The organism is Halomonas eurihalina (assembly GCF_008274785.1).
GTDB classification, from domain to species: Bacteria; Pseudomonadota; Gammaproteobacteria; order Pseudomonadales; family Halomonadaceae; genus Halomonas; species Halomonas eurihalina.
The window spans coordinates 1-56515 of sequence record NZ_VTPU01000017.1 but is presented as its reverse complement, the minus strand read 5'-3'; the positions used below and the strand labels follow the sequence as shown (position 1 = coordinate 56515).

49 protein-coding genes and 3 tRNA genes (1 of these 52 cut by a window edge) are annotated in these 56515 nt (G+C 64.2%); 31 read left to right on the top strand and 21 right to left on the bottom strand.

What is annotated here, in order from left to right; genetic code table 11:
- The 7 genes from ribBA to lon form a co-directional block, all read left to right on the top strand.
- Nucleotides 1–1094: the 3' portion of a bifunctional 3,4-dihydroxy-2-butanone-4-phosphate synthase/GTP cyclohydrolase II gene (ribBA, locus tag FZZ93_RS15180; protein ID WP_149323153.1), read on the top strand. The gene continues 73 nt to the left of window position 1, outside the view; only the last 1094 of its 1167 coding nucleotides appear in the window; the start codon falls outside the window, past its left edge; its stop codon occupies nt 1092–1094.
- A 72-nt stretch (nt 1095–1166) separates the two neighbouring features.
- Nucleotides 1167–1664, top strand: coding sequence for a 6,7-dimethyl-8-ribityllumazine synthase (gene ribH, locus FZZ93_RS15175; protein WP_149323152.1), 498 nt, complete (start codon nt 1167–1169; stop codon nt 1662–1664).
- Nucleotides 1661–2161, top strand: a complete 501-nt coding sequence (gene nusB, locus FZZ93_RS15170; RefSeq protein WP_149323151.1) for a transcription antitermination factor NusB — start codon at nt 1661–1663, stop codon at nt 2159–2161. Before ribH ends, nusB begins: the two co-directional genes overlap by 4 nt.
- A gap of 14 nt (nt 2162–2175) precedes the next feature.
- On the top strand, nt 2176–3129 hold the full coding sequence (gene thiL, locus FZZ93_RS15165) for a thiamine-phosphate kinase (protein WP_149323150.1): 954 nt from the start codon (nt 2176–2178) through the stop codon (nt 3127–3129).
- Nucleotides 3126–3599 carry a phosphatidylglycerophosphatase A family protein gene (locus FZZ93_RS15160; protein WP_149323149.1) on the top strand — a complete coding sequence of 158 codons (474 nt, stop codon included), beginning with the start codon at nt 3126–3128 and terminating at the stop codon, nt 3597–3599. The genes thiL and FZZ93_RS15160 overlap by 4 nt, the downstream gene beginning before the upstream one ends.
- An 83-nt stretch (nt 3600–3682) precedes the next feature.
- Nucleotides 3683–4924, top strand: coding sequence for a DUF945 family protein (locus FZZ93_RS15155; protein ID WP_149323148.1), 1242 nt, complete (start codon nt 3683–3685; stop codon nt 4922–4924).
- Nucleotides 4925–5002: 78 nt separating this feature from the next.
- Complete coding sequence (lon, locus tag FZZ93_RS15150; RefSeq protein WP_149323147.1) at nt 5003–7438, top strand: endopeptidase La; 2436 nt, start codon at nt 5003–5005, stop codon at nt 7436–7438.
- A gap of 19 nt (nt 7439–7457) precedes the next feature.
- On the opposite strand, the gene FZZ93_RS15145 is transcribed toward lon, so the two are convergent.
- Nucleotides 7458–8918: a M48 family metalloprotease gene (locus FZZ93_RS15145; protein WP_149323146.1), complete on the bottom strand. Its 1461-nt coding sequence runs from the start codon at nt 8916–8918 to the stop codon at nt 7458–7460.
- Nucleotides 8919–9059: 141 nt separating this feature from the next.
- Here FZZ93_RS15145 and FZZ93_RS15140 point away from each other — a divergent pair, with 141 nt between their 5' ends.
- Nucleotides 9060–9308, top strand: coding sequence for a sulfurtransferase TusA family protein (locus tag FZZ93_RS15140; protein WP_149323145.1), 249 nt, complete (start codon nt 9060–9062; stop codon nt 9306–9308).
- The gene (locus tag FZZ93_RS15135) at nt 9305–10423 is read left to right on the top strand and encodes an AI-2E family transporter (protein WP_149323144.1); all 1119 of its coding nucleotides are present in this window, start codon (nt 9305–9307) and stop codon (nt 10421–10423) included. The genes FZZ93_RS15140 and FZZ93_RS15135 overlap by 4 nt, the downstream gene beginning before the upstream one ends.
- A gap of 66 nt (nt 10424–10489) precedes the next feature.
- Here FZZ93_RS15135 and FZZ93_RS15130 read toward each other — a convergent pair whose 3' ends face one another.
- The gene (locus FZZ93_RS15130) at nt 10490–10966 is read right to left on the bottom strand and encodes a peroxiredoxin (protein ID WP_149323143.1); all 477 of its coding nucleotides are present in this window, start codon (nt 10964–10966) and stop codon (nt 10490–10492) included.
- 242 nt (nt 10967–11208) lie between these two features.
- On the opposite strand from FZZ93_RS15130, the gene dapA reads away from it, so the two are divergent.
- The 4 genes from dapA (at nt 11209) to purC (ending at nt 14701) form a co-directional block, all read left to right on the top strand.
- The gene (gene dapA / locus FZZ93_RS15125) at nt 11209–12093 is read left to right on the top strand and encodes a 4-hydroxy-tetrahydrodipicolinate synthase (protein WP_149323142.1); all 885 of its coding nucleotides are present in this window, start codon (nt 11209–11211) and stop codon (nt 12091–12093) included.
- Nucleotides 12094–12140: 47 nt separating this feature from the next.
- A complete protein-coding gene (locus FZZ93_RS15120) occupies nt 12141–13115 on the top strand; it encodes an outer membrane protein assembly factor BamC (protein ID WP_149323141.1) in 975 nt (324 codons plus the stop codon).
- Entirely contained in the window at nt 13115–13906 is a 792-nt protein-coding gene (locus tag FZZ93_RS15115; protein WP_149323140.1) for an MBL fold metallo-hydrolase, read from the top strand. The genes FZZ93_RS15120 and FZZ93_RS15115 overlap by 1 nt, the downstream gene beginning before the upstream one ends.
- An 81-nt stretch (nt 13907–13987) precedes the next feature.
- Nucleotides 13988–14701: a phosphoribosylaminoimidazolesuccinocarboxamide synthase gene (gene purC, locus FZZ93_RS15110; protein ID WP_149323139.1), complete on the top strand. Its 714-nt coding sequence runs from the start codon at nt 13988–13990 to the stop codon at nt 14699–14701.
- 119 nt (nt 14702–14820) lie between these two features.
- Here purC and tsaA read toward each other — a convergent pair whose 3' ends face one another.
- Nucleotides 14821–15543 (bottom strand): tRNA (N6-threonylcarbamoyladenosine(37)-N6)-methyltransferase TrmO, encoded by a 723-nt coding sequence (gene tsaA, locus FZZ93_RS15105; protein WP_149323138.1) that lies wholly within the window; start codon nt 15541–15543, stop codon nt 14821–14823.
- A 92-nt stretch (nt 15544–15635) separates the two neighbouring features.
- Between tsaA and FZZ93_RS15100 the strand changes: the two genes are divergently transcribed.
- Nucleotides 15636–16193, top strand: coding sequence for a GNAT family N-acetyltransferase (locus FZZ93_RS15100; RefSeq protein WP_149323137.1), 558 nt, complete (start codon nt 15636–15638; stop codon nt 16191–16193).
- Nucleotides 16194–16198: 5 nt separating this feature from the next.
- Here FZZ93_RS15100 and nadC read toward each other — a convergent pair whose 3' ends face one another.
- A complete protein-coding gene (nadC, locus tag FZZ93_RS15095) occupies nt 16199–17050 on the bottom strand; it encodes a carboxylating nicotinate-nucleotide diphosphorylase (protein ID WP_149323136.1) in 852 nt (283 codons plus the stop codon).
- 79 nt (nt 17051–17129) lie between these two features.
- On the opposite strand from nadC, the gene ampD reads away from it, so the two are divergent.
- The 6 genes from ampD to FZZ93_RS15065 all read left to right on the top strand — a co-directional run bounded on the left by ampD (nt 17130) and on the right by FZZ93_RS15065 (nt 25276).
- Entirely contained in the window at nt 17130–17693 is a 564-nt protein-coding gene (ampD, locus tag FZZ93_RS15090) for a 1,6-anhydro-N-acetylmuramyl-L-alanine amidase AmpD (RefSeq protein ID WP_149323135.1), read from the top strand.
- 344 nt (nt 17694–18037) lie between these two features.
- The gene (gene aceE, locus FZZ93_RS15085) at nt 18038–20716 is read left to right on the top strand and encodes a pyruvate dehydrogenase (acetyl-transferring), homodimeric type (RefSeq protein ID WP_149323134.1); all 2679 of its coding nucleotides are present in this window, start codon (nt 18038–18040) and stop codon (nt 20714–20716) included.
- Between the two features lie 72 nt (nt 20717–20788).
- A complete protein-coding gene (gene aceF / locus FZZ93_RS15080; protein ID WP_149323133.1) occupies nt 20789–22804 on the top strand; it encodes a pyruvate dehydrogenase complex dihydrolipoyllysine-residue acetyltransferase in 2016 nt (671 codons plus the stop codon).
- Nucleotides 22805–23062: 258 nt separating this feature from the next.
- The gene (adk, locus tag FZZ93_RS15075) at nt 23063–23719 is read left to right on the top strand and encodes an adenylate kinase (RefSeq protein WP_149323132.1); all 657 of its coding nucleotides are present in this window, start codon (nt 23063–23065) and stop codon (nt 23717–23719) included.
- A gap of 88 nt (nt 23720–23807) precedes the next feature.
- Nucleotides 23808–24512, top strand: a complete 705-nt coding sequence (tsaB, locus tag FZZ93_RS15070; protein ID WP_149323131.1) for a tRNA (adenosine(37)-N6)-threonylcarbamoyltransferase complex dimerization subunit type 1 TsaB — start codon at nt 23808–23810, stop codon at nt 24510–24512.
- Nucleotides 24509–25276, top strand: a complete 768-nt coding sequence (locus FZZ93_RS15065; protein WP_149323130.1) for a class I SAM-dependent methyltransferase — start codon at nt 24509–24511, stop codon at nt 25274–25276. The genes tsaB and FZZ93_RS15065 overlap by 4 nt, the downstream gene beginning before the upstream one ends.
- A 13-nt stretch (nt 25277–25289) precedes the next feature.
- Here the strand turns inward: FZZ93_RS15065 and plsB are convergent, their stop codons facing one another.
- Complete coding sequence (plsB, locus tag FZZ93_RS15060) at nt 25290–27728, bottom strand: glycerol-3-phosphate 1-O-acyltransferase PlsB (protein ID WP_149323129.1); 2439 nt, start codon at nt 27726–27728, stop codon at nt 25290–25292.
- An 88-nt stretch (nt 27729–27816) separates the two neighbouring features.
- On the opposite strand from plsB, the gene FZZ93_RS15055 reads away from it, so the two are divergent.
- The gene (locus tag FZZ93_RS15055) at nt 27817–28935 is read left to right on the top strand and encodes a phospholipase D-like domain-containing protein (RefSeq protein WP_149323128.1); all 1119 of its coding nucleotides are present in this window, start codon (nt 27817–27819) and stop codon (nt 28933–28935) included.
- 161 nt (nt 28936–29096) lie between these two features.
- Here FZZ93_RS15055 and FZZ93_RS15050 read toward each other — a convergent pair whose 3' ends face one another.
- On the bottom strand, nt 29097–29753 hold the full coding sequence (locus FZZ93_RS15050; protein WP_149323127.1) for a YecA/YgfB family protein: 657 nt from the start codon (nt 29751–29753) through the stop codon (nt 29097–29099).
- A gap of 68 nt (nt 29754–29821) precedes the next feature.
- On the opposite strand from FZZ93_RS15050, the gene FZZ93_RS15045 reads away from it, so the two are divergent.
- The 3 genes from FZZ93_RS15045 (at nt 29822) to FZZ93_RS15035 (ending at nt 33387) form a co-directional block, all read left to right on the top strand.
- A complete protein-coding gene (locus FZZ93_RS15045) occupies nt 29822–30382 on the top strand; it encodes a SprT family zinc-dependent metalloprotease (RefSeq protein WP_149323126.1) in 561 nt (186 codons plus the stop codon).
- Nucleotides 30383–30546: 164 nt separating this feature from the next.
- Entirely contained in the window at nt 30547–32496 is a 1950-nt protein-coding gene (gene acs / locus FZZ93_RS15040; RefSeq protein WP_149323125.1) for an acetate--CoA ligase, read from the top strand.
- Nucleotides 32497–32721: 225 nt separating this feature from the next.
- Nucleotides 32722–33387 (top strand): response regulator, encoded by a 666-nt coding sequence (locus FZZ93_RS15035; RefSeq protein ID WP_013333318.1) that lies wholly within the window; start codon nt 32722–32724, stop codon nt 33385–33387.
- A gap of 84 nt (nt 33388–33471) precedes the next feature.
- On the opposite strand, the gene mntR is transcribed toward FZZ93_RS15035, so the two are convergent.
- The 6 genes from mntR to FZZ93_RS15005 form a co-directional block, all read right to left on the bottom strand.
- Complete coding sequence (gene mntR, locus FZZ93_RS15030; RefSeq protein ID WP_149323124.1) at nt 33472–33882, bottom strand: manganese-binding transcriptional regulator MntR; 411 nt, start codon at nt 33880–33882, stop codon at nt 33472–33474.
- Between the two features lie 10 nt (nt 33883–33892).
- A complete protein-coding gene (locus FZZ93_RS15025; RefSeq protein ID WP_246146234.1) occupies nt 33893–35173 on the bottom strand; it encodes an Nramp family divalent metal transporter in 1281 nt (426 codons plus the stop codon).
- A gap of 149 nt (nt 35174–35322) precedes the next feature.
- Nucleotides 35323–39264 carry a hybrid sensor histidine kinase/response regulator gene (locus FZZ93_RS15020; RefSeq protein WP_149323122.1) on the bottom strand — a complete coding sequence of 1314 codons (3942 nt, stop codon included), beginning with the start codon at nt 39262–39264 and terminating at the stop codon, nt 35323–35325.
- A 143-nt stretch (nt 39265–39407) separates the two neighbouring features.
- Nucleotides 39408–39923, bottom strand: coding sequence for a hypothetical protein (locus FZZ93_RS15015; protein WP_187774546.1), 516 nt, complete (start codon nt 39921–39923; stop codon nt 39408–39410).
- Between the two features lie 94 nt (nt 39924–40017).
- Nucleotides 40018–41811: a sodium:solute symporter family protein gene (locus tag FZZ93_RS15010; protein WP_149323120.1), complete on the bottom strand. Its 1794-nt coding sequence runs from the start codon at nt 41809–41811 to the stop codon at nt 40018–40020.
- A gap of 4 nt (nt 41812–41815) precedes the next feature.
- Nucleotides 41816–42076, bottom strand: a complete 261-nt coding sequence (locus FZZ93_RS15005) for a DUF4212 domain-containing protein (protein WP_149323119.1) — start codon at nt 42074–42076, stop codon at nt 41816–41818.
- A gap of 513 nt (nt 42077–42589) precedes the next feature.
- Here FZZ93_RS15005 and FZZ93_RS15000 point away from each other — a divergent pair.
- The 3 genes from FZZ93_RS15000 to ttcA all read left to right on the top strand — a co-directional run bounded on the left by FZZ93_RS15000 (nt 42590) and on the right by ttcA (nt 46063).
- Nucleotides 42590–44404 (top strand): putative nucleotidyltransferase substrate binding domain-containing protein, encoded by a 1815-nt coding sequence (locus FZZ93_RS15000; protein ID WP_149323118.1) that lies wholly within the window; start codon nt 42590–42592, stop codon nt 44402–44404.
- Between the two features lie 54 nt (nt 44405–44458).
- Nucleotides 44459–45085, top strand: coding sequence for a 3'-5' exonuclease (locus tag FZZ93_RS14995; RefSeq protein ID WP_149323117.1), 627 nt, complete (start codon nt 44459–44461; stop codon nt 45083–45085).
- Nucleotides 45086–45181: 96 nt separating this feature from the next.
- Nucleotides 45182–46063 carry a tRNA 2-thiocytidine(32) synthetase TtcA gene (gene ttcA / locus FZZ93_RS14990; RefSeq protein WP_246146233.1) on the top strand — a complete coding sequence of 294 codons (882 nt, stop codon included), beginning with the start codon at nt 45182–45184 and terminating at the stop codon, nt 46061–46063.
- Between the two features lie 182 nt (nt 46064–46245).
- On the opposite strand, the gene FZZ93_RS14985 is transcribed toward ttcA, so the two are convergent.
- The 9 genes from FZZ93_RS14985 to ccoN form a co-directional block, all read right to left on the bottom strand.
- Nucleotides 46246–47034: a sulfite exporter TauE/SafE family protein gene (locus FZZ93_RS14985; protein ID WP_149323116.1), complete on the bottom strand. Its 789-nt coding sequence runs from the start codon at nt 47032–47034 to the stop codon at nt 46246–46248.
- Entirely contained in the window at nt 47031–47249 is a 219-nt protein-coding gene (gene ccoS / locus FZZ93_RS14980; RefSeq protein ID WP_149323115.1) for a cbb3-type cytochrome oxidase assembly protein CcoS, read from the bottom strand. Before ccoS ends, FZZ93_RS14985 begins: the two co-directional genes overlap by 4 nt.
- Nucleotides 47246–49699: a heavy metal translocating P-type ATPase gene (locus FZZ93_RS14975; RefSeq protein WP_149323114.1), complete on the bottom strand. Its 2454-nt coding sequence runs from the start codon at nt 49697–49699 to the stop codon at nt 47246–47248. Before FZZ93_RS14975 ends, ccoS begins: the two co-directional genes overlap by 4 nt.
- A 3-nt stretch (nt 49700–49702) precedes the next feature.
- Entirely contained in the window at nt 49703–50215 is a 513-nt protein-coding gene (locus tag FZZ93_RS14970) for a FixH family protein (protein ID WP_149323113.1), read from the bottom strand.
- Nucleotides 50215–51618 carry a cytochrome c oxidase accessory protein CcoG gene (ccoG, locus tag FZZ93_RS14965; protein WP_149323112.1) on the bottom strand — a complete coding sequence of 468 codons (1404 nt, stop codon included), beginning with the start codon at nt 51616–51618 and terminating at the stop codon, nt 50215–50217. Before ccoG ends, FZZ93_RS14970 begins: the two co-directional genes overlap by 1 nt.
- Nucleotides 51619–51803: 185 nt before the next feature.
- Entirely contained in the window at nt 51804–52748 is a 945-nt protein-coding gene (gene ccoP / locus FZZ93_RS14960; protein ID WP_149323111.1) for a cytochrome-c oxidase, cbb3-type subunit III, read from the bottom strand.
- Nucleotides 52745–52954, bottom strand: a complete 210-nt coding sequence (locus tag FZZ93_RS14955; RefSeq protein ID WP_149323110.1) for a cbb3-type cytochrome oxidase subunit 3 — start codon at nt 52952–52954, stop codon at nt 52745–52747. Before FZZ93_RS14955 ends, ccoP begins: the two co-directional genes overlap by 4 nt.
- A gap of 2 nt (nt 52955–52956) precedes the next feature.
- Nucleotides 52957–53565, bottom strand: coding sequence for a cytochrome-c oxidase, cbb3-type subunit II (gene ccoO / locus FZZ93_RS14950; protein ID WP_149323109.1), 609 nt, complete (start codon nt 53563–53565; stop codon nt 52957–52959).
- A 16-nt stretch (nt 53566–53581) separates the two neighbouring features.
- A complete protein-coding gene (ccoN, locus tag FZZ93_RS14945) occupies nt 53582–55009 on the bottom strand; it encodes a cytochrome-c oxidase, cbb3-type subunit I (protein WP_149323108.1) in 1428 nt (475 codons plus the stop codon).
- A gap of 158 nt (nt 55010–55167) precedes the next feature.
- Between ccoN and FZZ93_RS14940 the strand changes: the two genes are divergently transcribed.
- The 4 genes from FZZ93_RS14940 (at nt 55168) to FZZ93_RS14925 (ending at nt 56515) form a co-directional block, all read left to right on the top strand.
- Nucleotides 55168–55875 carry an alpha/beta family hydrolase gene (locus FZZ93_RS14940; protein WP_149323107.1) on the top strand — a complete coding sequence of 236 codons (708 nt, stop codon included), beginning with the start codon at nt 55168–55170 and terminating at the stop codon, nt 55873–55875.
- Between the two features lie 342 nt (nt 55876–56217).
- A tRNA-Val gene (locus tag FZZ93_RS14935) sits at nt 56218–56293 on the top strand.
- A 40-nt stretch (nt 56294–56333) separates the two neighbouring features.
- Nucleotides 56334–56410: transfer RNA gene (locus FZZ93_RS14930), tRNA-Asp, on the top strand.
- Between the two features lie 28 nt (nt 56411–56438).
- Nucleotides 56439–56515: transfer RNA gene (locus tag FZZ93_RS14925), tRNA-Asp, on the top strand.

The window sequence follows — 56515 nt, the reverse complement described above, 5'->3', positions numbered from 1 at the left end:
TGATCCTGATGGATGATGAGGATCGCGAGAATGAAGGCGATATCATCATGGCCGCGGAGAAAGTCGAGGCCGAGCACATCAATTTCATGGCGCGTCATGCTCGCGGACTGATTTGCCTGCCGATGACGCGTGAGCGTTGCGAACGCCTGCAGTTGCCCCTGATGGTCAGCGACAACGGTTCCGGTTTCGGCACCAAGTTCACGCTTTCCATCGAGGCGACCGAGGGTGTGACCACCGGCATTTCGGCTGCCGATCGAGCGCGGACGGTGCAGGCCGCGGTCGCGCGCGACGCCAAGTCCGAAGATATCGTCCAGCCTGGCCACATCTTCCCGCTGATGGCCGAGCCGGGCGGCGTGCTGCGGCGTGCCGGCCACACCGAAGCGGCCTGCGACCTGTCCGCCCTGGCCGGGTTGGAGCCCAGTGGGGTCATCTGCGAGGTGATGAACGAAGACGGCAGCATGGCCAGACGGCCGGAGCTGGAGCGTTTCGCCCGCGAGCATGGCCTGAAGATCGGCACCATTGCCGAGTTGATTCATTATCGCATCCACAACGAGCAAACCGTCGAGCCCGTGGAGTCGATGCCCGTGCAGACGCCGCACGGAGAGCTGACCCTGCACGTTTTCCGGGATCGCATTCAGGGCGCGCATCACCTGGCCCTGGTCAAGGGACAGCCGAGCCCCGAAGCGATCACCACGGTACGCGTGCACCTGGCCAACGTCATGCGGGATCTGTTGTCGTTGCAGAAGGGCGAGCACGACAGTTGGACCGCCCACGAGGCGGTGGCCGAGATCGCAAAAGCCGATCACGGCGTCTTCGTGCTGCTTGACGATGGTCGCCCACGGCAAGACTTGCATGAGTTGCTCGACCTTTTTCTCGAACGTCGCCGGGCGCCGCGCACCACCGACTCCGATGGCGCAGGCAATTACCTGACCATCGGCACCGGCTCTCAGATCCTGCGCGACCTGGGTGTCGGGCGTATGCGCCTGCTGAGTTCACCCTGGCGTTTCTCGGCCCTGTCCGGGTTCGATCTGGAAGTGGTCGAGCGGGTAGAGCCCGGCGAGATGTCGACGCACAACGACGAGGGCGACATCTGAACGCCCTGCGTCGGATACACGCAAGCGTGCCCCTCAGGGGGCGCGCATGATCGGATTCTTCAGGAAAGAGCCATGCAACCGATTTCTCAAGTCGAAGGAAGCTTCGTCGATGTCGACGGCCGCTATGTGATCGTGGTCGGTCGTTTCAATCATCATGTGGTCGATAGCCTGGTGGAAGGCGCGGTGGATAGCCTGGTACGTCATGGCGTGGATGAAGAGCACATCGATATCGTTCACACGCCCGGTGCCTGGGAGCTGCCGCTGGCGATCCAGCGGGCACTGCGGGTCGCGCGTCCCGATGCGGTCATCGCCCTGGGCGCGGTGATTCGCGGTGGCACGCCGCACTTCGAGTATGTGGCCGGCGAGTGCAACTCCGCCCTGAGCCGACTGCAGCTCGAGTTCGAGACGCCGGTAGCCAATGGCGTGCTGACCGTCAACTCCATCGAGCAGGCTATCGAGCGTGCCGGCACCAAGGCGGGCAACAAGGGTACCGAAGCCGCCATGGCCGCGATGGAGATGGTCTCGTTGATGCGCTGCTTCGATACGTCATCCGACGGAGGTGAGCAATGAGCGGACGCGAGCGCGAACCATCCAAGGCTCAGCAGTCCCGCCGTGCCGCTCGTGAGCTGGCTGTTCAGGGCCTGTATCAATGGCAGATGACCGGCAAGTCGATCGCCGCCGTGGAGGCGGAGTTTCGTGGCCAGGTCGCCGATGAGGACCTGGAGGATCACGAGAACTGGCACAAGGTCATGGAAATCGCCGATCTGGCACTATTTCATGAACTTCTGACCGGGGTCGCGCACCACCACGAGAAGATCGACGGACAGCTCGAGCCCGTGCTCGACCGTCGTCTCGGGGAGCTGGATGACATTGAACTGGCCATTCTGCGTCTCGGTACCTATGAGTTGGCATATCGTCTCGAGGTACCGTACCGCGCGGTCATCAACGAAGGTGTCGAGCTGGCCAAGTCCTTCGGCGCTACCGAGGGGCACAGGTATGTCAATGGCATTCTCGACAAGCTGGCTGCTCGGCTGCGTGCCGCCGAGGTCGAAGCGCGTCGTCGCTGAAGGCTGTTGTCCGGATGCATAGCGAATTCGATCTGATTACCCGCTTTCTCGCGCCCACCTCGACCGCTACCGCCGAAGGCGTTGAGCTGGGAATCGGCGACGACTGCGCTCTGCTCGAGCCCACGCCAGGCGAGCGGTTGGCGGTCAGCGTCGATACCTCGGTGGCCGAGGTGCATTTCCCTGCCTCGGCGCCTGCCGAGGTCATCGGCCACCGGGCGCTGGCAGTCAGCCTAAGCGATCTGGCGGCGATGGGCGCGCGTGCACGCTGGTGCGTCATGTCCCTGACGCTGCCGGAGGCCGATGGCGACTGGGTGTCAGCCTTCGCCAAGGGGTTCCATGCCCTCTGCGATACCACCGATGTGGTGCTGGCGGGGGGCGATATGAGTCGTGGCGAGCTGGCTATTGGCGTGACTGTGATGGGCGAGGTTCCACCGGCCGCGGCACTTACCCGCGCCGGGGCCCGGCCAGGCGATTGCCTGGCGGTCACCGGTCACTTGGGCGGCGGGGCCGGCGGCCTCGCTCGCTGGCAGGCTGGCGACCGCGATCTCGCCGTTCCCTTGTTGCGTCGTTATCTGCTGCCCCAGCCGAGGCTGGCGGCGGGAATGGCGCTACGTGACTTGGCCAGTTCGGCCATCGACATCTCCGATGGCCTGTTGGCGGATCTCGGCCATCTGCGTCATGCGTCCGGTGTCGGCGCGGAGCTGTCGCCCGAGGCGCTGCCCCTGGCCGATGGGCTTGTCGAGGCACTGGGCGAGCAGGGGGCGCGTCAGGCGGCGTTACGGGGTGGTGACGATTACGAGCTGTTGGTCAGCCTGCCGCCGGAGTACCTCGATGAGGCGCGGCGGCGCCTGGCAGCACTGGGCTTGCCACTGACGGTGATTGGACGCATCACCGCCGAGCCCGGCCTGGAGGGTGTTGAGATGTCGACGTCACCAGGCTGGCAGCACTTTCCGGGAGAGACGCCATGAATCGAGCCCCGCAGAGCGTCTGGCGTCGTCCGGCCCATTTTCTCGCCTTCGGCTTCGGCAGCGGTGCCGTGCCCTTTGCCCCGGGGACCTTCGGGACCCTGGCGGCGATTCCCTGTTACTGGCTGATGTCCGAGCTGCCGCTGGGCTGGTACCTGGTCGTGGTGGCGGTGACCTTCGTGTGGGGCATCTGGCTATGCGACAAGACCTCCCGGGACCTGGGAGTTCACGATCATTCCGGCATCGTCTGGGATGAATTCGTTGGCTACTGGCTGACCATGACGGCGGTACCTTTCTCCTGGGAGGCCGCCCTGTGGGGATTCGTTGTCTTTCGGGTCTTCGATGTCTTCAAGCCCTGGCCGATTCGCTGGGCCGACCGGCGCGTCGCCGGTGGCTTCGGCATCATGATCGATGATGTGCTGGCCAGCATCTATGGCTGGAGTACCATGCACCTGTGGTTCTGGTTGCATTGAGTGGCAGGGTGCCGGAGCCTTGCGATAGGACTCGGACGGTGTCGTCGTGACAGGACGTCGCGAGAGAGGACAAGGAGCGGGGAATGCGCAAGGAACGGTTGATCGTGCCGGTGGTCGTGGCCATGGCCGTGGCCTGGGCCGTGGCGCAGACGATCGCCAGCCTGATGTTCGAGCGCGAGCTGGCACGCGCCATTCAGGACTTGCAGGCACGAGGCGAACTATCGATCTGGCGCAGCGAGGCCGACCAGGGCTGGCTCACGTCCACGGGTGTCATTCACCTGGCGCCGCTGTTCGGTAATGGCTGGCACCTGGATATTTCCTACCAGGCCCGCCATGGTCTGCTGAACACGCGCATGGATGGCTATCTCCAGCAGCACCGGGAGCGTACCGGCCAGGCGCGCGTCGAGGTCGCCAGGCAGCCACCGACCTGGGAAGCCCGCTATCATTCCTTGTCCGGCACTTTCGATGGTGCCCTGGAGCTCTCTCCCCTGGTCCTGCGTCAAGAAGACCGCGCGCTTTCCCTGCATGGCGCGCGGGTCGCGCTACAGGGCGAGTTCGGTGACTGGAGTCTGCGCGCCCACCTGGATTCGGTCCGCCTCGACGATGGCGACACGACCCTCGAGGCTGGGCCGGTGACGCTCGAGAGCCGTTATACCTACATCGACGGCGCCTATCATTTCACGCAGCGAGATTTGCTCAAGGTCAACGGGGTTCACTGGCGTTCGCCGAGTCTCGGGCTGGATGCCGATGAGCTGGTGCTGCACAGCAAGACAGATCTCGACGAACAGGAACTGCGCATGCGCAGCGAGTTGATCCTGGGCGAAGTGATGTCCGCCAACCAGGTGTTGCTGACCGGCAAGGTGGTGGGAGAGCTGTCGCGGATCAATGCCGATGCCACGCGTTCGCTGTTGACGCATCTCAAGGCGGAAGCGGCCCGGGGGGGTACCGGCGTGACCGGGCGCGACCTGTTGTTCCAAGTGGCGCCCGAGATTCGTGCCCTGATGGGGGACTCGCCCCGCCTGGACCTGCTCGAGGTCGACCTGGACAGCCCGATGCTCGGATTGTCGCTGTCAGGTGATGGCGCACTGATCTTTGATGCCCGCGACCTGGAAGAACTCGACCCGCAATCGCTGGTGACTCGAGAGGAGCGAAACGCCTGGCTCGAACGCCTCAATGGCGACTTCCTATGGCGCGACCTGCCGGCGGTGGTGGCACTGTGGCTGGGGCTGCCGCTGGACACCGAGGATATGCAGATCGACGTGGTGAAAGGCAAGGTGCGCATCAATGGTCGTCCCCTGCCACCACTTTCCCACCGCTTGCCATGACTTGAAGTTCGCGCACATCGCCCGCATTCCGTGATCATCACGGGACCGAATGTCCCGGCCCTTCAGGATGAGGTACGCATGAGCGACGACAACGAGCAAGGTTTCGAGCAAGATAGCCCAGAATGGGGGCAGGCCGAAGAGCAAGACGAGGCGTTTCAGGCCGGCAGCGGGCCGGGCCAGTCCGTAGTGCCGGCCAGCGACAGCCTGCCCGAGCGGGTCTACCTGCTGCCGATCCACAATCGTCCTTTCTTCCCCGCCCAGGTACAGCCGCTGGTGATCAATCGCGAGCGCTGGGAGGAAACGATTCGCCGCGTCGGCAACACGCCGCACCAGATGGTGGGGTTGGCCTTTGTCGGAGAAGCCGGCGTCGAAGAACTTGGTCATGAAGATTTTCCCGTGGTCGGCACCGCGGTCAAGGTGCACAAGCTGCAGGGCGAGGAGTCGCAGTTGCAGTTCATCGCCCAGGGCATGCGCCGTTTCCGTATTCAGCGCTGGCTCTCCAAGGAGCCGCCGTATCTGGTCGAGGTCAGCTATCCGCGCGAGCCGGTCGATGCCGAGGACGACGAGACCCGCGCCTATGCCATGGCACTGATCAACGGCATCAAGGAATTGCTGCCGATCAACCCGCTCTATGGCGAGGAACTCAAGCATTACCTCAATCGCTTCAGCCCGCATGAACCGGGGCCGCTGACGGATTTCGCCGCGGCTATCACCTCGGCCAAGGGGCCGGAGCTGCAGGATGTGCTGGCGACCTTGCCGGTGACCGAGCGCATGCAGAAGGTGCTGCCGCTGCTGCGCAAGGAGATCGACGTCGCCCAGTTGCAGAGCGAGATCAGCGAGCAGGTCAACGCCCAGATGCAGGAGCGCCAGCGGGAGTTTTTCCTGCGCGAACAGCTCAAGGTGATTCAGCGTGAGTTGGGCATTTCCAAGGATGATCGGGAAAACGATGTCGACACTTTCCGTGCGCGGCTGACCGACAAGGTCGTGCCCGAGCGCGTCATGGAGCGTATCGACGACGAGCTGGACAAGCTCTCCGTGCTGGAGACCGGCTCGCCGGAGTACGGTACCACTCGTCACTATCTCGACTGGCTGACCTCACTGCCTTGGGGTATCACCAGCGATGACCAGCTTGATCTAGCGCACGCCCGGCAGGTACTGGACCGCGACCACGATGGCCTCAAGGACGTCAAGGAGCGCATCGTCGAGTTTCTCGCCGAGGGCACCTTCAAGGGCGATGTCGGCGGTTCCATCCTGCTGCTGGTTGGCCCGCCGGGTGTCGGCAAGACGTCGGTGGGGCGTTCCATTGCCGAAGCGCTGGGGCGCGAGTTCTATCGCTTCTCGGTTGGCGGCATGCGCGACGAGGCCGAAATCAAGGGCCATCGCCGCACCTATGTGGGCGCCATGCCCGGCAAGCTGGTCCAGGCGATCAAGGAAGTCGAGGTCGAGAACCCGGTGATCATGCTCGACGAAATCGACAAGATGGGGCAGTCCTTCCAGGGTGATCCCGCTTCGGCCCTGCTCGAGGTGCTCGACCCGGAACAGAACGTCGATTTCCTCGACCACTATCTGGATGTCCGGCTCGACCTGTCCAAGGTCCTGTTCGTGTGCACCGCCAATACGCTGGATTCGCTGCCTCCCGCCTTGCTCGACCGCATGGAGCAGATTCGCCTTTCCGGCTATATCGCCGAAGAGAAGATAGCTATCGCCAAGCACCATCTCTGGCCCAAGCTGCTCAAGCGCGACCACATCCCCAAAAAACGCATCAATCTTACCGATGCGGCCCTGCGCCAGATCATCGAGGGATATGCGCGCGAGGCGGGGGTGCGTCAGCTCGAGAAGCAACTGCATCGCATCGTGCGCAAGGCGGCGGTCAAGCTGCTCGAGAATGGTCAGCAGACGATCAAGATCTCGGTGAAAAATCTCGAGGAATTCCTCGGTGCACCGACCTTCCGCAAGGAGCAGGTCATGAAGGGCGAGGGCGTAGTCACCGGCCTGGCCTGGACCGCCATGGGCGGCGCGACCCTCTCCGTGGAGGCCGGCAAGGTGCATGCCCTGGAGCGAGGCTTCAAGTTGACCGGCCAGCTCGGCGAGGTGATGAAGGAATCGGCCAATATTGCCTACAGCTATGTGCTGGGCCATCTTGGCGACTATGGCGCCGAGCCAGACTTCTTCGATTCGGCTTTTGTGCACCTGCACGTGCCCGAAGGTGCCACACCCAAGGATGGGCCTTCGGCCGGTGTGACCATGACCACGGCGCTGCTGTCGCTGGCTCGGCACGAACCTATCGACAGGCCATTGGCCATGACCGGCGAGCTGACCCTTACGGGCCAGGTACTGCCGGTGGGCGGGATCCGCGAGAAAATCATTGCCGCCCGGCGCAGCGAGATCTTCGAGGTGATTCTGCCCGACGCCAACCGCCGCGATTACGAAGAGCTTCCGGATTATCTACGCGACGGGATGACGGTGCATTTCGCCAAGCATTATCGCGATGTAGCCAGGGTGGTGTTCGGCTAGTCGCTCGTCGCTCGTCGCTCTAACGAAAGTCTTCCATCGTTTCCCGGTAGCCGATGAAGGCTTCGCGGCGTTGCTCGATGCGGGCCAGAGCGTTGGTGTCGCTGGTTTCCTCGGCGACTTTCTTGGCCACATCCAACTGCTCGATGCCCCGGTCGATGTGGCCGGTGAGCTGCAGCTGTTCGGCTCGGGCGAGGTGGCCCCAAGCCTTGCGGCCGCTGTGACCGGCGGCTTCGGCGAGCAGGGCGAAGACCTGGGGATCTTCCGGGTGTTGTCCGGACAGATCGCGTAGCACCCGGTAGGCCGCATCGGGGTCGCGCTGAAGCAAGGCCTCGCCCAGCACCAGGGTGGTGGGCGCATAGCCGGGCATCAGGCGCAACTGGTGCCGACCCCGGGTGATAGCAGCGTCGACTCGACCGGCGTCCAGTGCGACCTGGGCGGCCGTGGCCGGCAGCATCGCCAGATCGGGGTGCTGGCGTGACAAGGTATCCAGGGTGTTCAGCGCCTGGTCGGTGCGGCCCTGCTCGGCATCGATCAGCGCCCGCAGGTAACGGCGGGCGTCCTCGGGGACCGAGTCGCGGTTCTGGCGGGTGACAGCCTGGCTGGGGTCACGGTCATGAATGGCCAGCAGGGCCCGGGCACGCACCAACTGATATTCGAGACTTTGTCCTCGGGTGGGGGTGGCATGCACCTGGTCGACCCGGCTCTGGGCATCGCTGATGCGCGATTCCGTCACCGGGTGGGTCAACAGGAACTCCGGCGGATTACCGCCCTGCAAGGCGATCATGCGCTGCATGGTACGGAACATGTCGACCATGGCCTGTGGGTCGTAGCCGGCGCCCGCCATGGTCTGCAGACCGGCACGGTCGGCCTCGCGCTCGAAACGCCGGGAATAGGCCAGTTGATCCTGTATGAAGGCAGCCTGGGACCCCATGGCGGCGGCGATGCCGGCGTCACCACCACCACCGGCAGCGATCAGCATGCCGGCCAGCATGGCGGCCATGGTGGGAATCTGGGTCTGCTCGGCACGCGCCTTGCCGCGGGCATAATGGTGCTGCGACAGGTGGCCGAGCTCGTGGGCGACCACCGAGACCATTGGGGCTTCCTGGTCGGCGAAGGCGAATAGGCCGGCATTGATGCCGATGACGCCACCGGGCACGGCAAAGGCGTTGAGCTGCTCGCTGGCGACCAGGGTGGTGATCGGGCGGATGCCGCTGAGCGAGCTGTAGGGCAGCAGACGCGCGACCAGAGAGTCGACGTACGCCTGGGTGATGGGATCCTGCCAGATAGGCGCACGGGCCCGGAACTGGCGCAGCCAGGTGCGGCCGAGCCGCACTTCCTCACCGCTGACGGCTTGAGTGTCGCTACTGACCAGGCTGGGCAGCTCGGGCGGTTCGAGGTCAAGATCGAGGGCAGCGCTCGGGGTCGCCAGTGCCAGGCACAAGGCGAGGGTGCCCAGGCAGGTTAGGTGTCGACGTTGCATGGCTTCCTCATCATGGAGCTGGGGCGGCGCTCACCATCCGACATTGATTCGGCAGACAAAGTGCCTTTAAATCCCAAGAGTTCATGTCGGCGGCGTTCTACGCCCGCCCCGGCATGCTCAAGCATTCTCCTGGGAGACAACATGACTGTGCAACCCGACGATGTGCTCGACGCACGTGGTCTGCCTTGTCCGTTACCCCTGCTCAAGGCCAAGCAGGCCCTGGCCCGACTGGGGCCGGGGGAGCTGCTGGAGGTGATGGCGACCGATGGGGGTTCCTGGCGAGACTTCGAAACCTTCATCGAGCAGAGTCACCATGAGATGGCGGCGCGCGAGGAGCGTGGCGACGTCTATCACTATTGGATCCGCAAGGCGGAGGAGCCGGCACGATGACCCTGAGAGCGCTGCTGCGTGGCTGGATGGAGCGTTATTTCTCCGACGAGGAAGCCGTCATCCTGCTGTTGGTGCTGATACTGGGCTTCGCCGTGGTGATCTGGCTGGGCCAGATGCTGGCGCCCTTTTTGACTGCACTGGTCATCGCCTTTCTGCTGCAGGGAGCGGTCAATGGACTGACGCGTCGCCGTGTGCCGCACTTGCTGGCGGTACTGCTGGTCTTCCTGGGGTTTCTCGGCGTCTTGCTGGCGATGGCGCTGATTCTGATGCCGTTGATCTGGAATCAGTTGGTCAACCTGCTGCAGGAAACGCCACGCATGTTTGCCAGTGGACAGTCCCTGCTCGACGACCTCCAGGCCCGCTATCCACAGCTGATCACACCGGACCAGATCCAGACCTGGATAGGCATGGCCGGGCGCGAGGTGACCCAACTTGGGCAGCGCGCCCTGTCGCTGTCGCTTTCCTCGCTCGGCAGTGTGTTGTCGTTGATCATCTATCTGGTGCTGGTACCGATCCTGGTGTTCTTCATGCTCAAGGATCGCGACCGCCTGGTGGGCTTTGCGGTGTCGTTGCTGCCGCAACGGCGCGAGTTGATGACTCGAATCTGGCATGAAATGGATGACCAGATCGCCAATTTTGTGCGCGGCAAGTTCATCGAGATCATCATCGTCGGCAGCGTGTCCTTCTTCACCTTCATGCTCTTCGGCCTGCCGTATTCAGCGCTGCTGGCCGTGCTGGTCGGGCTCTCGGTGCTGATCCCCTACATCGGCGCCGCCGTGGCCACGCTGCCGGTAGCCGCGGTGGCGGGCTTTCACTTCGGCATCAGCGACCAGTTCGTCTATGTTGTGATCGCCTACGGAGTGATCCAGGCGCTGGATGGCAATGTCCTGGTGCCGGTGCTGTTCTCCGAGGCGGTCAACCTGCACCCGGTGTCGATCATCCTGGCGGTGCTGTTTTTCGGCGGCATCTGGGGGTTCTGGGGCATATTCTTCGCCATTCCGCTGGCCACCTTGCTCAAGGCGCTGGTCTACGCCTGGCCGAGGGGCATCCAGCAGCGACGTGAGGAGGTATCGGCGGAAGCGCCTATTGAGGCGCGGGAAAGCGTCGACGAGTGATGGCGCTCGGTTTGCATTGCCCCCAGAGGTGCCCGACCGCCCGGAGGAGGGCGGTCGGCTCGCATATCACTCGCCGGCGTGCAAGGCCTGGGCGGCTTCCAGTACCTCGGCCACATGGCCCTTGACCTTGACGCCTCGCCATTCCTTGGCGAGCTTGCCGTCGACATCGATCAGGAAGGTGCTGCGTTCGATCCCCAGGTGTTCCTTGCCATACAGCTTCTTGAGCTTGATGACACCGAACAACTGGCAGATGCTTTCCTCCTTGTCGGAGATCAGCGGGAAGTTGAAGTCCTGCTTGGCCTTGAAGTTCTCCTGGGCACGGATGCCGTCCCGGGAGACGCCGATGATGACCGTATTGGCCGCGTCGAATGCCGTCTTGTTGTCCCGGAAATCGCCACCTTCGGTGGTGCAGCCGGGGGTGCTGGCCTTGGGGTAGAAGTAGACCACGACTTGCTTGCCGCGCAGTTCCGACAGCGTCAATTGGGTGTCGCCGGTGGCGGTCGCGGTGAAATCGGGGACCGGCTGGCCGAGGGTGATGCTCATGGTGTCTCCTGGGCTGGTGAGGAAATGAGGCCCTTGATTACACGCAACCGTGGATGAACTGTAAAGTCGTCGCTGTACAGGCCTTGACGCCCTGAGTACCATTTGGCTCTTGGCGGCGAGATATCGACCGGGCGCCAGGCATCATCTGAAAAGCTGACGAGCGCAGACACTTTTCGGGCAATGCCTGGCCCTCGGTGCGCGAAGGCCGCGTATACCAGGCAGGCCGGGAGGATGAGTAGAGGATGATCACGGGTAGCATCGTCGCGCTGGCGACACCGATGAAAGTCAACGGTGACATCGACTGGGAGGCCCTGCGCCGCCTGGTTCATTTCCACCTCGACAATGGCACCGATGCCATTGTCGCCGCAGGTACCACCGGCGAACCGACGACCATGTCGTTTGCTGAGCACTTCGATGTGATTCGTGCCGTGGTAGAGGAGGTCGATGGTCGTATTCCGGTGATTGCCGGTACCGGTTCCAACAACACCACCGAGGCGGTGGAACTGACCCGCTATGCCAAGGAGGTTGGGGCCGACTATTGCCTCACCGTGGCGCCCTACTACAACAAGCCGACCCAGGAAGGTTTGTATCAGCACTTCAAGGTGATTGCCGAGACCAGTGACCTGCCGGTGATTCTCTACAATGTGCCGGGCCGGACCTGCTCCGACATCTATAACGAGACGGTGCTGCGCCTGGCCGAGGTGGACAACATCGTCGGCCTCAAGGATGCCACCGGCAACCTGGAACGTGCCGAGGATCTGATCGCCCGCCTCGAGGGCAGTGGTTTCATGCTCTACTCCGGCGATGACGGCACGGCCTGCGATTTCATGTTGATGGGCGGACATGGTGACATCTCGGTAACCGCCAATGTGGCTCCCGGTGCCATGCACGAGCTGTGTGCCGCCGCCATTGCTGGTGAGACCGACAAGGCCCACCAGATCAATACTCGGCTGATGCCGTTGCACACCAACCTGGGCATCGAGGCCAACCCGATTCCGGTCAAGTGGGCACTGAACCGGATGGGCATGCTGGAGCCGGGTATCCGTCTACCGCTGACCTGGTTGTCCGAGAAATATCACTCTACCGTCAGCGAAGCCATGCAACTGGCGGGCTTGATCGAAGACTGAGCGATGGCCCAGGCCATCCCCAATGAGATATGACGCAAGGTGGACGCATGAACTCTGCGCTGAAATGGATGCCGCTGATAGCCGCTCTGGCTCTGGCGGGCTGCGCTCGAGAAGGCTACTACGACAACCGTAGCGTCGATTATGCCAAGGCTGAGGAAGGCGCGCCCTTGGAGCTGCCCGATACACGCAACACGCGGCGTTACCGCGATGTCATGCCGGTACCCGACGTCCCCGGTGCCTTCGCGTCCCAGGGCGATGGCTTTAATGCCCCCCCGCCTCGTGCCTTGAATGCCGGGAGCAGTGTCTCGGCCGGCGAGGTAGCCCGCCGTGAGGCCGGCGACCAGCACTGGTTGGTGGTGGGAGCCTCACCTGGCGTCGTGTGGTCCGAGGTCAGCGATTTCGCCACTGCTCGAGGCTTGGATGTGCGCTCGCGTGACGACCGCCGCGGCGTGCTGGAGACCGATCAGGGACGCATCAGTGTGGCCCCCGGCCTGCATCAGGGAGAGAGCGAGGTGCGCTGTGAGCAGGGGGGCGTTCCGGTGGAGGGTTGTTTGAATGCCCTGGAACGTCGCTTCGAACAGCGCAGCAACTTGGCCAGTGCCACTGCATCCGGGCTCGCGGCCCAGGGGAAGATGGAGCAGCAGGAGCAGCCACCGCGCCTCGAACAGAGCGATGGCGGCTGGCAATTGATGCTGCCCTATGACATCGAGCGCGCCTGGGCTGAGCTGAGTGCACAACTCCAGGCCGACTTCTCCCTCGAAGGGCGCCGTCAGCTGGTCGAACAGGATGCGAACTCGCACAGCTTCCTGGTCGACTATATACCGTTCAGTGAACGCAGCCGCGGCGTCTGGGCTTCGCTGGCGTCGATGAACTTCGGCGAGGAATCGAGGCAGGTGCGCCTGGAACTGAGCCAGCAGGGCACGAACCAGACGCTGGTACGCGCCCGCGCAACCGGTGACGAAGCGCTCCTGGCGGACGACGAGCGTGAATTGCTGGAGCGGATCGGAGGCCTGTTGCGCTGATGACCGCGCCGTGCGCTGACTCGGGTTACCTGCGCTTCGCGTCTCTGGGCAGCGGCAGCAAGGGTAACGCGACCCTGGTCAGCGACGGCGAGACAACCCTGCTGGTCGACTGCGGCTTCACGCTCAAGGAAACCGAGCAGCGCCTCGGGCGCCTCGGTCTGCATCCACGTCAGCTCGACGCCCTGCTGGTGACCCATGAGCATGGCGATCACCTACGCGGCGTCGGCCCCCTGGCCAGGAAACACGGCGTTCCCGTCTACCTGACGCCGGGGACCTGGCTGGCGGGGCGTACCGGCGAGCTGCCGCATCGCCACTGGATAACGCCCCAGTCGCCCTTTCGGATCAAGGGAATCGACATCGACCCGGTCACCGTGCCCCATGATGCCCGGGAGCCGGTGCAGTTCCGGCTTTCCGCCGCTGGACGACGGCTCGGCCTGCTGACCGATCTCGGCCATCCCAGTTCCCATGTCGTCGAGGCCTTCCAGGGCTGCGATGCCGTGGTGCTGGAATGCAATCACGATGTGCGACTCCTGGAAACGGGGCCCTATCCGCCGAGTCTCAAGCGGCGGGTTGGAGGACGCTGGGGCCACCTGGCCAACGAACAGGCCGCCTGGCTGCTGCAGCGGCTGGGCCTGGATCGTCTGCAGCACATCGTCTGCTCGCACCTGTCCGAACACAACAACCGCCCCGAGCTGGCCGTGGAGGCACTGAACCCGCTGCTCGACGGCGAGGTGTCCCGCCTGACGGTGGCCGCCCAGGACGAGGGGCTGGACTGGCGGATGATCCGCTGAACATACACAGGCGCCCGAGGCCACTCGCCGAGGTGTCGGGCAATGCCTGGGCTACTTCATCATATTGCCCTGGAGGCTCCCATGGACAAGCGTCAAGAACTCTATGCCGGCAAGGCCAAGTCGGTTTATGCCACTGACGACCCCGACCGTCTGATCCTGCACTTCCGCGATGACACCAGCGCCTTCGATGGCGAGCGCATGGAGTCGCTGGCGCGCAAGGGCAAGGTCAACAACCGCTTCAATGCCTTCATCATGGAGAAGTTGCAGGCGGCGGGGATTCCCACGCACTATGAGCGGCTGCTCTCCGACACCGAGAGCGTGGTCAAGAAGCTCGACATGCTGCCGGTGGAGTGCGTGATACGCAACATTGCCGCCGGGGGGCTGGTCAAGCGCCTGGGCGTTGAAGAGGGCAGTGAGCTGGCGCCGCCCACCTTCGAGCTGTTCCTCAAGAACGATGCCCTGCACGATCCGATGATCAACGAGTCGTTGGCGGAGACTTTCGGCTGGGCGACGCCCGAACAGCTGGCCGAGATGAAGTCGCTGACCTACCGGGTCAATGAGGTTCTCAAGCAGTTGTTCGCCGATGGTGACCTGCTGCTGGTGGACTACAAGCTCGAGTTCGGCCTCTTCAACGGCGAGATCGTGCTGGGTGACGAGTTCTCTCCGGACGGTTGCCGCCTGTGGGACGCCAAGACCCGCGAGAAACTCGACAAGGACCGCTTCCGGCAGGGCCTGGGTGGTGTGATCGAGGCTTATGAGGAAGTGGGGAGGCGCATCGGCGTCGATTTCAGCTGAAGACGACCGCCATGCCGAACGAAGGGCCCCGCGGGGCCCTTCCGCCGTGTCTGCTCCCGAACTATCGCAGTTGACGGTCGAGTGCCGTAGTTCGCGGGGCTCTCCGTCGTTGCTGTCCCTTACATCATCACGATCTCGACGACTTCCAGTAGTGTCTTGCTCTCATCGTTGACCACGGCGCGAAAGCGCACGTCCACGTCGCGCAATCGTACGCCGTAGATGCGATCCTCCGCGCCCTGGCGATAGGCGGGCCGCGGGTCCTGGGCCAGCACCTGGTGGATCAGTTCGCGCAATGAGGCGGCGTCGGGTCGGTCGGTCAGGGCGACCTGGGCCTCGGGGGCGATGCGTACCGGCAGCGAGGCAGGAGCCTCGGGGGCGAAGCCGGCACGGGCCTCGGGGCGGGATTCGACCCAGGGCAGGTAGGGCTTGATGTCCAGTACCGGCGTACCGTCGACCAGATCGACGCCACGCAGTCTCAGACGAACTCCCGCGTCAGTGTCAATGCCTTCCAGTTCCACCAGCGATTGCCCCAGCCGGTTGGGGCGGTGGGTGCTGCGGCTGGCGAAGACGCCGATCCTGGCGTTGCCACCCAGGCGGGGTGGGCGCACTAGCGGCGTCCAGCGCTCGGGGCTGAGGTGGAAGAGAAAAGTCACCCAGAGGTGGCTGAAGGCCTCCAGGCCACGCACCGTCAGAGGGTCATCGAAAGGCGGTGTCAGCACCAGGCTGGCCCGGGCGGCATCGGCCAGCCCCGGCTGGCGCGGTACGCCGAACTTGTCGGGATAGTCGCTTTCGATGTGGCCGATGGGTGTCAGGGTCACATTGTTGCAAGGAGGTGTGGGCATGCTCGATTCCACGACGTGTCGCGCTCGGGCATTGGCCCGAACGCCTGGCTTGTGTAGTCTCTTGGCGGTTTCATCATCTCAGGAAGTCACGCATGCGTCATGCCGATATCGAGCCTACATCGGCGGCTCCCTGCCGCGATGTCTCCCAGGACCGGAAAGCGCCGCGCATTTTCTACCGCCTCGCCAAGGCGCGGGATGGTGCTGATCAGGCCGAGGTTTTCCATCATGCCGTGATGCAGGGGGCCGTGGGCTATTACGAGCAGGAAGCCCGAGAGGCCTGGGCTGCCGTGTTGCCCCGCGACGGCAGCGCCTGGGTGGCGCGGCAGGCGCTCTATACCACTCTGGTGGCAACTTGCGATGGCCGTTGCGTGGGGTTTCTGGAACTCGACCTGAAACGGACTCGCGTGGAGTCGCTCTATGTGTGGCCTTCGCTGGCCCGCCGCGGCATTGGCTCGACCCTGTTGGTGCATGCCGAGCGCCTGCTGGTCGAGCAGGGCGCCGACCGGGTCGCTATCACTGCCAGCCTAGTGCTGGCCGATGGCCTGGAAAACCGTGGCTGGCGCCGCGTGCGCGAAGAGTGGGTCGAACGGGGCGGCCAGCGATTGCGCCGGTGGATCATGACGAAGTCGCTGACGGCAGTGGAGACCTGAAGGCGTCAGCTCTGCTGCTCGATGAGGCGCATCGACAGGTCGATGGCCTTGACGTCCTTGGTCAGGGCGCCGCTGGAAATGCAGTCGACGCCGGTGTCGGCGATGGCCTTGAGCGTGGATTCGTCGACATTGCCGGAGGCCTCGAGCGTGGCGCGTCCGGCGGTGCGTCGCACGGCCTCGCGCAGGTCGTCCAGCGAAAAGTTGTCGAGCATGATCACGTCCGCACCGGCCTCGAGCGCCTGGTCGAGCTCGTCGAAGTTTTCCACCTCGATCTCCACCGGCAGGTCCCGGGCGATGTCCCGGGCTTCCTTCACCGCGGCAGCGATCCCTCCGCAGGACGCGATATGATTCTCCTTGATCAGGAAGGCGTCGTAGAGGCCGATGCGGTGATTGTGACCGCCTCCGCAGGAGACTGCGTATTTCTGCGCCAGGCGCAGCCCCGGCAGGGTCTTGCGGGTGTCGAGCATGCGCACGCCGGTGCCGGCGAGCAGGTCGACGTAGTGGCGGGTACGCGTGGCGGTGCCGGAAAGCGTCTGCAGCAGATTCAGCGCCGCGCGTTCGCCGGTCAGCAGGCTGCGTGCCGGGCCCTCGAGCTCGAGGAAGGCCTGCCCGGCACTTAGCCGATCACCGTCGGCGGCCTGCCAGTGCAGAGTGACGCGCGAATCGAGGCGGCGGAACAGCTCGTCGACCCAGGCTACGCCGCACAGCACGGTGTCCTCTCGGGTGATCACCCGGGCGCGGGCCCATTGTTTCTCGGCGATCAGCTCGGCGGTAATATCGCCGGGGCCGACATCCTCGGCCAGCAGCCGGGCGGCGCTGTCGCGGATCTCTTCGGCGAGGGCATCCTGATAGTGCATGGCGGGGTCCGTCTCTGTGCTGGAAAGCGGGAGATGTTCATTATAGAGGAAAGCGCAGCATTGACGTCAGGGGGTAAGCATGCCGATTGAACAGGGCTGGCTGGAGGGCGCGCGCCACGTGATATCGCCCAATCAGGACGCGCGACCGGAGGGCGAGGTGTCCTTGCTGGTCCTGCATTCCATCAGCCTGCCGCCGGGGCAGTTCTCCGGCGATGCCATCGAGCGATTGTTCACCAATCGCCTGGATGCCGAGGCGCATCCTTATTTTGCTGCTATCCGCGGGCTGCGGGTGTCGGCCCACCTGTTGATCCGGCGCGATGGAGGCTGTGTGCAGTTCGTGCCGTTCACGGCGCGAGCCTGGCACGCGGGCCGTTCATGGTGGCGCGACGGCAGGCGATGGCGTCGGGCACTGAACGACTTCTCGGTGGGCATCGAACTGGAAGGGGATGAAGTGACGCCCTACACCGAGGCGCAGTACCGCTCCCTGGCCTGCGCCACGCGGTCACTGCGGGCTCAATATCCGGCCATTACAGCGGAGCGCATCACCAGTCATGCCCGTGTTGCGCCACTACGCAAGAGCGATCCCGGGCCGGCCTTCGATTGGGCTTATTTTCGCCAATCGGTGGGTAAAGTGACTCGATAGTGCGTAAAAAAACATACTTTTTGCCTGGTATGTCTCTTGTGACCCCGGCCCAGGTCGTTGTTCTACTAACTCGGCTTTCATGGTGCGATCCACTATGAAGGTGCGGGATAGCCCAAGGGTTGTGGGCGTCATGTGGGTTTTGAAAAAAATTTCCATGTCTGTTTCAATTGGCAGCAGTGAGTGTTTACGGTATCGTCAGCGCACCCACCGACATTGGTCGCGTTGTCTTGTAAAACGACTACAAATCTGGCAGATGGCGTGGAACCGCTTCCACGCCTTCCCACAGAGCGCCACAGGCCCCTCGCTGCGGGGCTGTCGCCCCAACGTCATTCGGAGAGACGTCTATGAGTCTTGAGACACGAGAAGATCTCGATCCGGTCGAAACCCAGGAGTGGTTGGATTCCCTGGAGTCGGTTCTGGATCGCGAGGGTGAGGACCGGGCCCGGTACCTCATGAACCGGCTAGCGGATCGCTATCGCCGCGATGGCATGCAAGTGCCCTTCTCGGTGACGACGCCGCACCGCAACACCATTCCGGTGCATCGTGAGGCGCCGATGCCGGGCGACCTGTTCATGGAGCGCCGCATTCGTTCGCTGGTTCGCTGGAACATGGCCGCCATGGTGACCCGGGCCAACAAGGCGAACAAGGGTATCGGGGGGCATCTGGCCAGTTTCATGTCCAGCGCGACCCTCTACGACGTGGGCTTCAACCACTTCTTCCGCGCCGCCAATGGCGATTTCAAGGGCGACCTGGTGTTCATCCAGGGCCACAGCTCCCCGGGTATCTATGCACGCTCCTATCTGGAAGGTCGCCTGACCGAAGACCAGATGGACAAGTACCGCCAGGAAGTGGATGGCGATGGCCTGTCGTCCTATCCGCACCCCTGGTTGATGCCTAACTATTGGCAATTGCCCACGGTCTCCATGGGGCTGGGGCCGATCATGGCCATTTATCAGGCCCATGTCATGAAGTATCTGGACCAGCGTGGCCTGCAGCCGATGCAGGACCGCAAGGTCTGGGCCTTCCTCGGTGATGGCGAGTGTGACGAGCCGGAAACACTGGGCGCCATTCATCTCGCCAGCCGCGAGAAACTCGACAACCTGAACTTCGTCGTCAACTGCAACCTGCAGCGTCTCGATGGCCCGGTGCGTGGCAATTCGCGCATCATGGACGAGCTCGAAGGCGTGTTCCGGGGTGCCGGCTGGAACGTCATCAAGGTCGTCTGGGGGCGGCTGTGGGACCCGCTCTTCGAGAAGGACAAGAAGGGCATCCTGCAGAAGCGCATGGACGAGGCGGTCGACGGCGAATACCAGAACTACAAGGCCAACGGCGGCGCCTATACCCGGGAGCACTTCTTCGGCAAGTATCCCGAGACCGCCGAGCTGGTCAAGGACATGTCCGACGAGGACATCTGGAAGCTCAACCGCGGTGGCCACGATCCGTTCAAGATCTATGCGGCCTACCATGAGGCCTTCCATAATGCCAACGGTCGTCCCACCGTCATCCTGGCGCATACCGTCAAGGGCTACGGCCTGGGCGCCGCCGGCGGCGAGGCCGACAACGAGGCCCACCAGGTCAAGTCCATCGACGACCCGGACGTCCTGAAGGACTTCCGCGATCGTTTCGGCATCCCGGTCTCCGACGAGCAGATCGAAAACGAGATGCCCTACTACAAGCCGGACGACGACAGCCCGGAGATGAAATACATGCATCTCCAGCGCGAGCGTCTGGGCGGCTACCTGCCGGCGCGCAACCCGGACTTCGAGGCCCTGGAGATTCCGTCGCTCGAGGACAAGACCTTCGCCTCGCAGCTGAAGGGCTCCAACGGCCGTGAAGTTTCCACGACCATGGCCTTCGTGCGCATCCTCAACGGCCTGGTCAAGGACAAGAAAGTCGGTAAGCAGGTCGTGCCGATCGTGCCCGACGAGGCGCGCACGTTCGGCATGGAGGGCATGTTCCGCCAGCTCGGCATCTATACCTCCGAAGGGCAGAAGTACGAGCCCATGGACAAGGGCCAGCTGATGTTCTATCGCGAGGACCAGGCGGGTCAGGTCCTCGAGGAAGGCATCACCGAGGCCGGCGCCATGTCGTCCTGGATTGCCGCCGCGACCTCCTACAGCAACCATGGCCTGCCGCTGCTGCCGTTCTACATCTACTACTCGATGTTCGGCTTCCAGCGTATCGGCGATCTGGCCTGGGCTGCCGGCGACATGCAGGCGCGTGGCTTCCTGGTTGGCGGTACTGCCGGGCGCACGACCCTGAACGGCGAAGGCCTGCAGCACCAGGATGGCCATAGCCATCTCCAGGCCTCGATGATTCCCAATTGCCGTAGTTATGATCCTACCTATGCCCATGAGGTGGCGGTGATCGTCCAGGATGGTCTGAAGCGGATGTACGCCGACAAGGAAAACTGCTTCTACTATCTGACGGTGATGAACGAGAACTACGAGCAGCCGGCCCTGGAAGAGGTGCCCACCGAGGACATCATCAAGGGCATGTACCTGCTGCGCGAAACCCAGGGCGACAAGGCTCGCGTCCAGTTGATGGGCTCCGGCACCATCCTGCGTGAGGTCGAGGCGGCCGCTGAGCTGCTCGCCGAAGAGTGGGGCATTGGCGCCGACATCTGGAGCGTCACCAGCTTCAACGAGCTGCGTCGCGAGGCGCTGGAGGTTGATCGCCAGGCCTTCCTCAAGCCGGCCGAGGAGCCGGGCAAGCCGCACGTTACCGCTTGCCTGGAAGGCCGTCAGGGGCCGGCCATCGCCTCCACCGACTACATGAAGCTGTTCGCCGACCAGGTCCGCGCCTGGGTGCCGACCGACTATCATGTATTGGGCACCGATGGTTATGGCCGTTCCGATACCCGCGAGAAGCTGCGTCACTTCTTCGAGGTCAATCGCTACTTCGTTACCGTGGCCGCGCTCAAGGCGCTGGCTGATCGTGGCGAGATCGATCGCAAGGTCGTGGCCGAGGCCATCGAGAAGTACGGCATCGACCCCAACAAGCCGAACCCGCTTGAGGTGTGAGTCGTCGACCGATCCGGTGGCATGGCGGGCCGTCAGGGCCCGCCCCCGTCAAGAGTTTGAAGGAGCGCGACCTTGAGTAGCGAAATCATCAAAGTGCCCGATATCGGTGGCGATACCGATGTCGAAATCATCGAGATCGCAGTGTCGGAAGGCGATGTCATCGAGCCAGAAGACACCCTGATCACATTGGAATCCGACAAGGCCAGCATGGACGTACCGTCGCCCCAGGGCGGCAAGGTGCTGAAAGTGCTGGTTAAGGAGGGCGATACCGTCTCCGAAGGTGACGCTATCGTCGAACTCGAAGCCGAAGGCGGCGGTGACGCCGACGATGGCGGGGAAGACGCCGCCGCCGAGCAGGCGTCGGCCCCGAAGTCCGACGAAGCGCCGGCCGAAGAAGCGCCGGCCAAGCCTGCCGCCAAGTCCGGTGGCGGCTCGCGTACGGTAGAGATCAAGGTACCCGATCTCGGCGGCGCATCCGATGTCGAGATCATCGAGGTGGCGGCCAGCGAGGGCGACACGCTCGACGCCGAGGACACCTTGATCACCCTGGAGTCCGACAAGGCCTCCATGGATGTACCGAGCCCCTATGCCGGCAAGCTGGTCAGCCTGACCGTCAAGGAAGGCGACACCGTCTCCGAGGGCGATGTGATCGGCAGCATGGAAGTCGCCGATGAGTCGGGCGGAGCCGAGGCGAGCGAGAGTGCTCCGGCCGCCGATGAGGCACCGAGCGAGCCGGAAGCTGCCGCCGAGCCCGAGGCCGACGAGGAATCTGCCGGGGGCGAGCCCGAGCGCAAGGAGGTTCGCGTGCCGGACCTCGGTGGTTCCAGCGACGTGCCGATCATCGAGGTGGCGGTCGCCGAGGGCGACGAGGTCGACGAAGAGGATCCGCTGATCACGCTGGAATCCGACAAGGCCTCCATGGACGTGCCGAGCCCCCACAAGGGCAAGCTGGTCGAGCTGAAGGTGAAGGAGGGCGACACCGTCTCCGAGGGCGATGTGATCGCCATCATCGAGACTGCCGCCGCCAAGCCTGCAGCGAAGAAGGCCGAGCAGAAGCCGACTGAGAAAGCCGAAGCGTCGAGCGCCAAGCGCGAGTCGGGCGACGACAAGCCGGCCGGTCGGCCCAGCCCCGAGGCGGAGATGGCGGCTCACAAGCCCCGCGACGGCAAGCTGGTGCATGCTGGTCCGGCGGTTCGCATGCTGGCCCGCGAGTTGGGTGTCGACCTGGGGCTGGTCAAGCCCACCGGTCCCAAGGAGCGGGTGCTCAAGGAAGACGTCCACAACTACGTCAAGCAGGTCATGGCCGGTCAGGCCAAGACGCCTGCCGGCGGCGCGGCCGCTGAAGGTGGATCGGGCATTCCGTCGGTGCCGGATGTCGACTTCAGCCAGTTCGGCGAGGTCGAAGAGAAGCCGATGGGCCGCCTGATGAAGATGGGCGCGACCAACCTGCATCGTAGCTGGGTCAACCTGCCGCATGTGACCCAGTTCGACGAGGCTGACATCACCGAGCTGGAAGCTTTCCGCAAGTCGATGAAGGCCGAGGCGGAGGCCCAGGGCGCCAAGCTCACGCCGCTGCCGTTCTTGATCAAGGCCTGCGCCTTCGCGCTGCGCAAGTTCCCGCAGTTCAATGTCAGCCTGAAGAGCGACGGTGAAACCGTGGTGCACAAGAAGTACGTGCATATCGGCATCGCCGTGGATACGCCGGACGGGCTGATGGTGCCGGTGATTCGTGATGCCGACCAGAAGTCGCTGATCGATCTGGCCAAGGAATCCGTGGAACTGGCCGGCAAGGCACAGTCGAAGAAGCTCAAGCGCGAGGAGATGACCGGTGGTTGCTTCACCATCTCCAGCCTGGGCTCCATCGGCGGTACCGCCTTCACGCCGATCGTCAATGCGCCGGAGGTCGCCATTCTGGGCGTCTCCAAGTCGCAGACCAAGCCGGTATGGGATGGTCAGGCCTTCCAGCCGCGGCTGATGATGCCGCTGTCGTTGTCCTATGACCACCGTGCGGTCAATGGCGCCGATGCGGCACGCTTCACCGCCTTTTTGGGACAGGTACTGACGGATATCCGTCGTCTGCTGCTCTGATAGTTGGCGAGGCCATTACAGGCCATGACGAGACGACGGCGCCGCGAGGCGCCGTCGTTTTTTCAAGCCTTTCACGGTGCCTGTCATCGGGCAGGCAGACGAAAGTCCTAGTAAGCTTAACTGACTGTTGTTGCAGTTTTTTTTCATGGCAATGGCGACTCGCTGAGCCGTGCTGCTTGTCTGGCGGGAATGGCACGGGTATGGTTCGCTTCTCATTTTTCAATCTTTGCCACTTCCTCGTTTTCAAGGAGCAGTTAGATGCGTTTGATCCTGTTGGGCGCTCCCGGCGCCGGCAAGGGCACCCAGGCTCAGTTCATCTGCGAGCGTTTCGGCATTCCGCAGATTTCCACTGGTGACATGCTGCGCGCCGCCGTCAAGGAAGGCAGCGAGTTGGGGCTGCAGGTCAAGGAAATCATGGAGACCGGCGGTCTGGTGTCCGATGACCTGATCATTTCCCTGGTCAAGGAGCGCATCGCACAGCCCGATTGTGCCAAGGGCTTCCTGTTCGACGGCTTTCCGCGCACCATTCCCCAGGCGGATGCCATGAAAGATGCCGGCGTGAAGATCGATCACGTTCTCGAGATTGCTGTGCCCGACGAGGAAATCGTCAATCGCCTGGCGGGCCGCCGTATTCACCCCGCCTCCGGTCGGGTCTATCACGTCGACCTGCATCCGCCGCGCGAGGAGGGCAAAGACGATGTCACCGGCGAGGCGCTGATCCAGCGTGACGATGACAGCGAAGCCACGGTGCGCAATCGCCTGTCCGTCTATCACGATCAGACCGCTCCCCTGGTCGAGTATTATCAGGACTGGGCCAAGCAGGAACCCGAAGTGGCGCCGAACTATCATCGCGTCGAGGGCGTGGGCAGTGTCGATGATATTACTGCTCAGGTGATCGAGGCCCTCGAGGGCTGACGTTCTGTGATCGCTGAGAACAACGGCCCGCACGATGCGGGCCGTTGTCGTATAATGCCCCGACATTTTTCATCATCGCGTATTCCTCATGCCGATCCTGCTGGCCCTGGACGCCTCCTCGAGCGCCTGTTCCGCCGCTCTATTGCGTCGCCGAGACAATCATCCTGACGAGCTGATCTCCCGTTTCGAGCTTGCGCCCCGGGCGCATACCCGCCGCCTGCTGCCGATGGTCGACGAGGTGCTCGACGAAGCCGGTGTGACGCCTGCCGATCTCGATGCCATCGCCTATGGTCGAGGCCCCGGCTCTTTTACCGGGCTACGCATCGCGGCGGGGGCCGCCCAGGGGCTGGCCTTCGGCCTGGATCGCCCCCTGCTCGGCATCTCGACGCTTCAGGCGCTGGCGCTGGGGGCGCATCGTCGCCATCACTATCGTTACCTGATCACGGCTTTGGATGCGCGCATGGGCGAGATCTATGCCGCCTGCTGGCGGTGTCACCAGGGCCATGTCGAGCCGTTGGACGAGGAGGCGGTGCTGCCGCCGGAGCGGCTGCAACTGCCCGAAGGACATGACGATCACGACTGGGTGGGTGTGGGTTCCGGCTGGACGCTGCGGGAGTCGATGCCCGCCGGGACGCAGGTGGCGATGAGCCTGTGCCTGCCGGATGTGGACGTCGCCGCCGAAGACCTGGTGCTGTTGGCCGCCGATGCCTTTGCCGCCGGCGAGGGTCGGCCGGCCCATGAGGTGCAGCCGGTCTATCTGCGTGACCAGGTCGCCTGGCGCAAGTCGCGATGAGTGGCAGCGCCCGTGTCGCGGTAGAAGACGATGCCCGCCTGGCCGCCCGCTGGGGGCTGCCGATGCGCGTCGATGCACCGGACGCGCCCCTGGTCTTGCGCCATGAGGACGAACGACTGGTACTGGCCGGTGATCCGCGCGATTACGGCAATCCGCTGGCGGTGGATTTCGCCGCCGGGCGGGCCGCTCATCGGCGTCGCTTCGGTGGCGGCCGCGGTCAGTTGATTGCCCGGGCCTGCGGTCTCGGCAAGGGCGTGACGCCCTCGGTGGTGGACGCCACCGCCGGCCTGGGGCGCGACGCCTTCGTGCTGGCCTCGCTCGGTGCCGAGGTACTGCTGGTCGAGCGCGTGGCGGCCATTGCTGCCTTGCTGGAAGATGGACTGGCGCGCGCCGCCGCCGATCCCGATGCCGCCGAAATCGCGGCCCGCATGCGGTTGGTGCATGGCGACGCCGGCTATGAGCTGGCCCGCCGGGTGGCAGAGAGCGGCATCGCGCCTCAGGTCGTTCATCTGGACCCCATGTTCCCGCATCGCGCCAAGTCGGCGCTGGTCAAGAAGGAAATGCGGCTGTTCCGCGAACTGGCCGGCGACGACGCCGATGCCCCGCGACTGCTGGAAGCGGCGCTGGACGTGGCGACACATCGCGTGGTCGTCAAGCGACCGCGCAAGGCGCCTCCCATCGACGGCCCGGCGCCGCGCCATGTGCTCGAGGGCAAGACCAGTCGCTATGATCTGTATGTCCATCGCTCGCTGACGGCGTCATAGGTATCGCTCCGTTTCACGCCTCGGCATGACGCGCGATTCGCTGCAGTCGATGACGCAGCGCCGGGTCAAACAGTGTCTGTCCGCGTCGCGCACCTTCACACAGTCGCGAACCGTAATAGAGCCGTCCTTCCCGGGTGCGCAGCCAACCTTCGGCCTCGAGACTCTGCACCAGGCCCGCGAACAGGCGTGCGTCGAAGAATTCCGGCGAATCGCGTCCGGTCAGGCGTGCCAGGCGCTCGGCCAACTGTCGGGTGCGTTCGGTCAGGGCGTCGCGGGTGAAGTGTCCCGGCGCCTCGTCCAGCAGTACCGAGAGCAGCAGGTAACCGCGCTCCAGCGGTGGCTGCATGAGCCGGCCCAGCATGCGCAATTGTTCCTCGCCGGTCAGCGAGTCGGTGCGTCGCCAGGCCTCGGCGTCGCGCTCGAGAAGCCCCTGTGCGGCGAGGCGTTCGAGGGTGTCGGCCAGCGCCTCGCGAAACGAGGCCGGCGGGGCAATGGCGAATTCCCGCATCAGCACCGGCCAGCTCGGTGCCAGCAGGCGTTCCAGGTCATCCAGGCTCTGACGGGCCTGGTGGCGAAAGGCGAAGGCGGTGAGGCCGGTCAGTGCGTAGAGATGCAGGACATTGTTGCGATACCAGCCGAGCAGCGTGGCTTGGGCGGGATCGGCGGTGACCAGGTCGCCCAGGGCGTGGGGTTGGTACTTGAGCATGCCCAGCGATTGCGCCTGATCGATCCAGTCGCCGGGCTCGCCGGGCGGCAAGGTGGTCGTGCTCTGCTGGCTAAGCTCGGCCAGCAGTGTCAGATGGCGTTCCAGCAGTGTGGCCTCGATGGCATGGTGCGGTGTGGCCAGGATACCGAGGGCGACCAGGTTCACCGGGTTGAGCGAGGCGGCGGCATTGATGCGCCGCGCCAGTGTTTCCCCGAGCTCGGTGACCGCGGCGCGCTTCCACTCGGGGGCTTCTTCGCTCGGCGACGTCGCGCTGCGCCAGTCGGGCTGGGTATGGTCGAGGAAGTCGGCCAGCGACAGCGGCTCGCCGACGTTTAGTGCCACGCGACCATGGGGCTCACGCAGTCGTCGCAGAATGCTCAGCAGGGCAAGTGGCGACTCCTTGCGCTTGCGGCCACCGGCCAGTTCGCGCTGATAGCTGGCTTCCTCGAGGATGCGCTCGTAGCCGATGTAGACCGGCACGAAGACGAGCGACTGTCCGCCTTCCCACTGGCTGCGCAGGAAGGAGTCCAGCGTCATGGACAGCATGCCGGGGCGGGGCGGCAGCATCCTGCCGCTGCGCGAGCGCCCCCCTTCGATGAAGTATTCCAGCGGATGCCCGCGATTGAGCAGGCGGTGCAGATATTCCTTGAAGACTGCCGAATACAGCGGCTGGCCACGAAAGCTGCGACGCATGAAGAAGGCGCCACCGCGGCGCAGCAAGGGGCCGATCAGCGGCATGTTGAGATTGCGGCCGGCGGCGATGTGCGGAGGCATCAACCCCTGGGTGTAGAGCACATAGGACAGCAGCAGATAGTCGATGTGGCTGCGATGACAGGGTACATAGACCAGGGTGTGCTCGCCGGCCAGGTCCTTGATGCTCTCCAGTCCACGCGCATCGATGCCATCGTAGAGGCGATTCCACAACCGCCGCAGCACGCCATCGAGGAAGCGCATCACCGGGTAGCTCATGCTGGAGGCGATCTCACGGCCATAGCGTCGTGCGCGTTTCGTCAGGCGTGCGCGCAGACGAGGCGACTGGCTGGCCTGCTCCGCGATGGCGCGGCGCACCGGCTCGCTGCGTGCCACGCCCTCGATCAGGGTGCGACGGTGGGACAGGTCCGGTCCCAGTACGCGGGAGCGCATGCGTCGGAAATGCACGCGCAACAGGCGGGCGGCCTTGCGGTCGGTGAGGGACGTTTCGCGCCCGTCATCGAGTTCGGCCAGGCGCAGGGGCGCGCCGAAATGAACCTCCAGATCGCGCCCATTGACCATGACCGCCAGCAGGCGTCGCAACCGGCCGGTGAGGCGCCAGCTATCGGCCGCAAGCAGCTGCCAGAGGCCGAAACGCTTGCCAGGCGCCCGCCCCCAGAAGATGCTGACGGGCACCAGTTGAATGTCGCAGCCCGTGTCGCGGTGTGCTTCGATAACCGCCTGGAAAGGCGAGCGTGAACTCTTGCGACGCTGCCACAGGCGACGTCGCGTGGTGGGGAGTGAGAGCTGGGCAGGCAGGATTCGCTCACCGAGCTGCCTGGGCATGGTGGCATCGGGCAGGCCCTGTCGCCGGGCCAGAACCTCGAGCAGCAACCCATCAGAGAGGGATGAGCGCGGCAGAACGTAAAGGGTCGGTAATTCGGGGTCGAGCCCGAGATCCTCCGCGGCGGGCTCGAGCAGGCGCACTTGGGTCCAGGCGTCGATCAGGCGGCGCAGAGGCGCACGGAGCGGATTGACGGAAGTGGCGTTGGCCATGCGGTCGCTCTTGAAGAGGATAGAGGGCCAGTATAACGATGCCCTGCGCTAGGGTCAGGAGGCGTGGGGAGCAATGGAGGAAGGGACGATGGCAGGAGCCTGGCGGGACGCCAATCATTTTCAGCTGCTGCCCGAGGCAGCACGTTTCCTACCGGCCATGTTCGAGGCCGTCGGCGCGGCCCGGGAAACCTTGCTGATCGAGCTGTACCTGATGGAGTCGGGGCGGCTGACCACGCTGGTGATCGATGCACTGCTGGAGGCGGTGTCGCGCGGCGTGACGGTGCGGCTGATGCTCGACGGCTATGGTGCCATGGGCCTGTCGACGGCGGACCGGCGTCGCCTGGAGGAAGGCGGTGTGACCCTGCGCTGGTTCAATCCCCTGGGGCTGCACTCCCTGGCGCGCAATCTGACCCGCGATCATCGCAAACTGGTGGTGGTAGACGGCCGGGTGGCCTTCACTGGCGGCTTCGGTGCGGTCGATGACTTTCTCGAGGCCTGGTACGAGGTGGCGGTACGCATCGAAGGCCCGGTGGTGGCCGACTGGGAGCGTCTGTTCGTGTCGCTCTGGAATTCACCGGTGACGCGAGGCGGCAGGAGTGAAGCGCATTCGTCAGGCTCGCTGCCCATCACGGCGCTACCCGCGGTGGGCAAGATGCGCGGCCGTGTCGTCTGGGGGCGAGGGTATCGCTATCAGGCCATCCGGCTGTCCCTGCATCGCCGCGTGGATGATGCGCACCGTCGTATCTGGATGTGCACGCCCTATTTCGTGCCGACCCTGAGCCTGCGACGGCGGCTGGCGCGGGCCGCGCGACGCGGGGTGGACGTGCGCCTGCTGCTGCCGGGCGGTGCCCATGACCATCCCGGTGTACGTTACGCCGGCCAGCGTTTCTATGGGCGTCTGCTGCGGGCCGGCGTGCGCATTTTCGAGTTCCAGCCATCCTTCATCCACGCCAAGTTCTCGCTGGTCGACGACTGGGTGAGCCTGGGTTCCTGCAACTTCGACCACTGGAGCCTGCAGTGGAACCTGGAAGCCAATCAGGAAGTGGATGACGCGGATTTCGCCGCCGATGTGGCGGCCCTGTTCGAGCGTAACTTCGCCGCTAGCCACGAAGTTCACCGTGACGACTGGGCGCGCCGGCCACGCTTGCAACGCTTCAAGGAATGGCTGTTCGGCACGCTGGACGGGATGTTGACGAGGCTCAGATAAGTTTGAAGAGCGCGGCTGGCGCCGCTGGAAGAAGTAAGACGGCGCGCCGCGCCTGGAAGAGGAAAGCAACCCCAGCCCCGCTTCACCGGGAACTATAAGTTTTAAGCTGTGAGAAAAAACTTACCGTTGGGCTACGGGGTGGCAGTCTTCCCCCTTCCCCCTTACTTCTTACGCGTCTTCTTGCCGCGACCGGGCGGTCCCTTGCGGCGGGGTTTGGGCTTGGGGGTTTCCGGGGGGACTCGATAGTGCAGGTAGAGGTCGAGCACCAGTTCGGGGAGTTGTGCGACTAGCCGCTCCAGACGTTGTTCGTCGGTGGCGAGTTCGGCCATGTCGGGCTCGTCGGCGAACAGTCCCGAGAGCAGCATGAAGGGCAGTAGCATGGTGGCGGCGGCTTCCTCGTCCTCGGCGAACCAGGCCGCCTCGTCGAGGAATACGCCTTCCATGAAGCCCGCGCACCAATCGCCGATCGGCGTTTCCTCCGGTGCCAGGCCGCCCAGCTCCAGGTCGAATGGCAATTCGGGCAGGCCACCGCCTTCCAGCACTTGGATGGCGTTGTGGCGCAACTGCTCGAGCAGTGCCAGCGTCGACTCGCGTTCGCTATCGTCTGCGAAGGCCGGTTCGCCATGAAAAAGTTCCGGTACCCAGGTGGTGGCGGGAGCGTCGCTCGGTGCCACGGCCAGGGCAACCAGGAAACCGTGGGCGCCGATCAGGTCCAGGGCGTCGGCGTCGACCCTTTCCGATTCGAGAAAATCGTCGAGCCGGTCGAGGGCCTCGTCGTCGAGAAGCGGCTGGGGCTGGGGGGTATCGGTGTCGGACATGGTGACGTGGCTCTGGCTGGGAAGTCTTTACTTTACGCCGCCGTGGCGTGGCGCCATTCTAGCATCCCATGATCCATCCCGTGTTGCCTGAACCCGATCCCGAATGGCTCGACTCCCTCGATCGCGCGGCCAGCCAGCGTGCGTTGCACGAGCGGGTCGAAGCCGCCTGGCGGTTGTGTCGCGAGGTGCATGAGACCTTGCCGCGTCCGGCCGTCTGGCTGGATCTGCGTGGCAAAGGGGCCGGGCAGGCGCATTTCGGGCGTGGCGGCCTGAGGTTCAATCCGGTGCTTTTTGACGAGAATCGTCATGCCTTCCTGGTCGACGTGGTGCCCCACGAAGTGGCCCACTGGCTGGTGCATCACCTGGCGGATGGCCATCGGGCGCGTCCCCACGGCCACGAATGGCGCACGGTGATGCGCGAGCTGTTCGGGCTGGTGCCGCAGACCACGCATCGTTTCGATACCGGACGTGCCAGCCCCGAACCCTATCGTTATCGCTGTGGCTGTCGCGAGCATGGTTTCTCGGCGCGTCGCCATGGCCTGGCCCGGCAAGGGCATCGGTATCAGTGTCGAAAATGCGGTCAGCCGTTGGTCTATATGTGCCGTTCGGCGCTCGCGGACTCTATTTAACTGTTTGTTATAAAAAAGAAAATTGTTCATACCAATGTCTAAAGTGAAGCCGGAGCGGCAGAGGGTTATGCTGGGAGCACTTTACATGGCGCCGGTCGACGCTGCGTCGCGCTGGATCGGCATCATTCACCTGAAGGGATCATCCCGAGGACAGAGGCATTTCGATGAGCGATCAGCAGCATATCTATCCGGTACGTGATGACATCGCCGCCAAGGCCTGGGCCGACAAGGACACCTACCAGGCCATGTACCAGCGCTCCGTGGATGATCCGGACGGCTTCTGGGCCGAGCAGGCCCGGCAACTGGAGTGGTTTCAGGCGCCGAGCGTCATCAAGAACACCTCCTTTGCCTCGAACAACGTCGACATTCGCTGGTTCGAGGATGGCAAGCTGAATGCCAGCGTCAACTGCCTGGATCGCCACTTGGCCAGCCGCGGCGACCGGCCCGCGATCATCTGGGAAGGCGACGATCCGGCCGAGTCCAAGACCCTGACCTACCGCGAACTACACGAGCGGACCTGCCAGCTGGCCAATGCCCTCAAGGAGCTGGGGGTCGGCAAGGGCGACACCGTGACGCTCTACATGCCGATGGTGCCCGAGGCGGCCATGGCCATGCTCGCCTGTGCGCGCATCGGCGCCGTGCACTCGGTGGTGTTCGGCGGCTTCTCGCCGGATGCTCTGGCTCAGCGCGTCCAGGATGCCGCCTCCAAGGTGGTGATCACCGCCGATGAGTCGGTGCGTGGTGGCAAGCAGGTACCGCTCAAGGACAACGTCGATGCGGCCCTGACTCGCGAGGGCACCGAGGTGGCCGAGACGGTGCTGGTGCTCCAGCGTACCGGCGGGCAGATCGACTGGAAGGACGGCCGCGACGTCTGGTTCCACGAACTGGTCGACAAGCAGTCCACCGATTGCCCCGCCGAGGAGGTCAGCGCCGAAGACCCGCTGTTCATTCTCTATACCTCCGGTTCGACAGGCGCACCCAAGGGGCTCAAGCACACCACCGGCGGCTATCTGCTGCAGGCTGCTCTGACTCACCAGTACGTCTTCGACTATCGCGACGGCGAGGTCTACTGGTGCACCGCCGACGTGGGCTGGGTGACCGGCCACAGCTACATCGTCTATGGCCCGCTGGCCAATGGCGCGACGACCCTGATGTTCGAGGGCGTGCCGAGTTATCCGACCAATGGCCGCATGGGCGAGATCGTCGACAAGCACCAGGTGAGTATTCTGTACACCGCGCCCACGGCGGTGCGTGCCCTGATGGCTCACGGCGACCATGTCATGGACTCCAGCCAGCGCGATAGCCTGCGCCTGCTGGGTTCGGTGGGCGAGCCTATCAACCCCGAGGCTTGGGAGTGGTTCTATCGGGTGATCGGCAAGGAGCGCTGCCCGATCGTCGACACCTGGTGGCAGACCGAGACCGGCGGCATCATGATCGCGCCGCTGCCCGGTGCCACTGACCTCAAGCCCGGCTCGGCGACCCTGCCGTTCTTCGGCGTGCAACCGGCGCTGGTCGACAATGAGGGCCATCTTCTCGAGGGCGCCTCCGACGGCAACCTGGTGGTGCTCGATTCCTGGCCGGGGCAGGCACGTTCGATCTGGAACAATCACGAGCGCTTCGTCCAGACCTACTTCTCCACCTACGAGGGCATGTACTTCACCGGCGACGGTTGCCGTCGCGACGAGGACGGCTACTACTGGATCACCGGTCGGGTCGACGACGTGCTCAACGTCTCGGGCCATCGCATGGGCACTGCCGAGATCGAGTCCTCACTGGTGGCTCACGAGGCCGTGGCCGAGGCCGCCGTGGTCGGCTATCCCCATGACATCAAGGGGCAGGGCATCTACATTTACGTGACCCTGGACGACCAGCACGAGCCCAGCGACGAGCTCAAGAAGGAACTGACCCAGTGGGTGCGCAAGGATATCGGGCCGATCGCCTCACCGGACGTCATCCAGTGGGCGCCGAGTCTGCCCAAGACCCGCTCCGGCAAGATCATGCGCCGTATCCTGCGCAAGATCGCTGCCAACGAGTGCGATGGCCTGGGCGACACCAGCACCCTGGCGGATCCGTCGGTGGTCGAGGAGTTGATCGAGCATCGAGCCAATCGTTGAGCGTCGTGTCACGACGCGCCCCGTTGAATGGTGGATGGCGCGCTCGTCCACCATCCTGCACTGCAGCCGGCCACGGGCCGGCTTTTTCATGACGTTGACGGAAAGTGTCGACAATTCAGGCGGATCGCTTGGGCATTGCCTCGGCCATGGGGTAACATGCGGTAAATTACAAGCGTCCAGCAGGCGGCGGGCCCGCCCGTTGCATTCCGGAACCGGAGGAGAACCATGGCTTTTGCCCAGAAATTCATCGTCGCCGATGACCATCCGTTGTTCCGTGCGGCCCTCACCCAGGCGTTGCGCCAGTTGGCGCCCCAGGCCGAGATCGTCGAAGCCGATACCATGGAAGCCACGACCGAGGTGGTAACCCGTCACCCGGATGCCGACCTGATCCTGCTGGATCTGCACATGCCGGGCGCCCATGGCTTCTCCGGGCTGATCCAACTGCGCGGTCAGACGCCGGACATTCCGGTGGCGGTGGTGTCCGGGAGCGACGAACTGCATGTGGTGCGCCGTGCCATCGATTACGGGGCTTCCGGCTTCATTCCCAAGTCCGCATCGCTGGCGCTGATCGCCGAGGCGGTGGGCGAGATCCTCGATGGCGAGGTGTGGCTGCCGGAGGAAATGGCCGAAGCCTTGGGCGAGGCCGATGAAGAGGACACGCGCTTTGCCGAGGCCATCGCCTCGCTTACGCCGCAGCAGTTCCGTGTGCTCAACATGCTCACCGAGGGGCTGCTCAACAAGCAGATCGCCTTCGAGCTCAATGTCTCCGAGGCCACCATCAAGGCTCACGTCACGGCCATCCTGCGCAAGCTTGGCGTGCACTCGCGGACCCAGGCGGTAATCGCCGCACAGAAGCTCGAGGTCGAGCCACCGAAGGTGGAAGAATCCTGACGCCTGGCCGGATGTAGCCGCCATCAATGCGAACGCCGCCCTTCGGGGCGGCGTTTTCGGTTTCCGGTGGTGGAACGCAGCGCGTCAGTCGTCGTTCAGGTAACGGCGCATGGCCTCCACCGTTGCCTCGCTGCAGTGGTGCTCGATGCCCTCCGAATCGGCCCGGGCGGTCTCCTCGGGCACGCCGAGCTTGCGCAGGACCTCCAGTACCACGGTATGGCGATTGGCGACCCGCTTGGCCATGTCGTCACCGAGCGGCGTCAGGAAGATGCCGCGGTAGGGGCGGGCAATGACCAGCCCATCGCGCTTGAGTCGCGTGATCACCTTGGAGACGGCGGCGGTACTGACGCCGAAGCATTCGGCGAGGTCGCTGGCGCGGGCCTCGCCGTGCAGTGCGTGCAGATGGGCGATTTCCTCGACGTAGTCCTCGACCAGCTCGGTCTGGTGGTCCTGCCGAACGCGCCGGAAATATTCATGCTTGGGCAAGGATGGCATTGGCGACCTGTCAGTGACCCGTCAGGGTGAAGAACAGCACATAGCCGTTGAGCGCGATGATCAGCGTGCAGATGGCCCCGCCGATGGCGGTGACGGATCTGCTGTTGACCAGATTGCCCATGAGTCGGCGATCAGACGTAAAGCATAACAGAGGGATCAGGGCAAAAGGGATGCCGAAGCTGAGGATGACCTGGCTGGCGACCAGCGCCTTCTGTTCGGAGATGCCCAGCATGATGACGGCCAGCGCGGGCAGCATGGTGACCAACCGGCGTAGCCAGATGGGAATGGTGAAGTTGACGAAGCCCTGCATGATCACCTGACCCGACAGGGTGCCGACGATCGAGGACGACAGGCCCGCCAGCAGCAGGGCCAGGCCGAAGACATGGCTGGCGAGTTGCTGGCCCATCATTGGCGAAAGCAATTGGTAGCTGTCGCTGATGGTGGCGATGTCGAGCCGTCCCTGGGCGTGGAAGACCGCCGCCGCCATGGCCAGCATGCTCAGGTTGACCAGGCCGGCGATCGCCATGCCGACGATGACGTCGATCCGGTAATAGCGCATCAGGCGCTTGCGCTGCCCTTCGTCGCGGGTCTGGATGCGGTTCTGGGAAAGCGCCGAATGCAGATAGATGACATGAGGCATCACGGTGGCGCCGAGAATGCCGGCGGCCAGGTAGAGGGAATAGCTGTCGGGAAAGCTCGGGAGCAGCAGGCCTTCGAGCAGTGGTGCGAGATCGGGCGTGCCGAGCAGCATTTCCAGGAGGAAGCCGCTGGCCACCGCCATGATCATGGCGCCGATGACTATCTCCATCAGGCGGAAGCCCTGGCGATGGAGCAGCAGGGCCAGGTAGGTGATCAGGCCGGTGAGCAGGGCGCCTTCCATCAGCGAGAGGCCGAAGAGCAGATTGAAGGCCAGGGCCGCGCCGAGGAATTCGGCGAGGTCGGTGGCGATGGCGACGATCTCGGCCTGGACCCAGTAGCACCATACCAGCGGGCGGGGATAACGATCGCGGATGATTTCGGGCAGATTGCGACCGGTAGCCAGTCCCAGTCTCGCCGACAGGGTCTGGATCAGCATCGCCATCAGGTTGGCGCCGAGCACCACCCACAGCAGGGTGTAGCCATACCGTGAACCGGCCTCGATGTTGGTAGCGAAGTTGCCGGGGTCGATATAGGCCACGGCAGCGATCAATGCAGGGCCGAAGAAGGGCGTCCAGCCCCAGCGTCGACGACGCCCGCTCAGCGTCGCGTCGGCCTTGTCGCGAATCGCGTCGTTGGAAATGGCGGAAAACATGGAAACACTCATTAACCATGGTTAATAACTGGTCTATAGGTTAATCCATGGTCGCCACGTTGACCAATAGCGATTTCCCGTACTCGTGATTGTCGCTGCCTATCGAGAGGGGCGCGGGACGAGCGATCCTCGTCGCCCCGCGCGGAGTGCTAGCGGGCGGCGGCTCGGCTGGCCTGCAGAGTGCGGGTCAACAGAGCCCTCAGCGCGGCGGGGCGTACCGGCTTGAGCAAGAGATGATAGCCGGCGCGCTTGACGGCCTCGGCGACCTCCTCGGTGCGGTCGGCGGTGATCACGATGCCGGGCACGTTGCCATGCAGCCGCTCGCCGAGCGCTTCCATGGCCATCAGGCCGGTGACCTCGTTGTCGAGATGATAGTCGGCCAGGATGGCATCGGGGTCGGCGTCCAGGTGGCGCAGTACCGACTTGGCACCGCCGATGGAGGTGGCGGTGAAGACTTCGCAGCCCCAGCCCGTGAGCATCGCTTTCATGCCCTCCAGGATCAGCGATTCGTTGTCGATGCACAGAATTCGCGTGCCGGCCAGCTTGTTGCCGACACGGCGTGGCTTGCTCTCCTCGGTGGCTTCCTGAGTGCGGGCTTCAACGACCGGTACGCTGATCGAGAAGACGGTGCCGACGCCTTCCCAGGAGCGCACGCGAATGGGATGGTTGAGCACTCGGCTCATGCGCTCGGCGATGGAGAGACCCAGGCCGAGCCCCTTTTCGCCTTCCTTGTGGCGAGATGCTTGGTCGAGGCGGCGAAATTCCTGGAAGATTTCGGCCTGCTTGGCCTCCGGGATGCCTGGGCCGCTGTCCCAGACTTCGATGGACAGCCGTTCGCCTTGGCGGCGGCAGCCCAGTAGCACACGGCCTTCCTGGGTGTAGCGAATGGCGTTGGACAGGAAGTTCTGCACGATGCGTCGCAGCATCTGGGCGTCGCTGTCGACCCAGGCACGGTTGGGCACGACGACCAGATCGAGCCCTCGATCCTCGGCCATCACCTCGAACTCGGCGCGCAGTGGTCGGAAGATGTCTGCCAGGGCGAAGTGGCTGCGGCGGGGTGTCAGGGCGCCTGCGTCGAGCTTGGAAATGTCGAGAAGCGTGCCGAGCAACTCTTCGGCGGCCTGCAGCGAGTTGTCGATGTGGCCGATGGTGCGTTTCATGTCGTCGGCATCCATCTCCTGGGAGAGGGCCGAAGTGAACAGGCGCGCGGCATTGAGCGGCTGCAGCAGGTCATGGCTGGCCGCCGCCAGGAAGCGGGTCTTGGAGGCGTTGGCATCCTCGGCCACCTGCTTGGCCTGGCGCAGTGCCTGCTCGGCCTCGGCGCGCACCCGGTTCTCCTGGCGCAGGGCGGCGTTGGCCTCGGAGAGCGCCTGGGTGCGTTCGCGGACGCGTTCCTCCAGGGTCTCATTGGTTTCCTTGAGGGCGATCTCGGCGCGGCGGCGCTCGGTAATGTCCTGGTAGAGGGCGAAGAAACCGAGGATAGCGCCGCTGTCGCCGAAGTGCGGCGTATAGGTGACCAGCATGTAGCGGATGCCTTCGGGCAATTGCAGCGAGACCTCGAAACTGACTCGTTCACCGCCGAGGGCACGGTCAATCCAGGGCGCACGTTCCTGGGCCATGTCCTCGGGGATCACCGTCTGCAAGGGCTTGCCGATGACCTCGTTACGATCGATCTCGAAGGCCTGTTCGTAGGCGCGGTTGGTGAAGAGGTAGCGGCAGTCCTTGTCGAAATAGGCGATCAGCGCCGGCACGTTATCGGTGTAGATGCGGATGTTGTTTTCCGAGCGGATCAGCGCTTCCTCAGTACGCTTTTGCTGGGTGATGTCCTGATAGGTGTAGACGAAGCCGCCCCCCGGCATGGGGTTGCCCTGCACCTCCAGTACGCTGCCGTCCTGGCGGTAGCGCACATAGCGGTGGGGCTGGCCCTCGCGGATGTTGTCGAGCAGCAACTGGACGTGTTCCTCGGGATCGCCGGGACCGTATTCGCCGTTGTGGGCGTTGTAGAGGAAGATGCGATCGATCGGCGCGCCGACCCGGATCAGGTGATCGGGAAAGCGGAACAGCTCCAGGTAGCGCTGGTTCCAGACCACCAGGCGCAGGTTCTGGTCGACCACGCTGATGCCCTGGTTGATGTTCTCGATGGTTGCCTGAAGCAGGGCACGGTTGAATTCCAGTACCTGAGAGGCTTCGTCGACGATGGAAATGACGTCCGAAATGCCGATGCCTCGGCCCTGCAGCGCTGAGTTGACCACGATACGCGCCGAGGAGGCGCCGAGCACCGAGGCCAGAAAGCGTTCGGTGAACTGGATCACGTCGATGGAGGCCCGGGCGTTGTCTTCCAGCGGCTTGCCGATACGACGGGCATAGTCGTCGAAGGCGCGACTGACCTGACCGGCACCGAGGAAGCGTTCGCACAGGACCTTGAGATCGCCTACCGTGGTGGCGCCGGTCCAGGGACGGTTCACCGAGGTCTGGCGGGTCTCGACGCTGTCGACGAACAGCGAGGCCTGGATGCGCTCGACCACGCGCTGTGGCGTCATCTGGGAAACGAAGATGTAGGAGACCAGATTGACGCCCAGCGACAGCATCACGCCGTGGGTAAAGCTATCGCCGACATTAAGGCCGAACAGGGCGGTGGGCGAGAGCCAGCCGATGTTCAGCGGCCCGCCATACAGCCATGCCTCGGGAAGCACGCCGGCGGCGATCAGATCCGGCATCAGCAGACTATAGGCCCAGATTGCGAAGCCGGCGTTCATGCCCACGATCACACCCAGGCGATTGCCACGCTTCCAGTAGAGTCCGCCGATCAGAGCCGGGGCGAACTGGGCGGCAGCGGCGAAGGACAGCATGCCGATGGCGGCCAGGGAACTGAAGTCGCCGATCAACTGGTAGGCGCCGTAGGCCAGCGCCAGGATCACGCCGATGGTGATGCGCCGGGCGCGCAGCACCAGGCGGCCATAGTCGCGGGCCTTGGTGTCGAACCAGCGTAGGCGGAACAGGGCGGGGATGACGATCTCGTTGGAGATCATGATCGACACTGCCACCGCGGCGACGATCACCATGCCGGTGGAGGCCGAGAAGCCGCCGATGAAGGTCAACAGGGTCAGCCATTCGCTGCCGGCGGCCATGGGCAGCGCCAGGACATAGGAGTCGGGCGATACATTGGTGTCGGCGAAGATGGTCAGGCCGGCGGCGGCCAGCGGCAGCACGAAGAAGCCGAAGGCCACCAGGTAGAGCGGGAACAGCCAACGGGCCTTGGCGGCATCGTCGCGATGGGTGTTCTCCACCACTGCTACATGGAACTGGCGCGGCAGGCAGAGGATGGCGAGCATGGCCAGCAGGGTCTGGGCCCAGAAACCCTGGCCGAAATCCTGCTGGGCGAGCTGGCGCTGCAGCTCGAGTTGAATGTCGGCGAAGGCCAGCAGATCGCCGAGGCCATCGAACATGCCCCAGGTCACGTAGGCGCCCAGCGTCAGGAAGGCTACCAGCTTGATCAGCGACTCGAAGGCCACGGCATGGATCAGGCCCTCGTGGTGCTCGGTGGCGTCGGTGTGGCGGGTACCGAAGAGGATGGCGAAGGCCGCCATGACCAGCGCCACATAGAAGGCGGTGTCGCCGAAGACTGGCGCACGGGTAATGTCCGCCTCCGAGGTCAGCACGCTGAAGGAGGTGGAGACGGCCTTCAACTGCAGCACGATGTAGGGCAGGGTGCCGATCAAGGCTACCAGGCTGGCGAAGGCGGCCAGCGACTGGGTCTTGCCGTAGCGCGAGGCGATGAAGTCGGCGATCGAGGTCACGTTCTGGTGCTTGGCGACCCGGATCATCTTGGCCAGCACCGGCCAGAACAGCAGCAAGGTGAGAATCGGCCCGACGAAGATGCTGGCGAAGGACCACCCCGAGGTTGCGGCCTGCCCGACGGCGCCATGGAAGGTCCAGGAGGTGCAATAGATGGCCAGCGCCAGGCTGTAGACGATCGGACGGCGTCGGGTAGCCCCTCGCGTTCTGGCCAGGCGGTCGCCGCGCCAAGCAATGGCGAACAGGACGGCGACATACAACAGCGAAACGACGATCAGTAGCCAGCCAGCGAACATGCGCATCTCCCTTACGTGATGCGGCTATTCTAGCAGCCTGGCGGGCGGTCAAACGCCCCTGTTGACGGTCGACATGGGGGAGCGAGTCGCAGGGGAGGCATGGCAACGGGAAAACGGGCGAGAGAGCGACTCATGGGCGCCCCTCAATTCGCTTGGCAGATCTCCCGGTAGAGCGGATCCGAGTCCGTCAGGCGGCGCAGCTCGTCGGTCTGCGGCTGGCGTTGCTCCTCGCTGAGCGGGACCAGTTCGCGGCTGTCGCAGTTCAAAAGCTGGGTCTGATGGACCACGCGCTCGGAGGCGCCGGAGGTGAAGCGGTAGAGAATGAATTCCACCAATCGCTGTCCGTCCGCCGTCGTGACGATCCGGTCGTCACGATCCACCACCGTGAAGGCCGTGGTCATCGGCAGCAGGTAGGTCCAGGGGCGCCAGAGGGCCGGTTCCTGGGTGGTGGCGACGACTTTTGCCGAGTCGGGAAGTTGTTGCCGCTTGTGCTCGAACCAGCCGTATTCATGCTGCACCTGGTAGCCGAGCATGCCGAGGCCGGCACATACCGGAACGACCCAGCGCGGTAGCCGCTTGCCGCTCAGGGTGCGCAATAGTAGTCCGATGCCCGCCGCGCCGAGGCCGGCGAAGATCGCCGCGATCAAATGCCAAATCATGTAGGCCTTCCTGACGGTCATCGGGCTTCCCGAAGGAAGCCCGATGCAAGGATTGTGATCGGCGCCGTGGACGACGCCGAGGTGGGATTATGGCCTAGTGGCCGGTGGCAGTGCCAGCGCCCTTGGGATAGCGAACGCTTTCGACGAGATCCTGGATCTCCTGGGGCGGCTCGGCCGTCATCCGGGAGATGGTGAAGGCCATCGCGAAGTTGATGATGGCGCCCACGGCTCCGATGGAGAGCGGCGAGATGCCCAGCACCCAGTGCTCCGCCGTATCCGGCAGGTTGTTGGTACCGGGAATGAAGAACCAACCCTTGTAGATGAAGATGTACACCAGGGTGAAGATCAGGCCGGTCAGCATGCCGGTGATGGCGCCTGTATTGTTCACCCGCTTGGAGAAGATCCCCATCATCAGTGCCGGGAACAGCGAGGCGGCGGCGATGCCGAAGGCCAGTGCCACGACCTGTGCCGCGAAGCCCGGAGGATTGGCCCCCAGATAAGTGGCCACAATGATGGCGACGGACATCGATATCCGAGCCGCCAGCAGCTCGCCTTTCTCGGTGATGCGTGGGTTGATTGCCCCTTTGATCAGGTCATGACTGATTGCCGAAGAGATGGCCAGCAGCAGACCGGCGGCGGTGGAGAGTGCCGCGGCAAGCCCGCCAGCGGCGATCAGGCCGATGACCCAGCCGGGCAGGTTGGCAATCTCCGGGTTGGCCAGCACCAGGATGTCGTTGTTGACGCTGAGCTCGTTGCCTTCCCAGCCGCGCTGCTCGGCGGTCGACGCGAAGGAGTCGCTGTCGTTGTAGAGCTGGATGCGGCCGTCGCCGTTCTTGTCTTCGTACTGGATCAGTCCGGTTTCCTCCCAGGTGCGGATCCAGTTGGGACGATCCTCGTAGAGAATCGGATTGGCGGTGGCCTGCTCGACGTCCTCGACCTGGCTGGCCATCTCGGGATAGACCGTGGTGGCGATGTTGAGGCGCGCCATGGAGGCCACGGCGGGAGCCGTCAGGTAGAGCAGGGCGATGAACACCAGGGCCCAGCCGGCTGACCAGCGGGCATCCGCCACCTTGGGAACCGTGAAGAAGCGGATGATGACGTGGGGCAGGCCGGCGGTACCGATCATCAGCGAGAGGGTGAACAGCACCATGTTGAGCTTGTTGTCCACGTCCGCTGTGTACTCGTTGAAGCCCAGGGCGGTAACCACTTCATTGAGCTTGGCCAGCAGCGGTACGCCGGATTCGCTATGGGTGGAGAACAGCCCGAGTGGCGGAATGGGATTGTCAGTCAGTTCCAGCGAGATGAAGATCGCCGGAATGGTATAGGCGATGATCAGCACGATGTACTGGGCCACCTGGGTGTAGGTGATGCCCTTCATGCCCCCCAATACCGAGTAGAAGAAGATTACCACGGCGGCAATTATCAGCCCGGTGGTGGCGTCCACCTCGAGAAAACGCGAGAAGGCTACGCCGGCACCTGCCATCTGGCCGATGACGTAGGTCACCGAGGCGACGATCAGACAGATCACCGCGACCATGCGTGCGGGTTTGCTGTAGAAGCGGTCGCCGATGAATTCCGGGACGGTGAACTTGCCGAATTTTCGCAGATAGGGCGCCAGCAGGGTCGCCAGCAGTACATAGCCGCCGGTCCAACCCATCAGGAAGGTTGAGTTGGCATAGCCGCCGGCGGCGATCAGGCCGGCCATGGAAATGAAGGAGGCCGCCGACATCCAGTCGGCCCCGATGGCCATGCCGTTGGTGATCGGGTGAATGCCGCCACCGGCAACATAGAAGTCCTTGGTCGAGCCGACCTTGGCCCAGATGGCAATGCCGATGTACAGGGCGAAGGAGGCACCCACGAAGAGGATGTTGATAGCGAATTGACTCATTGGGTTACTCCTCGAGCCCGAACTGTTTATCCAGCCGGTTCATCTTCCAGACATAGAAGAAGATGATGCCGATGAAGGTCAGTATCGAACCCTGCTGGGCAAACCAGAACCCTAGGTCGGTACCGCCGATCGGGATGCTGGCCAACAGCGGCCTCAGCAGGATGGCGCAGCCATAGGACACCAGGGCCCAGACGACCAGACATCCTGCTATCAGTCGTATATTGGCCGCCCAGTAGGCTTCGGCATTGGATTTCTTGTCTGCCATTGTCATGCTCTCCGTTTTGTTGTCGAGGTCGGAAAGTTGCACCCATCGGGCGTGGCGATGAGACTGAGTCTCCCGCCACGGAATCATGGGTAATGCTGGTCAATAATGTAAAAAAAGAAAGCCCATACTTTGGTATCAATGGCCATTAAGATATAAGGTTGTTTGTCTTTATCTTTTTTTAATCAATGGATTATGTCGTTATTGAAGATTTTTTGGATATACTCCTTAAGTCGATATGGGACCATGGTATAGCGGCAAGAAAGGCTTTGAGGTTAAAGAGGGCCGCGCAGCATGGAACGATAGTATTACGCCGTTGTGATTAGACGTCATGCTCTTACGACTTCGGCATATAGAACCATGGTATGGATTCTTGCCATGGCCTGGGCTTTGCTAGTCTGATTCCAAGAACCCGTCGGGTGGGAGCTTTCGCGCCATGCTGAATGAATGATCCCGCTTTTCCGATGAACACCCTGAAAAGGCGACGGGTGATGATCACGCCGCGAGGCTCTTGTCATGGTCGATGTTGATCTTTCTCAACTGCCGTTCAGCCTGCTCGATGATGCCGGGCGAGCTCGGGTGAGCGGCAGCCTCGATCTGGTCTATTTCGGCCGGGGTGAGATCATTCTCGAGGCCGGCCAGGCAGGCGAGAACGTCTTCTTGATCCACAAGGGCGAGGTCGCCGAGCTGGATGTCACCCAGCCCGGTGAACCGGAGCGCATCGGCCACTACACCGCTGGTGATCTGTTCGGGGCCATCAGCATCCTGCACGGGCAGAGCCGATATCGTTTCTGCGCCGAGCAGGAGACCCTGTGTTATCTGTTGCCCAGGGGGGAGTTTTTGGCGTTGTGCGATGACTATTCGGCCTTCGCCGAAAGCTTTCGACGCAACCTGGCGCACAAGACGCGCTTGCTGGCTGCCCAGCGAGCCTCGGGCGGTACTGCCATGGCCGGCGCCATGCTGGCGCGGACGCGGGAATGCATGCGCCGGCCGCATCTCCTGGCGAGGACGGCCACTATCACCGAGGCGGTGGCCACGCTGGATGCGCAGCATGTCGATAGCTTGCTGGTCGAGGGCGAGAGCGGTGCGGGGATGGTGACCAAGACCGATCTGCTCAACGCCCTGGTACTGGAGAAGTGGCCGCAGAACGCGCCGGTGCGTTCCATTGCCAACTTCGCGCTGGTCACGGCACGTCCGGATCAATACCTGTTCGAGGCGCTGGTGGCGATGACCCGTCACCGTGTCGAGCGGATCGTGGTCATGGAAGATGCCACTCCCGTGGGCGTCGTGGAGTTGACCGATGCGCTCAGTCATTTCTCCAGCCGCAGCCACGTGGTCAGCCTGCGCGTGGAGCAGGCCGATGATCTGGCATCGCTGTCGGAGGCCAGCCGCTTGATGCCCGACCTGGTGAGGGGGTTGATGGCCCAGGGCGCCAAGCCCCGTTTCGTCATGGGCCTGCTGGCGGCATTGAACGGACGCATCATCGGCAAGACATGGGACTTGCTCGTCGACGAGCGCTATCACGGTGCGAGCTGCCTGATGGTCATGGGTAGCGAGGGGCGCGGAGAACAGGTACTCAAGACCGATCAGGACAATGGCCTGATCCTGGAGGACGACCTGGCCTGGCCGGAGCGTGAGACCCGCATGCGCGCCTTCAGTGATGCGTTGCTCGAACTCGGTTACCCGCCCTGTCCCGGCGGCATCATGGTGTCCAATCCGCAATGGATCGGCGGTGAGACCCAGTGGCGAGAGCGTATCGAGACCTGGGCGCGACGCAGCGATGCGGACTCGCTGATGAACCTGGCCATCCTGCTCGATGCCCAGGCCATGGCAGGCAATCCGGCATTGCTCGCACGTCTGCGAGACGCGCTCTTCGAGCGTTGCGCCGGGGACGAAATCCTGCTGTCGCACTTCGCACGCCCGGTGCTGCGCTTTTCGACGCCGCTGACACTGTTCGGCTCGTTGAAGAAGCCTCAGCACGGCATCGACATCAAGAAGGGCGGAATCTTCCCGGTCGTGCACGGTGTCAGGGTCATGGCCCTGGAGCGCAACATCACGGTGACCTCGACGCTGGAGCGACTCGATGCCCTGGTGGCCGATGGTCGACTGGAAGCCCGTTTCGCCGAGGACCTGGGCGAAGCGCTGTCACTGTTCACCGAGCTGCGCCTGAAACAGCAGCTCGAACGCCTCGATGGCAAGGAAGGCGAGCCGGACCGTGTGGTGGTGCAGGAGCTGTCGTCGCTGGAACGTGATCTGTTGCGCGAAGCGCTGCACATCGTCAAGGACTTCAAGCAGCGGCTGACCCATCGCTATCACCTGGAATATGCCTGAAGAGCAATCATGACGGCCCGGCAGGGAATCGGGATCGACAGGGAGGAAAACATCATGTTCAAGGCCTTGCGACGAGCGGCCGATCGGCGGCGTTATGCCGATAGCCGATACGGCTGGCTCTTCCAGCCCTATACCGGCGATGAAATGGCCGCCGTGGCCTGTCGCGCCACCGAACCGGCCGACCGTCATGGCGAGCCGATAGCCATTGCCGCCGTGCGATTGAGCGGGGATCGGGTCTTGACCAGCGAGTCGCTCGATCTGCATGTGCGGCGACCGGCTGGACTCACGCAAGAAACCGTTTGTCGGCACGGGCTGCGTGGTATCGACCTGGATGATGGCGACCCCCTGGACGACGCCCTGGAACGATTCCTGGATTTCGTCGGTAATCGGCCCCTGGTGGGGTGGCACCTGGAAGACGAACTGGCCCTGCTGAACCGAGGCTTGCGGCCACGTTTCGGCTTCGACCTGCCCAATGCCGCTGTTGACGTGGCACCGCTCTACCAGCGGCGCCAGCGCTATCGTCATCCTCAACTCGAGGGGCGGCCGCGTTTCGAAGAGGCCGCCGAACGGCTCGACGTGCCGGTGATGGGTCGCCACAGCGCGCTGGGCGACGCGGTGACCACCGCCTTGATGTACCTGCGCCTGGTCCGCGATGACACCGCACGGCGACGCAGTAGCTGAGCCGGGCGCTTCGCCTGTGTCGGTCGGGGTGGTAGGATAGGCGCCCCCGAATTCCGTAGATGCCCTGGCAGCGCCGTGACCATGCAAGATGCCGTGATGTTCGACTCCCATACCGACCGGAACACCAGCGACGGTGGCGTTCAGCAAAACGCCGCCAAGGCCAAGCGCGAGTTCAACAAGCTGCAGAAGCGCCTGCGACGTCAGGTCGGCAACGCCATCATCGACTACGACATGATTCGCGAGGGCGACAAGGTGATGGTCTGCCTGTCCGGCGGCAAGGACAGCTACACCATGCTCGAGATCCTGCGCAACCTGCAGCGCAATGCCCCGGTCAACTTCTCGCTGGTGGCGGTCAATCTCGACCAGAAGCAGCCCGGCTTCCCCGAGCACGTGCTGCCCGAGTACCTGGAAGGCATTGGCGTCGATTATCACATCCTCGAGCGCGACACCTACTCGGTGGTCAAGGAGAAGACCCCGGAGGGCAAGACCACCTGCTCGCTGTGCTCGCGGCTGCGTCGTGGCTCGCTGTACGGATACGCCGAAGAGATAGGCGCCACCAAGATCGCCCTGGGGCACCACCGCGAGGACATCCTGGAAACGCTGTTTCTCAACATGTTCTTCGGTGGCAGCCTGAAGTCGATGCCGCCCAAGCTGCTCTCCGACGACGGCAAGAACATCGTCATTCGCCCGCTGGCCTACTGCCGCGAGGCGGACATCGCCGAATTCTCCCGGCGCATGGAATTTCCCATCATCCCCTGCAACCTGTGCGGCTCCCAGCCCAACCTGCAACGCCAGGTGGTCAAGGAAATGCTGGCCGACTGGGAAGCCCGGCATCCCGGACGCCTGGAGAGCATGTTCAAAGCGGTGACCAACGTGGCCCCGTCGCAGCTCGCCGACCGCGAGCTCTTCGACTTCGCCGGCCTCGAGGAGAAGCAGGCGAGGATGCAGGCATCGCGCATTGATTTCACGGAACTCTAAGAACCCCCAAGAACGCGGCTAATGCCGCTGGAAGAGAGAAGAACGGCGCTGCGCGCCTTTAAGAGGGAAGACCCCCTTGACGCCCCAACCCCTGGGGCTAGCCTGTCTTCCCTCTTCCCTCTTCCCTCTTCCCTCTTCCCTCTTCCCTCTTCCCTCTTCCCTCTTCCCTCTTCCCTCTTTCGTTAGTGCCCCGCATGCCCGTCCATCGGGTCATGTTCCATTTGGCCATGATCCATCTGATCATGGGTCATATGGTCGTGGTTCATATGGTCGTGATCCATCGTGCCCATGGACAGTACTCCCCAGAGTTGCCATAGGGCGAAGGCGATGATGGCCAGTGCCGCCAGGGTGCGGGTGGCGGGATGGCGGATCAGTGCCCCCACCTGACGGGCGACCAGACCGGTCGCCAGCAGGGCCGGCAGGGTGCCCAGGCCGAAGGCGCCCATCAGCAGGATGCCCTGGACGGGATCGGCAGTCGCCAGGCTCCAGGCCAGCATCGAGTAGACGAGGCCGCAGGGAAGCCAGCCCCATACGGCACCCAGCGCCACGGCCTGGGGCAGTGTCACCACCGGCATCAAGCGCCTGCCCATGGGCTCCAGGTGGCGCCACAGATGTCGCCCGAGGGCTTCGAGGCGCAGCAAGCCTTTCCACCAGTTGGCAATGTACAGCGCCATCAGGATCAGCATCACGGCGGCCAGCACCTGGAGCGCCAGACGGGCGCCAGGTGCGATCTCGATCATGGTGCCGAGCAGGGCAATCAGGCCGCCGGCACACATGTAGCTGGTGATACGGCCCAGGTTGTAGCCCAGCAGCAGGCCGGCCAGGCGCGTTGGCTGGCGCATGCTGGGGGGCACGGCAAACGTCAGGGCGCTCATGATGCCGCCGCACATGCCGATGCAGTGAGCGCCGCCCAGCAGGCCGAAGACGAAGGCGGCCGCCAGGGGCGGGAGTTCCAGTCCGGTCGGATTCATGTGCCATTCTCCCGGTCATGAAAAGGCGTGGAGGCATCGTCCTGCTGTCGGCGCATAGGGCGTGGTGAGGGCGGGTCATCCTCGTCGAACAGGATGCGGTAGGCGGGTCCTTCCAGGTCGTCGAACTGGTCGTTGTTCACCGCCCAGAAAAAGGCCCAGACGGCCAGGCCGAACAGAACGAGCGACAGCGGAATTAGCAGATAGAGAATGCTCATGACGACACCGGGGCCGTGAAGTGGCGGAAACTCCCGGGGCGGGCCAGGCGCAGGGCATTGACCACAACCACCAGTGAGCTCAGGGACATGCCGATGGCGGCGAGCCAGGGAGGCACCAGGCCGCAGGCCGCCAGCGGGAGCGCCAGCAGATTGTAGAGCAGTGCCCAGCCCAGGTTCTGGCGAATGACGCGCTGGGTGGCGCGGGCGAGTCCGATCGCCTCGGCAACGCGCTGGAGTCGGGGCGTGAGCAGGATCACATCGGCCCGGGTGCGGGCCAGGTCGGTAGCGCCGTTCATGGCGAAGGCCACATCGGCGCCGGCCAGCACAGGCACGTCGTTGACACCATCGCCGACCATGGCCACGCGCTCGCCGCGTGCCTGGTGGGCACGAAGCCTGTCCAGCTTGTCTTCCGGGCTCATCGCGGCCCGCCAGTCGGCGATGCCCAGGTGCTCGGCCAGCTCGCGGACCCGGGGTTCGGCGTCGCCGGAGAGCAGTTCCACTTCGAGCCCGGCCAGGCGCAGCGCCGCCAGGGTGGCGTCGGCGTCATCGCGCAGGCGATCGTCCAGAGCGAACCAGGCGCGGGGCCGGCCTTCTTCGGCGAGCAGCAGCCAGGGCCCGTCGTCGGGCGGGGCGGGCGCACGGTCGGCGGCGAAGTCGGGGCGACCGAGCCGCCAATTCGTGCCCGCGATGCGGCCTTCCAGTCCGCCACCGGCCTGGCGGGTGACGTCATCGGCGGTCACGTCGGGCAAGCGATGCGTGTGAAAGGCACTGGCGATGGGGTGCTCCGAATGCGCCTCGAGCGCGGCGGCGATGGCCTGCAGGTGTCGCGGGTCATCGTCATCGACAATGCGGGTGTCGATGAGCTGAATCTTGCCGGTGGTCAGGGTACCGGTCTTGTCGAAGATCACGCGATCGATGCTGGCCAGCGACTCCAGGGCATCGGCGCGGGTCAGCAGGGCGCCGCGACGATGCAGTCGACCGTGGGCGGCGGTGAGCGCGGTGGGCGTGGCCAGTGCCAGGGCGCAGGGGCAGGTGACGACCAGCACCGAAAGCGTGACCCAGAAGGCCCGGTCAGGGGCGATGAACCACCAGACGAGCGCCACGGCGGCGGCGATCAGCAGTACCTGGAGCACGAAGTGATGGGCCAGGCGGGCGCTCTTGAGGGCGATGCGCGGGCGCTTGGCGAAGGCCCGGTCGGTGAGGTCGAGCAAGCCGGCAACGCGGGTGTCGCGGCCGGCATGGGTGATGCGCAGGGTCAGTGGGCTCTCGAGGTTCTGGCTGCCGCCGGTGACGATGTCGCCGATGCGCCGCACCACGGGTTGTGTCTCGCCGGTGAGCGTCGACTCGTCGAGACTGGAGGCGCCGCTCTCGATCAGGCCATCGGCGGGTACGCGGTGTCCCGGTTTGACCAGTACCCGGTCGCCGGCGCGCAGTTCGCTGGCCGGCAGGATGCGCGGCTCGTCATCATCGTCGAGGCGCGTCGCCGACATCGGCAGCAGGTTGGCCAGCGCATTGCCGGTGGCGCCGCCCCGTCGTCGTGCGCGGGCCTCGAGATGGCGACCGAACAGCAGGAAGAAGGTGAACATGCTCACCGAGTCGAAATAGACCTCGCCCCGGCCGCTGACGACCGCCCAGGCGCTGGCCAGGTAGGCCGAGCCGATGGCCAGCGATACCGGGACATCCATGCCCAGGGTGCGGGTGCGCAGGTCGCGCCAGGCTTGGAGGAAGAAGGGCTGCGCCGCGTACAGCACCACCGGGGTGGTCAACGCCAGGGCCAGCCAGTGGAAGAGGCGGTCGAAGTCGGCGTCGAGGCCCGTGTTGCCTGCCAGGTAGAAGGGCAGGGAGAACATCAGTGCCTGCATCATGCCCAGGGCGGCGACGATCAGCCGTCGCAGTTGTTGGTGCGATTCGCGTTGTAGGCGCCGCTGTGCCTCGTCGGGTTCAAAGGGGCGGGATGGGTAGCCAATGGCCGCCAGCTCGGCGAGCAGGCGCGAGAGGGCGATACGTTGCGGATCCCAGCCCAGGCGCAGGCGGTGGTGAGTGAGATCGACGGCGCTGCCGGTGACGCCTTCGAGGGCGTTGAGCCGGTGTTCGATCAGCCAGGCGCAAGCCGCACAGGTGATGCCGTCCACCGACAGGCTGGCGTGGACGCCGGCGTCATCGTCGTGCACGAAGCTGGCCTGCAGGCCAGGGTCGTCGAACAATGACCACTGCTCGGCTGTGGCGTCGCGGCGATCCAGGGGGCGTTCGGGCAGCGCGGTGCGAAAACGGTAATAACTCGCCAGGCCTCCCTCGATGATGGCACGGGCCACGGCCTCGCAGCCGGGGCAGCACAGCGGATGCCGGCAGCCGTCGAGCTCGAGCGTCCAGGGCGAGCGCCCGGTCACCGGCTCGCCACAGTGGTAGCAGGCGTAGCTCTCGCTCGAAGGGGTGTCGAGGCTGGCCGTCATGGCTCAGAGGCCCGGTGTCAGGGCGATGCTGCCCTCGTGGGGAAAGCGCGCCTCGCCAGTGAGGCGCCAGGCGGCATCGTCGCCGGGCGTCGGCTGCAGATGCAGGTACCAGCGATGGTGCAGGGGGGCGTCGAGGGTACCGATGTAGCGCCCCTGCTGGACGTGTTGCAGCGTCAGGTGGCGGTCACGGCCATGCTCGGTCGGGAAGATCCACGCCAGATGCAGTTGCTCGGGGCGTCGCTGGCCCTCGAGGTCGACGATCACGTCGCCGGTGAGAGTATCGACGCGCAATTGGGCGGCAAGCCCCAGTTGGCTGGCGTTTTCCTGCTTGGCTAGCTGTTCGTTGATCGCCAGGCCGCGTTGGTAATAGTCCTGTGTCACGGTGCCATCGAAATAGCGGATCGAGGCGACCAGGTAGACCAGGCTGAAGGTCACCGATGAGGCCAGCAGGGCGATGATGAACCAGGGCCAGAATTGCTTGTACCAGGGAGGCGTGGGGGACGAGGCGATCGGCATCAGGGGGTTCCTCCCAGGAAACGGCTGTCGTGGCTGAGTGAGATATCGGCGTCGATGGCCTTGAGGTGCCACTGGATGTCATGGCTGGGCCGATGGATGGCCTGACGATCGACACTGGCCTCGACCACCCATTGGCGAGACTGACCGGCGGGCACCGCGAACTTTCGCTTGTCCAGTGTCAGGCCGGCAAGCCCCGAGATGGCGAGGCGATAGCGATGGTCGGTGTTGTCCAGATTGCGCACGGTCAGGGTATAGACATTGGCGATATCGCCCTGGGGCGTGACCCGGAACAGGCGCTGACGGTCTCGTTCCACGTCGAGGTCGAGCGGCGTGCGCTCGGCAAGAGTCACGGCGAACAGGGCGAGCATCGCCAGTAGCATCGCCAGGTAGCCGAGCAGGCGCGGTCGACCTATTCGAGCCGGCTTGCCGGCCAAGGCGTTCTCGGTGGCGTAGCGAATCAGGCCGCGTGGCCGGCCGAGGCGATCCATCACGCCATCACAAGCGTCGATGCAGGCCGCGCAGTCGATACAGGCGTGCTGAAGGCCATCGCGAATGTCGATGCCGGTGGGGCACACCTGGACGCAGAGGCCGCAGTCGACACAGTCACCTGGCCCCTCGGTCCCGGTCGCCCGGCGGTGGGGAGCGCGGGGCTCGCCGCGTTCGGCGTCGTAGGAGACGGTCAGGGTGTCGCGGTCGAACATCACCGCCTGGAATCGCGCGTAGGGGCACATGTGCAGGCAGATCTGCTCACGCAGCCAGCCGGCGTTGAGGTAGGTGAAGGCGGCGATCAGGCCGAGCCAGACATAGGCCCAGCCGCTGGCTTCCAGGCGCGGCAGAGCCATGATCAGATCGCGGATCGGCGCGAAGTAGCCGACGAAGGTGAGGCCGGTGGCCAGCGCGATGACGAGCCAGATGACATGCTTGAAGCCCTTGCGGCACGCCGTGTCGACATCCATGTTGCATTGTTCGCGCTTGACGCGCCGATGGCGGGGGCCTTCGAGCCGGTGCTCGACCCAGATGAACCACCAGGTCCAGACGCTCTGCGGGCAGGCATAGCCGCACCACAGCCGGCCGGCCAGCACGGTGACGAAGAACAGGGCGAAGGCGGCGATGATCAGCAGCCACGACAGCAGCATGAACTCCTGCGGGTAGAAGGTCATGCCGAAGAGGTGGAAAGCCCGGCCGGGCAGGTCGAACCAGACTGCCGGCTGCCCGTTGAGCGTGACCCAGGGGAGCGCGAAGAACGCCGACATCAGCGACACATTGAGGCCGCGTCGCCAACGCTGGAAGCGTCCCCGGACCTCGCGCACCTGGATATGCCGCCGCGGCGCATAGAGTGAATGACCGAGCTCGGTCACCGGTATCCGGTCGTCGGCTGCGCGGTAGAGGATGTCCTGGCTCATCTGGTCCTCCTGTCCCGGGTGGCGTGTCTCCAACGGCTCGGAGCGCATTGCCAAACTTTCAATGGCCATGGGCGCCGGGGATAAGGCGAAGCGAGGGTCCTTTGCCATGGATGGCAAAGGTAGCGCCCAAGAATGGGGCCACAGCGCCCTCGCGCAGGCTTGTCGCCGGCCGACTCGTTGAGGAACTAATCGGCGCTTTCTGGAACCTGGCGACTCAACTGGTAGACATAGGCGGCCACCAGATGAACCTTATCCTCGCCGAGGTAGTCGACCTGGGCCGGCATCTGCCCGTTGCGTCCCTTGCGCAGGGTCTCGAGCACCGCGGCCTCCAGTGACTGGTCGGGGCCGCGATAGAGCCAGGCGTCGTCGGCCAGGTTTGGTGCGCCCATCAACGGGTTGCCGGTGCCATCCGGCTGATGGCAGCTGGCGCACATGGCGGTGAAGACCTCGGCGCCCTTTTCCGCCCGGGCCGGGGCGGTGGCTTGGCCCGACAGCGACAGCACATGCTGGGTGACGTCGACGAGTGTCTCCTCGCCCAGGTGCTGCCAGGCCGGCATGGCACCGCTGCGCCCCTGGGTGATGGAGGTGACGATGTCCTGTGGTGAGCCACCGTAGAGCCAGGCGTCGTCGCTGAGGTCGGGAAAGCCGTTGCCGCCCCGGGCATTGTTGCCGTGGCAGATGGCGCAGTTGTTGAGAAAGAGTCTTTCGGCGACCTGCATGGCCTCGGCATCGCCGGCCAGCTCGGGAATCGGACGCTCGGCGTAGCCGGCGAAGATCGGTGCGTAGCGGGCCTCGGCCTGGTGCATCTCGCGTTCCCATTGGGCTTCCTGGCTCCAGTCCAGCAGGCCGGCGAAGTTGCCCAGTCCCGGATAGAGCGCCAGGTAGCCGAGGGCGAAGAGCACCGTGCCGACATAGAGCTTGAACCACCAGCGTGGCAAGGGATTGTCGTATTCCTCGATACCATCGGCGGCGTGGCCGGTAGTTGTTACCTGGCCCTCGGCGTCGGGTTGCTTGTCGGTCTTGCGATTGGCGAACAGCAGCCAGGCGCTGAGCGCGATGGTGCCCAGCGTGATGATGATGATCCAGGCGCTCCAGAAGCCGGAAAGGTCGTTCCCCCAAAGCGAATTCATGCCTTCCTGCCTCCCTTGTCGTGTCGCTTCTCGGTCGCCCGCTCGTCCGGAGTGTCGCGTTCCGGCGCCGGGTCGTCGGCGAAGGGCAGGTGAGCCGCCTCATCGAAGTCCGCCCGGCGGCCCTTCGAGTAGGCCCACAGGGTGAGCCCGACGAAGGCGACAATCAGCAGGATGATGATGATGCCGTTCAGCGTTCCGGTATCCATGATCAGCGCTTGTCCTCGAGCACGGTGCCCAGTTGTTGCAGGTAAGCCACCAGGGCGGTGATCTCGCTCTTGCCTTCGACGGCTTCCCGGGCGCCGCTTATCTGCTCGTCGCTGTAGGGCACGCCGAGCGTCTGCAGGGCGCGCATCTTGTCGCCGATATGGGCGCCGTCGAGGGTGTTATCGAACAGCCAGGGGTAGGCGGGCATCACCGAGCCAGGCACCACGTCACGCGGGTTGTAGAGGTGCGCGCGGTGCCAGTCGTCGCTGTAGCGACCGCCGACTCGGGCCAGGTCGGGGCCGGTGCGCTTGGAGCCCCACAGGAAGTTGTATTCGTAGACGGATTCGCCGGCCACGCTGTAGTGCCCGTAGCGCTCCGTCTCAGCACGGAAGGGACGCACCATCTGCGAATGGCAACCGACGCAGCCCTCGCGCCGGTAAATATCACGGCCAGCCAGCTCCAGAGGAGCGAGTGGCTCGAGGCCTTCCACAGGCTCGGTGGTCTGCTTCTGGAAGAACAGCGGCACGATTTCCGCCATGCCGCCGAAGCTGATCACCACCAGGATCAGCACGGCGAGCAGGCCAACGTTCTTCTCGACGATCTCGTGTCTCATGGGATGCTCCGTCGGCTCAGGCGGTCTGTGGCAGGGGGCGTTCGGCGCCGGCCGGCTGGCGGCGCAGGGTCATGGCGACGTTGTAGGCCATGATCAGCATGCCGATTACCCAGAACAGGCCACCGATCATGCGCACCGCATAGCCCGGCCCGCTGGCCTCGACGGATTCCATGAAGCTGTACATCAAGGTTCCATCGTCGTTGATGGCGCGCCACATCAGGCCCTGGAGGATGCCGTTGACCCACATGGCGGCGATGTAGAGCACCGTACCGATGGTCGACAGCCAGAAGTGCACGGCGATCAAGCGCACCGAGTGCATCTGTGTTTCGCCGACCAGGCGAGGGACCATGTGATACAGCGAACCGATGGTGATCATCGCCACCCAGCCGAGCGCACCGGAGTGGACATGGCCGATGGTCCAGTCGGTGTAGTGGGAGAGGGCGTTGACGGTCTTCACCGCCATCATCGGTCCCTCGAAGGTGGACATTCCGTAGAAGGACAATGCCACCACCAAAAAGCGCAGGGTCGGGTCGGTGCGCAGTTTGTGCCAGGCACCGGAGAGGGTCATCATGCCGTTGATCATGCCGCCCCAGGAGGGGGCCAGCAGGATGATCGACAACACCATGCCGAGCGACTGGGTCCAGTTGGGCAGGGCGGTGTAGTGCAGGTGGTGCGGGCCGGCCCACATGTAGACCATGATCAGTGCCCAGAAATGCACGATCGACAGCCGGTAGGAGTAGACCGGGCGCTCGGCTTGCTTGGGCACGAAGTAGTACATCATGCCCAGGAAGCCCGCGGTCAGGAAAAAGCCCACGGCGTTGTGGCCGTACCACCACTGGGTCATGGCGTCGATGGCACCCGGGTAGATCGAGATCGAGTGCATCGCGGAGACGGGAATGGCCGCGTTGTTGACGATGTGCAGCACCGCCACGGTGAGGATGAAGGCGGCGAAGAACCAGTTGGCCACATAGATGTGCGAGGTGCGGCGCTGCTTGATGGTGCCCAGGAAGACGATGGCATAGGCGATCCACACCACAGCCAGCAGCAGGCTGATCGGCCACTCGAGCTCGGCGTATTCCTTGGTGGTGGTGTAGCCCAGCGGCAGGCTGATCAACGCCGAGAGAATCACCGCCTGCCAGCCCCAGAAGGTGAAGGCCGCGAGCCGGTCGGACCACAGCCGGGTCTGGCAGGTGCGCTGCACCACGTAGTAGGAGGTCGCGAACAGCGCCGATCCGCCGAAGGCGAAGATCACCAGGTTGGTGTGCAGCGGTCGCAGGCGGCCGAAGCTCGTCCAAGGCAGGCCGAGGTTGAGTTGTGGCCATACCAGCTGCGAAGCGATGACGAGGCCACAGGACATGCCCACGATGCCCCAGACCACCGTCATGACCGCGAACTGCCGGACCACCTTGTAATTGTAGGTCGGGTGCTCGAATGCGTTGTTCATGCGGGTTTCCATCCAGCGTTAGTCTGCCGGCGCCTTGGTCGATCTCGCTTGCCTTGGCATGCCGATTCGCAGGAGTCTAGCCGAGTCGATCCATTAAATGAATACATATATGTAATCATTTGGTACACAATATAGGCAATGTAGTGTCAACAGAAAGCGTGAGAATCAACGAAAGTATCGATGCCGCCGAGCTGAGGCGAGCGCTCGAACAGGGTGCGGGAAGCGTCGAAGGTTCCGAGGCGCTCGGCCCGCTCCAGGTGCAGGGCGGGTGCCGGAAAGGGCGCCTGCTGCTGACGCATGGCGCCGGTGCGGGGCAGGATTCTGACTTCCTGCTCGAGCTGCGGCGTGCCTTGGCCGATGCCGGGGTGCAGACTCTGGCCGTCGAATTCGCGTATCTGCGCCGCATGCGTCGTGAGGGACGCCGCCGGCCGCCACCTCGGGTCGAGAAGCTGGTCGAGGAGCTGGCGAGTTGGCGCGACGTTCTGTCGCCCCATCTGGAAGCACCGCTGTGGCTGGGCGGAAAGTCCATGGGGGGGCGCGTGGCCAGCATGCTGGCGGCTCGGGACGGGGCGGCCGGCCTGGTACTGTGTGGTTATCCCTTCCATCCACCGCGCCGCCCGGAGCGACGGCGGCTCGAGCATTGGCCGGCATTGCGGTGCCCGACCCTGGTGATGCAAGGAGAGCGTGACCCCTTCGGTACCCGCGACGAGGTCGACGGCTATGACCTGCCCGATGTCGCCGAGGTGTACTGGCTGAAGGACGGCGAGCACGACTGGCGACCACGGCGTGCCTCGGGACTGACCCAGATTGAACTGATCCACGAGGGGGCACGTGGCATTGCCGAGTTTATGGCGCGCCACGCATGATGCCTTGAGGGGAGCACTGATTTATTGCTGCGCTCGACGACCCACATGGAGGTGGGAAGTGCGTGGGCCCGTAGGAACGGGCCTAGCGATCCTGACCACCGGCGGTACTCATAATCCTCATTTACTACCATGTAAACTGCGGTTTTTCTGTTCCGGCGGTGGCCAGCCTCTCGTCGCTCGCGACATAAATCGGTGCTCCCCTTGTTCCGGTGTCTAGCGCCTGCCAGTGCTTCCAAGTAGATGATAGAGGTGGGGTTATTCACGGGCGTCAGTCAGGGATATACGAAAAAAACGCGTTGACAATGGGCACCGTCCCTGTAGAATGCAGCGCCACGTGACCGGGGGTGGTTAGCTCAGCTGGGAGAGCACCAGCCTTACAAGCTGGGGGTCACAGGTTCGATCCCTGTACCACCCACCATGACGTAGTCATGCCCGATCATGTAGCAGGTAGCGCAAGCGGACCGGTAGTTCAGTTGGTTAGAATGCCGGCCTGTCACGCCGGAGGTCGCGGGTTCGAGTCCCGTCCGGTCCGCCATCGCATCCTGTGCCGCCAGTCATCTTGTGGACCGGTAGTTCAGTTGGTTAGAATGCCGGCCTGTCACGCCGGAGGTCGCGGGTTCGAGTCCCGTCCGGTCCGCCA

What these genes read in the sequence shown, in the direction of transcription:
- FZZ93_RS15025 (WP_246146234.1), bottom strand. Translation starts at nt 35,173, where the DNA reads ATGTTTTCCGCCATTTCCAACGACGCGATTCGCGACAAGGCCGACGCG.
- FZZ93_RS15145 (WP_149323146.1), bottom strand. Translation starts at nt 8,918, where the DNA reads ATGCAACGTCGACACCTAACCTGCCTGGGCACCCTCGCCTTGTGCCTG.
- FZZ93_RS15050 (WP_149323127.1), bottom strand. Translation starts at nt 29,753, where the DNA reads ATGTCCGACACCGATACCCCCCAGCCCCAGCCGCTTCTCGACGACGAG.
- ribH (WP_149323152.1), top strand. Translation starts at nt 1,167, where the DNA reads ATGCAACCGATTTCTCAAGTCGAAGGAAGCTTCGTCGATGTCGACGGC.
- ttcA (WP_246146233.1), top strand. Translation starts at nt 45,182, where the DNA reads ATGTTCGACTCCCATACCGACCGGAACACCAGCGACGGTGGCGTTCAG.
- nusB (WP_149323151.1), top strand. Translation starts at nt 1,661, where the DNA reads ATGAGCGGACGCGAGCGCGAACCATCCAAGGCTCAGCAGTCCCGCCGT.
- FZZ93_RS15020 (WP_149323122.1), bottom strand. Translation starts at nt 39,264, where the DNA reads ATGTTCGCTGGCTGGCTACTGATCGTCGTTTCGCTGTTGTATGTCGCC.
- nadC (WP_149323136.1), bottom strand. Translation starts at nt 17,050, where the DNA reads ATGCACTATCAGGATGCCCTCGCCGAAGAGATCCGCGACAGCGCCGCC.
- ccoO (WP_149323109.1), bottom strand. Translation starts at nt 53,565, where the DNA reads ATGAGACACGAGATCGTCGAGAAGAACGTTGGCCTGCTCGCCGTGCTG.
- FZZ93_RS15005 (WP_149323119.1), bottom strand. Translation starts at nt 42,076, where the DNA reads ATGGCAGACAAGAAATCCAATGCCGAAGCCTACTGGGCGGCCAATATA.
- FZZ93_RS15055 (WP_149323128.1), top strand. Translation starts at nt 27,817, where the DNA reads ATGGCAGGAGCCTGGCGGGACGCCAATCATTTTCAGCTGCTGCCCGAG.
- FZZ93_RS15065 (WP_149323130.1), top strand. Translation starts at nt 24,509, where the DNA reads ATGAGTGGCAGCGCCCGTGTCGCGGTAGAAGACGATGCCCGCCTGGCC.
- thiL (WP_149323150.1), top strand. Translation starts at nt 2,176, where the DNA reads ATGCATAGCGAATTCGATCTGATTACCCGCTTTCTCGCGCCCACCTCG.
- purC (WP_149323139.1), top strand. Translation starts at nt 13,988, where the DNA reads ATGGACAAGCGTCAAGAACTCTATGCCGGCAAGGCCAAGTCGGTTTAT.
- tsaA (WP_149323138.1), bottom strand. Translation starts at nt 15,543, where the DNA reads ATGCCCACACCTCCTTGCAACAATGTGACCCTGACACCCATCGGCCAC.
- FZZ93_RS14995 (WP_149323117.1), top strand. Translation starts at nt 44,459, where the DNA reads ATGTTCAAGGCCTTGCGACGAGCGGCCGATCGGCGGCGTTATGCCGAT.
- mntR (WP_149323124.1), bottom strand. Translation starts at nt 33,882, where the DNA reads ATGCCATCCTTGCCCAAGCATGAATATTTCCGGCGCGTTCGGCAGGAC.
- FZZ93_RS14970 (WP_149323113.1), bottom strand. Translation starts at nt 50,215, where the DNA reads ATGCCGATCGCCTCGTCCCCCACGCCTCCCTGGTACAAGCAATTCTGG.
- FZZ93_RS15100 (WP_149323137.1), top strand. Translation starts at nt 15,636, where the DNA reads ATGCGTCATGCCGATATCGAGCCTACATCGGCGGCTCCCTGCCGCGAT.
- tsaB (WP_149323131.1), top strand. Translation starts at nt 23,808, where the DNA reads ATGCCGATCCTGCTGGCCCTGGACGCCTCCTCGAGCGCCTGTTCCGCC.
- FZZ93_RS15140 (WP_149323145.1), top strand. Translation starts at nt 9,060, where the DNA reads ATGACTGTGCAACCCGACGATGTGCTCGACGCACGTGGTCTGCCTTGT.
- acs (WP_149323125.1), top strand. Translation starts at nt 30,547, where the DNA reads ATGAGCGATCAGCAGCATATCTATCCGGTACGTGATGACATCGCCGCC.
- dapA (WP_149323142.1), top strand. Translation starts at nt 11,209, where the DNA reads ATGATCACGGGTAGCATCGTCGCGCTGGCGACACCGATGAAAGTCAAC.
- aceE (WP_149323134.1), top strand. Translation starts at nt 18,038, where the DNA reads ATGAGTCTTGAGACACGAGAAGATCTCGATCCGGTCGAAACCCAGGAG.
- FZZ93_RS15115 (WP_149323140.1), top strand. Translation starts at nt 13,115, where the DNA reads ATGACCGCGCCGTGCGCTGACTCGGGTTACCTGCGCTTCGCGTCTCTG.
- FZZ93_RS15120 (WP_149323141.1), top strand. Translation starts at nt 12,141, where the DNA reads ATGAACTCTGCGCTGAAATGGATGCCGCTGATAGCCGCTCTGGCTCTG.
- FZZ93_RS15045 (WP_149323126.1), top strand. Translation starts at nt 29,822, where the DNA reads ATGATCCATCCCGTGTTGCCTGAACCCGATCCCGAATGGCTCGACTCC.
- FZZ93_RS14975 (WP_149323114.1), bottom strand. Translation starts at nt 49,699, where the DNA reads ATGACGGCCAGCCTCGACACCCCTTCGAGCGAGAGCTACGCCTGCTAC.
- ccoP (WP_149323111.1), bottom strand. Translation starts at nt 52,748, where the DNA reads ATGAATTCGCTTTGGGGGAACGACCTTTCCGGCTTCTGGAGCGCCTGG.
- ampD (WP_149323135.1), top strand. Translation starts at nt 17,130, where the DNA reads ATGCCGATTGAACAGGGCTGGCTGGAGGGCGCGCGCCACGTGATATCG.
- FZZ93_RS14985 (WP_149323116.1), bottom strand. Translation starts at nt 47,034, where the DNA reads ATGAATCCGACCGGACTGGAACTCCCGCCCCTGGCGGCCGCCTTCGTC.
- lon (WP_149323147.1), top strand. Translation starts at nt 5,003, where the DNA reads ATGAGCGACGACAACGAGCAAGGTTTCGAGCAAGATAGCCCAGAATGG.
- FZZ93_RS15155 (WP_149323148.1), top strand. Translation starts at nt 3,683, where the DNA reads ATGCGCAAGGAACGGTTGATCGTGCCGGTGGTCGTGGCCATGGCCGTG.
- FZZ93_RS15010 (WP_149323120.1), bottom strand. Translation starts at nt 41,811, where the DNA reads ATGAGTCAATTCGCTATCAACATCCTCTTCGTGGGTGCCTCCTTCGCC.
- FZZ93_RS14955 (WP_149323110.1), bottom strand. Translation starts at nt 52,954, where the DNA reads ATGGATACCGGAACGCTGAACGGCATCATCATCATCCTGCTGATTGTC.
- plsB (WP_149323129.1), bottom strand. Translation starts at nt 27,728, where the DNA reads ATGGCCAACGCCACTTCCGTCAATCCGCTCCGTGCGCCTCTGCGCCGC.
- FZZ93_RS15160 (WP_149323149.1), top strand. Translation starts at nt 3,126, where the DNA reads ATGAATCGAGCCCCGCAGAGCGTCTGGCGTCGTCCGGCCCATTTTCTC.
- ccoG (WP_149323112.1), bottom strand. Translation starts at nt 51,618, where the DNA reads ATGAGCCAGGACATCCTCTACCGCGCAGCCGACGACCGGATACCGGTG.
- FZZ93_RS15000 (WP_149323118.1), top strand. Translation starts at nt 42,590, where the DNA reads ATGGTCGATGTTGATCTTTCTCAACTGCCGTTCAGCCTGCTCGATGAT.
- FZZ93_RS15130 (WP_149323143.1), bottom strand. Translation starts at nt 10,966, where the DNA reads ATGAGCATCACCCTCGGCCAGCCGGTCCCCGATTTCACCGCGACCGCC.
- adk (WP_149323132.1), top strand. Translation starts at nt 23,063, where the DNA reads ATGCGTTTGATCCTGTTGGGCGCTCCCGGCGCCGGCAAGGGCACCCAG.
- FZZ93_RS15015 (WP_187774546.1), bottom strand. Translation starts at nt 39,923, where the DNA reads ATGATTTGGCATTTGATCGCGGCGATCTTCGCCGGCCTCGGCGCGGCG.
- FZZ93_RS15035 (WP_013333318.1), top strand. Translation starts at nt 32,722, where the DNA reads ATGGCTTTTGCCCAGAAATTCATCGTCGCCGATGACCATCCGTTGTTC.
- FZZ93_RS15135 (WP_149323144.1), top strand. Translation starts at nt 9,305, where the DNA reads ATGACCCTGAGAGCGCTGCTGCGTGGCTGGATGGAGCGTTATTTCTCC.
- ccoS (WP_149323115.1), bottom strand. Translation starts at nt 47,249, where the DNA reads ATGAGCATTCTCTATCTGCTAATTCCGCTGTCGCTCGTTCTGTTCGGC.
- ccoN (WP_149323108.1), bottom strand. Translation starts at nt 55,009, where the DNA reads ATGAACAACGCATTCGAGCACCCGACCTACAATTACAAGGTGGTCCGG.